Annotated in this window: 49 protein-coding genes (1 of these 49 running past the window's edge); 17 read left to right on the top strand and 32 right to left on the bottom strand. The window is 72.0% G+C overall.

From position 1 onward, the window contains the following. A protein-coding gene (locus GEV10_07320; GenBank protein ID MQA78275.1) for an AAA family ATPase crosses the window boundary here: on the top strand, nt 1-904 show its 3' portion. It extends 185 nt beyond the left edge of the window; 904 of the gene's 1,089 nt are visible here — the last part of the coding sequence; the start codon falls outside the window, past its left edge; it ends in the stop codon at nt 902-904. A gap of 19 nt (nt 905-923) precedes the next feature. Beyond that, nucleotides 924-1,856: a ParB/RepB/Spo0J family partition protein gene (locus tag GEV10_07315; GenBank protein MQA78274.1), complete on the top strand. Its 933-nt coding sequence runs from the start codon at nt 924-926 to the stop codon at nt 1,854-1,856. Here GEV10_07315 and GEV10_07310 read toward each other — a convergent pair. From GEV10_07310 to GEV10_07250, 13 genes are all read right to left on the bottom strand, one after another. Beyond that, the gene (locus tag GEV10_07310) at nt 1,853-2,809 is read right to left on the bottom strand and encodes a D-alanine--D-alanine ligase (protein MQA78273.1); all 957 of its coding nucleotides are present in this window, start codon (nt 2,807-2,809) and stop codon (nt 1,853-1,855) included. The genes GEV10_07315 and GEV10_07310 overlap by 4 nt on opposite strands. A 45-nt stretch (nt 2,810-2,854) precedes the next feature. Further along, nucleotides 2,855-4,087 (bottom strand): aminotransferase class I/II-fold pyridoxal phosphate-dependent enzyme, encoded by a 1,233-nt coding sequence (locus GEV10_07305; protein ID MQA78272.1) that lies wholly within the window; start codon nt 4,085-4,087, stop codon nt 2,855-2,857. 224 nt (nt 4,088-4,311) lie between these two features. After that, nucleotides 4,312-4,932, bottom strand: coding sequence for a GNAT family N-acetyltransferase (locus GEV10_07300; protein ID MQA78271.1), 621 nt, complete (start codon nt 4,930-4,932; stop codon nt 4,312-4,314). A gap of 17 nt (nt 4,933-4,949) precedes the next feature. Beyond that, entirely contained in the window at nt 4,950-6,092 is a 1,143-nt protein-coding gene (locus GEV10_07295; protein MQA78270.1) for an N-acetylmuramoyl-L-alanine amidase, read from the bottom strand. Nucleotides 6,093-6,188: 96 nt separating this feature from the next. Beyond that, complete coding sequence (gene pdxY / locus GEV10_07290; GenBank protein MQA78269.1) at nt 6,189-7,046, bottom strand: pyridoxal kinase PdxY; 858 nt, start codon at nt 7,044-7,046, stop codon at nt 6,189-6,191. A gap of 12 nt (nt 7,047-7,058) precedes the next feature. Beyond that, entirely contained in the window at nt 7,059-7,385 is a 327-nt protein-coding gene (gene trxA, locus GEV10_07285) for a thioredoxin (GenBank protein MQA78268.1), read from the bottom strand. Between the two features lie 77 nt (nt 7,386-7,462). After that, on the bottom strand, nt 7,463-8,422 hold the full coding sequence (gene trxB, locus GEV10_07280; protein MQA78267.1) for a thioredoxin-disulfide reductase: 960 nt from the start codon (nt 8,420-8,422) through the stop codon (nt 7,463-7,465). Nucleotides 8,423-8,511: 89 nt separating this feature from the next. Next, a complete protein-coding gene (locus GEV10_07275) occupies nt 8,512-9,267 on the bottom strand; it encodes a hypothetical protein (protein ID MQA78266.1) in 756 nt (251 codons plus the stop codon). Between the two features lie 179 nt (nt 9,268-9,446). Next, complete coding sequence (sigM, locus tag GEV10_07270; protein ID MQA78265.1) at nt 9,447-10,055, bottom strand: RNA polymerase sigma factor SigM; 609 nt, start codon at nt 10,053-10,055, stop codon at nt 9,447-9,449. Continuing rightward, the gene (locus GEV10_07265; GenBank protein ID MQA78264.1) at nt 10,030-11,568 is read right to left on the bottom strand and encodes a serine/threonine protein kinase; all 1,539 of its coding nucleotides are present in this window, start codon (nt 11,566-11,568) and stop codon (nt 10,030-10,032) included. Before GEV10_07265 ends, sigM begins: the two co-directional genes overlap by 26 nt. 51 nt (nt 11,569-11,619) lie before the next feature. Then, nucleotides 11,620-13,299 (bottom strand): murein biosynthesis integral membrane protein MurJ, encoded by a 1,680-nt coding sequence (murJ, locus tag GEV10_07260; protein ID MQA78263.1) that lies wholly within the window; start codon nt 13,297-13,299, stop codon nt 11,620-11,622. Continuing rightward, nucleotides 13,296-15,389 (bottom strand): hypothetical protein, encoded by a 2,094-nt coding sequence (locus GEV10_07255; GenBank protein ID MQA78262.1) that lies wholly within the window; start codon nt 15,387-15,389, stop codon nt 13,296-13,298. Before GEV10_07255 ends, murJ begins: the two co-directional genes overlap by 4 nt. After that, entirely contained in the window at nt 15,386-15,877 is a 492-nt protein-coding gene (locus tag GEV10_07250; GenBank protein MQA78261.1) for an NUDIX domain-containing protein, read from the bottom strand. The genes GEV10_07255 and GEV10_07250 overlap by 4 nt, the downstream gene beginning before the upstream one ends. Before the next feature lie 5 nt (nt 15,878-15,882). Here GEV10_07250 and GEV10_07245 point away from each other — a divergent pair, with 5 nt between their 5' ends. Together GEV10_07245 and GEV10_07240 are read left to right on the top strand one after the other, a co-directional pair. Further along, nucleotides 15,883-17,415 (top strand): CCA tRNA nucleotidyltransferase, encoded by a 1,533-nt coding sequence (locus GEV10_07245; GenBank protein ID MQA78260.1) that lies wholly within the window; start codon nt 15,883-15,885, stop codon nt 17,413-17,415. 76 nt (nt 17,416-17,491) lie between these two features. Then, entirely contained in the window at nt 17,492-19,948 is a 2,457-nt protein-coding gene (locus GEV10_07240; GenBank protein MQA78259.1) for a S8 family serine peptidase, read from the top strand. Between the two features lie 13 nt (nt 19,949-19,961). Here GEV10_07240 and GEV10_07235 read toward each other — a convergent pair whose 3' ends face one another. The 8 genes from GEV10_07235 to GEV10_07200 all read right to left on the bottom strand — a co-directional run bounded on the left by GEV10_07235 (nt 19,962) and on the right by GEV10_07200 (nt 28,971). Beyond that, nucleotides 19,962-20,348 carry a MerR family transcriptional regulator gene (locus GEV10_07235; GenBank protein MQA78258.1) on the bottom strand — a complete coding sequence of 129 codons (387 nt, stop codon included), beginning with the start codon at nt 20,346-20,348 and terminating at the stop codon, nt 19,962-19,964. A gap of 95 nt (nt 20,349-20,443) precedes the next feature. Further along, nucleotides 20,444-21,388, bottom strand: a complete 945-nt coding sequence (locus tag GEV10_07230) for an aldo/keto reductase (protein ID MQA78257.1) — start codon at nt 21,386-21,388, stop codon at nt 20,444-20,446. Between the two features lie 121 nt (nt 21,389-21,509). Then, nucleotides 21,510-23,132: an ATP-binding cassette domain-containing protein gene (locus GEV10_07225; protein MQA78256.1), complete on the bottom strand. Its 1,623-nt coding sequence runs from the start codon at nt 23,130-23,132 to the stop codon at nt 21,510-21,512. A gap of 57 nt (nt 23,133-23,189) precedes the next feature. Next, a complete protein-coding gene (locus GEV10_07220) occupies nt 23,190-24,476 on the bottom strand; it encodes a glutamate dehydrogenase (protein MQA78255.1) in 1,287 nt (428 codons plus the stop codon). A gap of 12 nt (nt 24,477-24,488) precedes the next feature. Continuing rightward, a complete protein-coding gene (locus GEV10_07215) occupies nt 24,489-26,096 on the bottom strand; it encodes a 5-guanidino-2-oxopentanoate decarboxylase (GenBank protein ID MQA78254.1) in 1,608 nt (535 codons plus the stop codon). Between the two features lie 5 nt (nt 26,097-26,101). Continuing rightward, nucleotides 26,102-26,620, bottom strand: coding sequence for a GNAT family N-acetyltransferase (locus GEV10_07210; GenBank protein MQA78253.1), 519 nt, complete (start codon nt 26,618-26,620; stop codon nt 26,102-26,104). Between the two features lie 5 nt (nt 26,621-26,625). Then, nucleotides 26,626-27,768, bottom strand: coding sequence for a CoA transferase (locus tag GEV10_07205; GenBank protein ID MQA78252.1), 1,143 nt, complete (start codon nt 27,766-27,768; stop codon nt 26,626-26,628). Nucleotides 27,769-27,831: 63 nt separating this feature from the next. Then, nucleotides 27,832-28,971 carry an acyl-CoA dehydrogenase gene (locus tag GEV10_07200; protein MQA78251.1) on the bottom strand — a complete coding sequence of 380 codons (1,140 nt, stop codon included), beginning with the start codon at nt 28,969-28,971 and terminating at the stop codon, nt 27,832-27,834. 140 nt (nt 28,972-29,111) lie between these two features. Between GEV10_07200 and GEV10_07195 the strand changes: the two genes are divergently transcribed. Together GEV10_07195 and GEV10_07190 are read left to right on the top strand one after the other, a co-directional pair. Next, entirely contained in the window at nt 29,112-30,125 is a 1,014-nt protein-coding gene (locus GEV10_07195) for a helix-turn-helix domain-containing protein (protein MQA78250.1), read from the top strand. A gap of 40 nt (nt 30,126-30,165) precedes the next feature. After that, entirely contained in the window at nt 30,166-30,627 is a 462-nt protein-coding gene (locus tag GEV10_07190; protein ID MQA78249.1) for a polyketide cyclase, read from the top strand. Nucleotides 30,628-30,641: 14 nt separating this feature from the next. On the opposite strand, the gene GEV10_07185 is transcribed toward GEV10_07190, so the two are convergent. Both GEV10_07185 and GEV10_07180 read right to left on the bottom strand, forming a co-directional pair. Further along, nucleotides 30,642-32,717: a 3-hydroxyacyl-CoA dehydrogenase gene (locus GEV10_07185; protein MQA78248.1), complete on the bottom strand. Its 2,076-nt coding sequence runs from the start codon at nt 32,715-32,717 to the stop codon at nt 30,642-30,644. An 88-nt stretch (nt 32,718-32,805) separates the two neighbouring features. After that, the gene (locus GEV10_07180) at nt 32,806-34,023 is read right to left on the bottom strand and encodes an acetyl-CoA C-acetyltransferase (GenBank protein MQA78247.1); all 1,218 of its coding nucleotides are present in this window, start codon (nt 34,021-34,023) and stop codon (nt 32,806-32,808) included. Between the two features lie 194 nt (nt 34,024-34,217). Between GEV10_07180 and GEV10_07175 the strand changes: the two genes are divergently transcribed. Both GEV10_07175 and GEV10_07170 read left to right on the top strand, forming a co-directional pair. Next, entirely contained in the window at nt 34,218-34,706 is a 489-nt protein-coding gene (locus tag GEV10_07175) for a hypothetical protein (GenBank protein MQA78246.1), read from the top strand. After that, nucleotides 34,703-35,602 carry an MFS transporter permease gene (locus tag GEV10_07170; protein MQA78245.1) on the top strand — a complete coding sequence of 300 codons (900 nt, stop codon included), beginning with the start codon at nt 34,703-34,705 and terminating at the stop codon, nt 35,600-35,602. Before GEV10_07175 ends, GEV10_07170 begins: the two co-directional genes overlap by 4 nt. Here the strand turns inward: GEV10_07170 and GEV10_07165 are convergent. After that, nucleotides 35,520-36,605 (bottom strand): hypothetical protein, encoded by a 1,086-nt coding sequence (locus GEV10_07165; GenBank protein MQA78244.1) that lies wholly within the window; start codon nt 36,603-36,605, stop codon nt 35,520-35,522. The genes GEV10_07170 and GEV10_07165 overlap by 83 nt on opposite strands. A 209-nt stretch (nt 36,606-36,814) precedes the next feature. On the opposite strand from GEV10_07165, the gene GEV10_07160 reads away from it, so the two are divergent. Both GEV10_07160 and GEV10_07155 read left to right on the top strand, forming a co-directional pair. After that, on the top strand, nt 36,815-37,957 hold the full coding sequence (locus GEV10_07160) for a sensor histidine kinase (protein ID MQA78243.1): 1,143 nt from the start codon (nt 36,815-36,817) through the stop codon (nt 37,955-37,957). Continuing rightward, nucleotides 37,954-38,619, top strand: coding sequence for a response regulator (locus GEV10_07155; protein MQA78242.1), 666 nt, complete (start codon nt 37,954-37,956; stop codon nt 38,617-38,619). The genes GEV10_07160 and GEV10_07155 overlap by 4 nt, the downstream gene beginning before the upstream one ends. Nucleotides 38,620-38,625: 6 nt before the next feature. On the opposite strand, the gene GEV10_07150 is transcribed toward GEV10_07155, so the two are convergent. Both GEV10_07150 and GEV10_07145 read right to left on the bottom strand, forming a co-directional pair. Next, nucleotides 38,626-39,303, bottom strand: coding sequence for a uracil-DNA glycosylase (locus GEV10_07150; GenBank protein MQA78241.1), 678 nt, complete (start codon nt 39,301-39,303; stop codon nt 38,626-38,628). 10 nt (nt 39,304-39,313) lie between these two features. After that, nucleotides 39,314-40,618, bottom strand: coding sequence for an MFS transporter (locus GEV10_07145; GenBank protein ID MQA78240.1), 1,305 nt, complete (start codon nt 40,616-40,618; stop codon nt 39,314-39,316). Between the two features lie 97 nt (nt 40,619-40,715). Between GEV10_07145 and GEV10_07140 the strand changes: the two genes are divergently transcribed. The 4 genes from GEV10_07140 to GEV10_07125 are packed head-to-tail and all read left to right on the top strand — an operon-like array spanning nt 40,716 to nt 44,210. After that, a complete protein-coding gene (locus GEV10_07140) occupies nt 40,716-41,744 on the top strand; it encodes a LacI family DNA-binding transcriptional regulator (GenBank protein MQA78239.1) in 1,029 nt (342 codons plus the stop codon). Nucleotides 41,745-41,765: 21 nt separating this feature from the next. Continuing rightward, a complete protein-coding gene (locus tag GEV10_07135) occupies nt 41,766-42,089 on the top strand; it encodes an antibiotic biosynthesis monooxygenase (protein ID MQA78238.1) in 324 nt (107 codons plus the stop codon). Between the two features lie 53 nt (nt 42,090-42,142). Then, the gene (locus GEV10_07130) at nt 42,143-42,727 is read left to right on the top strand and encodes a TetR family transcriptional regulator (protein MQA78237.1); all 585 of its coding nucleotides are present in this window, start codon (nt 42,143-42,145) and stop codon (nt 42,725-42,727) included. After that, nucleotides 42,711-44,210, top strand: coding sequence for a nitrilase (locus GEV10_07125; GenBank protein MQA78236.1), 1,500 nt, complete (start codon nt 42,711-42,713; stop codon nt 44,208-44,210). Before GEV10_07130 ends, GEV10_07125 begins: the two co-directional genes overlap by 17 nt. Here the strand turns inward: GEV10_07125 and GEV10_07120 are convergent. Next, the gene (locus GEV10_07120; protein ID MQA78235.1) at nt 44,158-45,666 is read right to left on the bottom strand and encodes an alpha-L-arabinofuranosidase; all 1,509 of its coding nucleotides are present in this window, start codon (nt 45,664-45,666) and stop codon (nt 44,158-44,160) included. The genes GEV10_07125 and GEV10_07120 overlap by 53 nt on opposite strands. A 256-nt stretch (nt 45,667-45,922) precedes the next feature. Between GEV10_07120 and GEV10_07115 the strand changes: the two genes are divergently transcribed. The 3 genes from GEV10_07115 (at nt 45,923) to GEV10_07105 (ending at nt 50,498) form a co-directional block, all read left to right on the top strand. After that, nucleotides 45,923-48,076: a RecQ family ATP-dependent DNA helicase gene (locus GEV10_07115; GenBank protein ID MQA78234.1), complete on the top strand. Its 2,154-nt coding sequence runs from the start codon at nt 45,923-45,925 to the stop codon at nt 48,074-48,076. A 101-nt stretch (nt 48,077-48,177) separates the two neighbouring features. Then, nucleotides 48,178-49,743 (top strand): CHAD domain-containing protein, encoded by a 1,566-nt coding sequence (locus GEV10_07110; protein MQA78233.1) that lies wholly within the window; start codon nt 48,178-48,180, stop codon nt 49,741-49,743. Further along, a complete protein-coding gene (locus GEV10_07105) occupies nt 49,740-50,498 on the top strand; it encodes an AAA family ATPase (protein MQA78232.1) in 759 nt (252 codons plus the stop codon). Before GEV10_07110 ends, GEV10_07105 begins: the two co-directional genes overlap by 4 nt. A 6-nt stretch (nt 50,499-50,504) precedes the next feature. Here the strand turns inward: GEV10_07105 and GEV10_07100 are convergent, their stop codons facing one another. The 5 genes from GEV10_07100 to GEV10_07080 all read right to left on the bottom strand — a co-directional run bounded on the left by GEV10_07100 (nt 50,505) and on the right by GEV10_07080 (nt 57,188). Then, nucleotides 50,505-51,086 carry a hypothetical protein gene (locus GEV10_07100; GenBank protein ID MQA78231.1) on the bottom strand — a complete coding sequence of 194 codons (582 nt, stop codon included), beginning with the start codon at nt 51,084-51,086 and terminating at the stop codon, nt 50,505-50,507. 25 nt (nt 51,087-51,111) lie between these two features. Next, nucleotides 51,112-52,185, bottom strand: coding sequence for an amidohydrolase family protein (locus tag GEV10_07095; protein ID MQA78230.1), 1,074 nt, complete (start codon nt 52,183-52,185; stop codon nt 51,112-51,114). A 119-nt stretch (nt 52,186-52,304) separates the two neighbouring features. Beyond that, nucleotides 52,305-53,033 carry a hypothetical protein gene (locus GEV10_07090; GenBank protein ID MQA78229.1) on the bottom strand — a complete coding sequence of 243 codons (729 nt, stop codon included), beginning with the start codon at nt 53,031-53,033 and terminating at the stop codon, nt 52,305-52,307. Continuing rightward, nucleotides 53,030-55,774, bottom strand: coding sequence for an AAA family ATPase (locus GEV10_07085; GenBank protein MQA78228.1), 2,745 nt, complete (start codon nt 55,772-55,774; stop codon nt 53,030-53,032). The genes GEV10_07090 and GEV10_07085 overlap by 4 nt, the downstream gene beginning before the upstream one ends. Nucleotides 55,775-55,907: 133 nt before the next feature. Continuing rightward, nucleotides 55,908-57,188, bottom strand: coding sequence for an AAA family ATPase (locus tag GEV10_07080; GenBank protein MQA78227.1), 1,281 nt, complete (start codon nt 57,186-57,188; stop codon nt 55,908-55,910). Between the last annotated feature and the right edge of the window lie 483 nt (nt 57,189-57,671).

Genomic DNA, 57,671 nt, shown 5'->3' with positions numbered 1-57,671 from the left:
AGGTGACGACGACTTCGCCGACACCCCGATCGCTCGCGAGACCCAGGCGATCCTGCAGGGGCGTGCCGCGGTGAGAGCCGGTAACTGGCCGCGGCCGAAGGCGCCACGTGTCTTCGTCGTGGCGAACCAGAAGGGCGGCGTCGGTAAGACGACGTCGACGGTCAACCTGGCCGCCTCGCTCGCTCTGAACAACCTCCGCGTCCTCGTCGTCGACCTTGACCCCCAGGGCAACGCCTCGACTGCTCTCGGTGTGGAGCACCGGTCGGGGACGACCTCGGTCTACGACGCTCTCGTCGGCAACACCCCGATGCTCGACATGGTGAAGCCGGCGTCCGACATCCAGCGCCTGTTCTGCATCCCCGCCACCATCGACCTCGCGGGCGCGGAGATCGAGCTGGTGCCCATGGTGGCCCGGGAGAGCCGGCTCAAGCGTGCGCTGGAACCCGTGCTGGAAAAGGCCGAGGTCGACTACATCTTCATCGACTGCCCGCCCTCTCTCGGACTGCTCACCGTCAACGCGTTGGTGGCCAGCAGCGAGGTCCTGATCCCGATCCAGTGCGAGTACTACGCCCTGGAAGGGCTGGGGCAGCTGCTCCACAACATTGACATGGTGAAGTCCCACCTCAACCCCGAGCTCGACGTGTCGACGATCCTGCTGACGATGTATGACGGGCGCACTCGGCTGTCCTCCCAGGTCGCCGACGAGGTGCGCTCGCATTTCGGCGACCGCGTCCTGTCGACGGTGGTGCCGCGGAGCGTCCGCATCTCCGAGGCGCCGAGCTACGCGCAGACCGTGATGACGTACGACCCCGGGTCGACGGGAGCGCTCTCGTACCTCGAGGCTGCGCGGGAGATGGCACAGCGCGCCGACTCTCTCCCCACGACCCCCGGACCGGACCAGTGACCGTCGACGAGGTGAGTGGATGAACGAGCAACGGCGTGGCCTCGGCCGTGGACTGGCGTCCCTGATCCCGACGGGCGTGCCCCAGGGCGGCACGGCCACGACGCCGGGACCCGAGCAACCCGACGCCGTTCCCGGTGCCCATCTGGTCGAGGTGCCCGTCGATGCCATCGAGCCGAACCCCCGGCAGCCCCGCCAGGTCATGGACGAGGAGGCGCTGGCCGAGCTCGTCGCGTCGATCAGGGCGGTCGGCCTGCTCCAGCCGGTCGTGGTGCGCCACCTCAGCGGCGGCTCGTACCAGCTCATCATGGGCGAACGCCGGTGGCGCGCCTCCAAGGAGGCCGGCCTCGAGCGCATCCCCGCGATCGTCAGGGAGACCAACGACGACGCGATGCTGCGCGACGCGTTGCTGGAGAACCTGCACCGGGCACAACTCAACCCGCTCGAGGAGGCTGCGGCGTACCAGCAGCTTCTCGACGACTTCTCCAGCACGCACGACGAGCTCGCCAGCCGCATCGGCCGCTCACGCTCGCAGATCACCAACACCCTGCGGCTGCTGCGTCTCTCGGCACCCGTGCAACGCCGGGTCGCCGCCGGCGTGATCTCCGCGGGTCACGCCCGTGCCCTGCTGGCGCTGGACAGTGGCGCCGCGCAGGAGCGGCTGGCGAGCCGGATCGTTGCCGAGGGCCTCTCCGTCCGCAACGTCGAGGAGCTCGTGACCACCGGGGTCGCGGGCGAGGAAGACAAGCCACGCCGCCGGTCGCAGAAGCGCCCGGTCGCGCCCGGCGTCGAGGATCTCGCCGGCAAGCTCTCCGACGTGTTCGACACCCGGGTACGGGTCGACCTGGGCGCCCGGAAGGGCAGGATCGTCGTCGAGTTCGCCTCGTTGGAAGACCTCGAACGCCTCGTCGGCCTGATGGCGCCGACGCTCGACCACCGACCGACGGCCGGTTAGCCCCGGTCGACCGCCACCTGCACCAGATCACGGCACACGTCGCCGAACGCCCGGTGGGTGTTCTGGACGGCCATCGGCAGCGTGCTCGTCTCGGTCATGCCGGGTGCCACGTTGACCTCGAGCACGTAGACCTCGCCGGTCTCGGCGACGATGATGTCACTGCGGGACACGTCACGCAGGCCGAGTGCGTGGTGAGCCAGCAGGGCCGCCTCCTGGACCGCCTTCTCGGTGTCGACGGACAGCCGCGCCGGGCAGAAGAAGTCGGTCTGTCCCGCGGTGTAGCGGGCCGCGTAGTCGTATCCACCCTCGTCGCTCGGCACGATCTCGACGGCGGGCAACGCCGCGGGACCGTCGCCGGTGTCGACGACACCGACGGCGACCTCGGTGCCGGCGACGTACGTCTCCACGAGTGCCGTGTCGCCGTAGGAGAAGCACCCCACCATCGCTGCGGGCAGGCCGGCCGGGTCGCGCACGACGGACACGCCGAGGGCGCTGCCGCCCCGCGCGGGCTTCACCACGAGTGGCAGCCCGAAGCGGGCGACGATCCGGTCGAGGACGGCGGCCGCACCGAGGTCGCGAAACGTCTCGTGCGGCAGCACCACGGCGGGCGGTGTCGCCAGACCGGCCGCGCCGAGGATCGACTTCGCGGTCGGCTTGTCGAACGCCAACCGGCACGAGGCCGGGCGGGAGCCGACGTACGGGACGCCGAGCAGCTCGAGGATCTCACGGATGGCGCCGTCCTCCCCCGTCGCTCCGTGTACCACGGGGAACACCGCGGCCGGCCGGTCGTCGGAGAGCGCAGGCACCAGGTCGGAGTCGACGTCGCGCTCGTCGACCTCGACGCCCACCTCACGCAGCGCGTCGGCGATCCGGCGACCGGACCGCAGGGAGACGTCTCGCTCGTGTGACAGCCCGCCGGCGAGCACCACCACGGGTCCAGTCAGACCGCTCATCAGACCTCACTTCGTCGCGGGTCGCGGGATCGGGAAGGGACGGGCTCAGGCGAGATTGGGCGGCGGCCGGTCGATGCCGCGCGCCGGCGTGCCTGTCGTGCCGAACGTCGCACGCACCTCGAGCTCCTGCTCGATGACGCCGCCGAGCCGGCGGACGCCCTCACGGATGCGGTCGGGTTCGGGATAGCAGTACGACAGCCGCATGTGACGCGACCCCAGGGTGCCGTCGGCGAAGAACGCACTGCCGGGGACGTACGCGACCCTGGCCCCGACGGCACGCGCCAGCATCGCCTTGGTGTCGATCCCTTCGGGCACCGTGAGCCAGACGTAGAAGCCGCCGGCGGGGCGGGTCCACGTGCAGCTGTCGGGCATGACGGCGTCGAGCGCGCCGAGCATGGCGTCGCGCCGTTCCCGGTACAGCTCGCGGAACGCCTTGATCTGGTCGAGCCAGGAATGGTTCTCCAGGTACTGGCTGATCGCGAGCTGGCAGATCACCGAGTGGCTGAGGATGCCGGCCTCGGCCGCGAGCACGAGCTTCTCCTTCACTCCCTGCGGAGCCAGCGCCCAGCCAATCCGCAGACCGGGGGCGAACGTCTTCGAGAACGACCCGAGGTAGACCACGGACTGGCCGTCGTCGGCTCGCACTGCCCGCATCGGCTCGCTGTCGAAGCCGAGCAGGCCGTACGGGTTGTCCTCCAGGACGAGGACGCCGGCCGTCTGGGCGATCTCGAGTACCTCGGCACGCCGCGAGGCGGCGAGCGTGACACCGGCGGGGTTGTGGAAGTTGGGGACCGTGTAGAGCAGCTTCGGGCGCTTGCCTGCCCTGGCCAGTCGGTCGAGCGACTCCCGGAGCGCCTCGGGCTGCAGCCCCTCGTCGTCCATGGGCACGTGCACGACCTCGGCCTGGTACGAGGCGAACACCCCGAGAGCACCGACATACGACGGCGCCTCGGCGAGCACGACGTCACCGGGGTCGAGGAAGATCCTGCCGATCAGGTCGAGGGCGCCCTGCGAGCCCACGGTGACGACGACGTCGTCGGCATGCGCACCGATGCCCTCCAACGCCATGACCTCGCAGATCTGCTCACGCAACCGCGGGTCACCCTGGGCACTGCCGTACTGGAGTGCGACCGCACCACGCGACGCGACGAGGTCGTCGAACATGTCGCCGACGACGTCGAGTGGGAGCGCGGAGACGTACGGCATGCCGCCGGCCAGTCCGACGATCTCCGGTCTCGACGCGACCGCGAAGAGCGCCCGGATCTCGGACGCGACCATGCCGCGCGCCCGGGCGGCGTAGCGGTCCACGTGCGGGTCGACCAGGACGGCGGGTGAACCCGTGGGCATCCCGTCCGGTGTGCTTGCGGTGGACATACGCCTCCCCACTGTCGGGCCTCGGTCGAGCGTACCCGCCGGTCGGGAACGGCCCCGCGACTGTCCAGCGGTCGAGATAGCGACTTGTCGACAAAACGAGGAGTCGACGCGACCGCGCGGAGAGCCGCTCAGATGGGTCGCAGGGCCCGGTCCGGCGCGGGGATGGAGCCGAGGAGCCGCTCGAGTGCCACCTCGACGTCCTCGCGCCAGCTCAGCGCCGACTTCAGCTCCAGCCGCAGCCGCGGGAAGCGGTGATGGGGCCGGACGGTCTTGAACCCGACCGAGAGCAGGAAGTCGACGGGGAGCAGGCAGGACGGGCCGTTCCAGCGCGCGTCGCCGAAGACCTCGACCGCCCTGACCCCGTGCCGGAGGAGGTCCTTGGCGAGATTCTGGATCAGGATCCGTCCCAACCCTCCCCCGGCGAAGTCGGGAAGGATGTGCGCGACGGTGAGCAGCACCGCGTCGGCACTCACCGGACTCGTCGGGAACGCGCCGGACCGCGGGACGAACGACGGCGCCGCGTACATGATGAAGCCCGCGGGCATGTCGTCGACGTACGCGACGCACCCGCAGCTCCCCCACTCCAGGAGGACGCCCGACACCCAGGCCTCCTTCTCGAGGTCTGTGGTGCCGCCCGCGGTCGCGCGGTCCGCACTGACGGGATCGAGCTCCCAGAACACGCATCGGCGGCAGCGCACCGGCAGGTCGTCGAGATTGTCGAGCGTGATCTGCGCGATGCGGCGTGTCATGGTGGGCCCTCGTCTGCTCAGCCCGCGCGCAGATCAGCGGGTATGCGCAGTGTGCCGGTTGGTGCATCGTGGTCCGGCGGCAGGAAGAGTCGCTGGACGGCCGCGCACACCGACTCGGCGATCGCGTCGCGGAACTCGGGACGCCGCAGGCGTTCCCGGTCGCCCGGGTTGGTGAGGTAGCCCGCCTCGAGCCGGATCGTCGGCATGCGGGTGAGCCGCAGCAGGTCCCAGGTCTTCGGGTGGGTGTGGCAGTCGAGCAGGTCGGTGCGGGCGACCATCTCGCGCAGGACGAGCTCGGCGAACTGCTTGCCCAGGGCCGAGTGCTGGCCGGTCACCGGGCTGCCGAAGTAGTACGTCGCGGCGCCGCACGCGTCCGGATTGACGTGCCCGTCGATGTGCAGGGAGACCAGCACGTCGGCGTCGGCCTCGTTGGCGAAGCCCGCCCGCGTCTCGTCGTCGGGGTCACCGTGCCGGCCGCGGGACAGGTACGCCTGGACGCCGAGCGCGGTGAGGCGTCCCTCGGCGCGCGACGCGATGTCCCACACCAGCTCCGCCTCGGTGAGCCCATCGCACACGACGCCGGGCTCGGCCGGGCCATGGCCGGGGTCGATCACGATGACCCGGCCGGCGTGCTGGTGCCCGTTGCGGAACAGCCGCGCGGACTCGCGGAGAGCGTGTGCCTGGCCGCCGACGACCGTCCGCGTGAGCCGGGAGAACGCCTTGAACGTGCTCGGTCCGCAGGTGCCGTCGACCTGGAGGCCGGTGTTGCGCTGGAAGTCGCGCAGCGCGACAGAGGTCTGGGTGCCGAAGACGCCGTCGGACTTGCCGCAGTCGAACCCGAGCTCGAGCAGGCGGCGCTGCAGCACGCCGATGTCGTCGCCGGTCATCAGCCGGCCGGGGCTGTAGAACAGGACCCGGTCGCCGAGCTGCCAGCGCGAGTCCTCGAGCGCGCGGAACGTCTCCGGGCCGACGATGCCGTCGACCGTCAGCCCGCGGGACTGCTGGAAGTACCTGACCGCGGTCTCGAGCGTCGCGTCGTAGACCGGCACAGAGCCGTCCGTCGACGGGCCGTCGGACAGCAGGCCCAGGGCGACGAGGCGGACGTGGACGACGCCGACCTTGTCACCACGGGCGCCGAGGCCGAACGGGTGGAAGGACATCATCGTGGTAACCCCATCGGGCGACTCGTCGTGCACGGTTCGGGCCGCCACCTCACTCGCGTTCTCGGACAGATCAGCATGGTAGTCCGCGCCATGTCAGCCACCGTCGACGCGGGTGGCCGTGAATCTGGCAGGTGGCTGCGCGATCGCGTCCTGAGCCGCGATCAGCCGGATTTCCCTGGCCTCGGCGCGATGCGTCTCATCCATGACTGCGTAGACGCTGTTCGCGGTGTGCTCGAGCGCCGTCGCCAGTTCGCCGGTGCGGAACCAGTGGGCGAGGAACAGTGCCGCCGTCATGTCGCCCGCGCCGTTGACGCTGAGCGGCAGTAGCGGTGTCGACACGAGGTACGCCTCGTCGTCGGTCGCCGCCAGCAGCTCGATCTCGTCCGCGCTGCCGCCGTCGCGCACCAGGCTGGTGACGAGCACGACCCGCGGTCCGCGAGCACGCAGTGCCGCCGCCGCGGCGAGCGCGTCGTCGAGTGTCTTGACGGTCGACGACGTGAGGTACTCGAGCTCGAACTGGTTGGGGGTGACGACTTCCGCCGCCGGCACGGCGTGGTCGCGCATGAAGCCGGGGATCTCCGGTCGGACGAACATGCCGCGTCCGACGTCACCCATGACCGGGTCGCAGCAGTAGACGGCCCGCGGGTTGGCGGCGCGTACGCGACGGACGGTGTCGAGGACGACCTCGCCCAGGGTCGCGTCACCGAGATACCCGGAGAGGACGGCGTCGACGGTGCCGAGCACTCCCCGCTCCTCGATCCCGGTGATCACCTCGGCGATGTCGGCGGCGTCGAGCACCGGACCGCGCCATTTGCCATAGCCGGTGTGGTTGGAGAAGTGCACGGTGATGACCGGCGAGACCTCGATGCCGAGGCGTTGCAGGGGAAACGTCGCCGAGGAGTTGCCCACGTGGCCGTAAGCAACGGACGACTGGATCGACAGGACGTGCAAAGGGACCCGCGGTCAGAGGACGTCGTCGAGCTCGCTGAGCAAGGCGGCCTTCGGCTTGGCACCGATGATCTGCTTGACCAGCTCGCCGTCCTTGAACAGGAGCAGCGTCGGGATCTTGAGGACCTGGTACTGCCGCCCGACCTCGGGGTTCTCGTCGATGTTGACCTTGGCGATCTGGATCTTGCCGGGGTTCTCGGAGGCGATCTCCTCCAGCACCGGTGCGACGAGCCGGCACGGCGCGCACCACTCCGCCCAGAAGTCCACGAGCACCGGGGTCGAGCTCTCGAGCACGTCCGTGGTGAAGCTGGCGTCGGTGACGGTCTTGGTGCTGTCTCCCATGAGAGCAGGTCCTTGTCTGGAGGCCGGTGCGGTGCTGTTCGACGGTAGCGTGCCGGGACGGGTGTCGCGGTGGAGGCTCACGGAGTGGGCGCCTGCGCCGTTGCCGTGTGCTCGAGCGCGGCGAGGTAGCGCTCGGCGTCGAGTGCGGCGGCGCAGCCGGTGCCCGCCGCGGTCACCGCCTGGCGGTAAATATGGTCGACGACGTCGCCCGCGGCGAACACGCCTGGCAGGTTGGTGCGCGTCGTCGGTTGCTCGACCTCGACGTAGCCCTCGTCGTCGAGATCGATCTGCCCGGCGAGGAGCTCCGACCGCGGCTCGTGACCGACGGCGATGAACAGACCGCCCACGGACAGGGTCGTCTCCTCCCCCGTCCTGGTGTCCTCGACCACGACGCCCTCGACGCGGTCCGCACCGAGGATCCTCGCGACCTGTGCGTTCCAGACGAAGCGGATCTTCTCGTTGGCGAACGCGCGCTCCTGCATGATCTTGCTCGCGCGCAGCTCGTCGCGCCGGTGGATGATGGTGACGGTCTTGCCGAACCTGGTGAGGAACAGTGCCTCCTCCATCGCGGAGTCGCCGCCGCCGACGACGGCGATGTCCTGGTCGCGGAAGAAGAACCCGTCGCACGTCGCGCACCACGACACGCCGTGCCCGGAGAGCCGCTTCTCGTCGGGGAGACCGAGCTCGCGATAGCTCGAACCGGTCGCGAGGATCACGGTGCGGGCCTGGTACTCGGTGTTGCCGACGTGGACGGTCTTCACGTCGCCGGCGAGGTCGACCGCGGTGACGTCGTCGGCGATCAGTTCGGCGCCGAAGCGTTCCGCCTGCTTGCGTAGGTGGTCCATCAGGTCGGGACCCATGATCCCGTCGGGGAAGCCGGGGAAGTTCTCGACGTCGGTGGTGTTCATCAGGGCGCCGCCGGACGTGACCGACCCCTCGAGCACGAGCGGTTGGAGCTGGGCGCGTGAGGCGTACAACGCCGCCGTGTAGCCGGCGGGTCCGGAACCGATGATGATCACTTGCCGAATGTCGCTCACGACCTGCCCTCTCGTCACCCGGGCGCGATGACGCCCTCGTTCGGATCAACCGATCGTAGGTGCGACACATTCCAACGGGGCGAGCGGCTCTACTTCGGTACGACCTTGGAGTACAGGATCCGCGCGTCGCCGGTCCGGCAGCCGGCGCCGACCGCGGCGATCTCGTAGCTGTCGGGCTTGTCGGGGATGGCCATCACGACGATCGCGGCGGGCTTGCCGTCGAACTCGCCGAGGTCGGCCGCGACAATCCGGGACGGCTGGCTGTGCGTGATCGCGTCGACGCAGCTGGAGAACGCCTGCGGATCGGAGAGCCGCCTGACCTCCTGGTCGATCTGCCTGCTGGCCTCGGGATCCGGGGTGTACCCCTCGGTGCGGCTGTCCTTGACGAGCTCGCGGGCCTGGATCGCGAGGTCGGCCTTCTTGTAGAGCCGACCCGTCATCATCGGGCCGTCGGCGGGCGGGAACGCCTGGTTGGTGGACTGCGCGGCGTCGGGGGTGTCGCCGTCGCCGCCACGGGTGGAGAAGTAGCCGCCGACGAACGCCAGGGCCACGATGAGAGCGGCGGCGCCGGCGAGTAGCTGTGGTCGGACGAGGAGCGACGCGATCCAGGACCGCCGGCCGGCGGGCCGCGCGGTGGGTTGCCGGTCGCGCGCGAGGCTGGCGCGCTCGTGCTGCGCCTGAGCCAGGCTGGCGTCGATACGTGCGGAGACATCCGCGGGAAGAGGAGGTGCGGGAAGGGAGGAGAGCATCATCTTGACCGACGTCAGCTGGTCGACGACGCCCTGGCAGTCCGCACACGTCGCGACGTGTGTGCGTACCTGCGTGTCGAGGGCCCCGGTCAGCACGCCCTCGGCGTGGTCAGCGAGAGTGTCGGTGTCGAAATGTCCGGAAGCGTCGCCAGATCGTGGCGCGCCACCACGGTGATCAGTCACAGTCGTCCCTTCACCTCCTCCCGCACGTCATGCGTTCGACGTTCCGGACGACGCCTTCGTTCCCCCCGGGTGCCGGGGATCTCCCTCGGGTCTCACGCGGTGTCCCGCAGGTGGCCGAGGAGCGGCAGCAGCTTGGCCCGACCGCGTGCGCACCGGCTCTTGATCGTGCCGGGAGCGCAGCCGAGGATGCGTGCGGAGTCCTCGACCGAGTACCCCTGCATGTCGACGAGGATCAGGGCGGCGCGCTGCTCGAAGGGCAGCATCTGCAGCGCCTTCTCGACCTCGAGGGAGGTCTCCCTCGCCACGGCGGGATCGGGACCGGTCACGCTCTCCTGTGACGCACCGACCTCCTGGGTCTCGTACTCGGGCAGCGGGCTCGTCGGGCGGGCGGAGCGACGGCGCATGCGGTCGACGCATGCGTTGACGACGATGCGGTGCAGCCAGGTGGTGACGGCGGCATCGCCCCGGAACGTGCTTGCGCGCCGGAACGCGGAGAGCAGGGCGTCCTGGAGCGCGTCGGCCGCCTCTTCCCGGTCGCCCATCGTGCGGAAGGCGACGGCCCACAGCCGGTTGCGGTGCCGTTGGCAGATGATGCCGAACGCGTCGGGGTCACCGTCGACGTGCGAGCGCAGCAGGTCGACGTCCGTCGCCTCCTGCAGGTCTGTCCGCACCGGCCTAGCTTGCCGGACGGAAGGTGATATCGGCGATTCCGGCGCGGTATCCGTCGTCGGAACGGGGAAGCTCGGTGAACCAGACGAGCCAGTAGCGCGCCGTGGCGTCGCTCTTGGGCCGCAACGTGACCTGCTCGTCGACGTCGGTCGCCGTGGCGACCGTCGTGAAGTCGCCGACGGACGTGCCGCCGCTCGTCGCCGAGCGCAGCTGCAGGCTCGTGCCGGGGTCGCCGAGGCGGAGCTGGACCGAGTCGACGGCCTTCGCCGAGCCGAGGTCGAAGACCATGCCGACGCCGGGCTTCAGGTTGCCGAACTTGGCCGTGTTGTAGCGGTCGGTGTACCAGACCGTGCGGGGCGTGCCGTCGTTCGCATTCTTGACCGAGGACGCGTGCTCCTGGCCGTCGCCCTGGGGGTCGAAGTCGCTGGCCTCGACGACCGGGATGCGCTTCTTGCCCGCGGGTGTCGGCGAGGTGCTCGAGGAGCTCTCGCTCGGTGCGGCGGACGGGCCGCCGAAGGTGAACTCGGACAGGCCGAGACGCAGCCCGCCGACGAGTACGACCGCCACGAGGGCGAGGCCGGCCGGAACCGCGATCAGGGCACGGCGCCCGCGGTGGTGGTGGTGCGGTCGCGGCCCACCTGCGGTGGCGAACGGCACCGGCGCGGTGACCTGCGCCATCGGGTTGGTCGCCCGGTCGTCGCTCGACGGGCGTTCGGCGAAGAGGTCGAGCGGGGTGGGGTCGGGGAAGTCGGCCAGGGCCTCGGCGACCGAGGCGGGGGTGGCGAGCGGCGGCTGGCCGCGTCGGCTGCGCTGGCACAGGGCCCGCTCGGTCGTGGCGTCGAGCTCGGGCGGGACGCCGGCGCGCACCTGGCGCGGGCTGAAGTGCGGCGCGTCACCGTTCTGCGGGGCGGCCAGCAGGCCGCCGAACGGTCCGTGCGGCCAGCGGGCGGTGAGCGCGGCGTAGAGCAAGGCGCCGAGCCCCTCGGAGTCGGTGCGTGCGGGGTCGTCGCTGACCGTGCCGGCGAGAGCGGCCTCGATGCCGACGCCGGTGACCTTCACGCCGCCGGCCGCGGTCCACACGAGGTTGTCGGGGGTGAGCCGGAGGTGGGAGACCGCCATCCGGTGGGCCTCGGTCAGCGCCTCGGCCGCCTCCCCGACGAGCGCGCCCGCCCGGTCGGGATGCAGGGGACCGGTCTCGAGCAGCAGGTCGGTCAGCGTGCGTCCGGTGATCCACTCGGTGATGACGTAGGTGCTGTCGTCGACGGTGGCGGTGTCGAAGACCTGGACGACGCGGGAGTCCCTGATCCGGGCCGCGCGCCGGGCGGCGGTGAGCACGCGTGCCGTCTCGGGTGCGGACGTCGGGAGCACCATGACGGTGACACTGCGGGCCAGGATGGTGTCGGTACCACGCCACAGCGCAGCACAACCTTGCTCGCCGACCCGCTCGTCGAGACGGTAGCGGTCGTCGAGCACGGATCCCTGGTCAAGGAGTGCCGGCACGTGCCTGTGGTCCTTCCCCCCGGTCGGTGGGTCAGGCTGCCCCATAGTAGTTCTTGCCCACCGTTCCGGTTCGTGTGGGACGTCCCCTCGACGACCCTACCCGCCCGACGCGCGACGGCCGCGGAACGTTGACACGAGCGTTGCCACTTCGGTGACGCGCAGTGCTCGCGCGAGCGCCAGGAAGCTGCCGAGTACCAGGAGCCCGCCGACCACCACGCAGATCACCGCGGTGGTCTTGCCGTCGCCGAGCAGTTGCGTGAGCCCGAGGGTGGCGAGCCAGGCCAGCACGCCGCCGGGAACGGCGGCGGCGACCATGCGCGCCAGGACGCCGACGACCCGCCTGCCGTCGATGCCACCGAGTCGGCGGCGCAGGATCGCCGCGGCGACGAGCGTGTTGACGAGGTAGCCGACGCCGTAGGCGAGCGCGAGGCTGATCATGACGCCCTGGTGCGGGAGGACGAGGTAGCAGCCGATGCCGAGCGCGATGGTCACCGCCGTGCCGAGCATGTTGACGAGCGCCGGGGTCCTGGTGTCCTGCAGGGCGTAGAAGACGCGCAGCATCAGCTGGAAGATGCTGAACGGGATCAGTCCGAAGGCGAAGGCGGCGATGACCAGGCCGGTGTAGCCCGCGTTGTCCGCGCTGTAGAAGCCGAGGCTGAAGATCGTCACGCCCACGGGCCGGCCGAGGGCGACCAGCGCCACGGCGGCCGGCACGATCAGCACCGCGGCGAGCCTGATCCCGGTCGACAGGTCGGACCTGACCAGGCCGAACCGCCCGTCCGCCGCGTGGGAGCTCATCCTGGGCAGCAGGGCGGTGATGACGGAGACGGCGACGATCGCGTGCGGCAGGGAGAAGACCGTGAAGGCGTTCTGGTAGGGCGTGTAGCCGTAGTTGAGGCTCTGGTGTGTGGCCGCGAGAGCGCGGTCGACCGCACCGCCGATGTTGGTGACCACGAACAGCCCGGCGAGGTTGGTCGTCACGTAGACGATCGTCCAGGTGCCCAGCCGGCCGATCGCGCCGAGGCCGAGGCGGTGGAAGCCCAGCCGGGGTCGGGGCCGGAACCCCGCGCGCAGCAGGGACGGGAGGAGCGCGAGGGTCTGCACCACGATGCCGGCGGAGGTGCCCAGGCCGAGCAGCATCGTCTCGCCGGCGGTGATGGTGTCGGGCGTCGGCTGGCCGTCGACGACGTACATGAAGAGCAGGCCGGTCGCGATGACCGTCAGGTTGTTGAGCACCGGCGCCCACATGGGTGCCGCGAACCGGCGGCGCGACTGCAGGATCGCCACGACCACGGCGACGATGCCGAGGAACAGGACCTGGGGCAGGAAGTACCGGAGGAACGCGACCGCGATCTCGCGCTGGGACCCGGCCATGCGATTCGCGATCAGGTCGAGGATCAGCGGGGCGCCGAGGACGCTCAGCACCGTCAGGCCGACCAGGACGAGCACCACGAGCGTGAGCAGGCGCTGAGCGTAGAGGTCGCCCTCGCGCCGGTCGCGCTTGTTCTCCCGGACGAGGAGCGGGACGAGGACCGCGGAGAGCACACCGCCGAGGAGCAGCTCGTAGAGCGAGAACGGGGCGTTGTTCGCGGTGTTGTACGCGTTGGACAGCGGCGAGCTGCCGAGCACCGCCGCGATCACCATGACGCGGAGGAACCCCGTGATGCGGGAGACGAGGGTGCCTGCGGCCATCACCGCACTCGATCGCACGAGGCTGTCGGTGGTGTCGGCCGGGGCCGCCTGGGTGTCGTCCTGCGGTGGGTCCTGCACGGTCATCGGGCCCCTCCGCCGGTCGCTCGCCCGCGCCGCGCGGCGAGGACGCGCCTGACCACGCGGTAGCCGGAGCCGGCGAAGAGGAAGACGAGGGCGACGCTGGTGATGATGATCGCCACGCTGCCGTAGGCCGTCGAGGTGACGGTGAACGTCCTGGTCGGGCCGTAGACGTAATCGTCGGCGGTGAGCAGCTGCGCGCTCACCTCGACGACGCCGCTGGCGACGGTGCTCATCGGCACCTGCACGGTGACCCGCTGCCGTGGCGGGATCGTGAGGCTGCCGTTGTTCGGCAGGTCGCCCACCGACATGCGTCCGGGGTTGGCGGAGAGGACGCGCAGCTGCACGGTGACCGGCTCGTCGAGCCCGTTGCGCACGTTGAGCGGCACCGATCCCTCCGAGCTGGCCAGCGACAGCCCGCCCGGTTGCTCGACGGATACCCGGCGGCGCTGCCGCTCCACCGCCGACGCGACCGTCACGAGCGTCGCCTGGCCACGGGCGCGGCGGGTGCGCCACGCGGTCGACTCGGCCCGCAGGATGGCGAGGTTGTAGTCCTCGATCCGCGACGGCAGCCGGGTGAAGATCGTCGCGTACCTGTTGAGCGAGCCGTGCACGCGGCGCGCCCCGTCGAGGTAGTTCTGGCTGAGCTCGGCCTTCTTGGCGCGGGACGGGTATGTCAGGCGCTGCCGGGTCGGCGGTTCGTCCTGCGGCGTCTCGCTCAGATCCTGGAGCGAGGTCGGGGCCAGCCACGGCACCTCGGCGGTGTCGGCGAGCAGGCTGCTGGCGAGGTTGTCGGGCGGGTTCCAGTCGCGCGGCGGGACGATGACGAGACCGCGGGAGGTGTTCGGTCGCTCGGCGGTGATCAGGGCGGTCTCGGCGAGGAAGCGCTGCTCGGCCAGCGACGCGCTGCCAGGCCTGCTCGTGGCCGAGCCGACGATGTCGCTGAGCGTCGAGTCGGCGAGCAGCACGGTGACCTTGCCGCTCGTCGTTCTGACGGACGCGACCGGGTCGGGGGTGTAGGTCTGCTGCTCCGCCAGGGGCAGCGCCGTGTCGCGGAGCACCGCCGTGCGGGCGCCCGTCGAGGCCAGGGCGTTGAGCGCCTTCTGGTCGGCGAGACCGTCCGGTGGCCAGGTCATGCCGCGCGACGGGGTGACGCCGAGTGCCTCGCCGGTGACCTCCTCGCCCCTGCTCTGCGCCGTGGTGATGTCGCCGGAGAGTCCGGCGCGCGTCAGTGCCACCGTGTCGACGTCGGCGTACGGCAACGCGACGACGTCGTCGCCCTCGGTGGCCGAGGTGAGCCTGGCGAGGAAGTCCGACGCCGCCGGGCCGCCGGTGCCCGTGACGACCTCGTTGCCGGACCTGACCCGGTACCCCGCGCCCATCGTCTGTGCGTCGTGGAGGACGCCGGGGTCGACCGCCCAGGTCAGCGGGACGTCCGCCGCGGAGGCGCTCCCGCCCCCGGCCACGATCCTGCCGAGCCGTCCGTCCGGTGCCATCGATCTCGCGAGGAGATCGTCCTCGAACGTCGTGCCCGCCTGCCGGTGCGGACGGTCGACGAGCGGCATCAGCCAGCCGATACGGGTGGCCTGCGGGATCGCGCCCTTGTCGTCCGGGGTGTTGACGATGAAGGTGCGCTGGACGGCGAGGCTCGTGCCGTCGGAGGTGAAGGCCTCGACGGTGATCGGGTAGACACCGAACCCGCCGAGGTACAGGTTGCGCACGGGGACCGCGAGCTCGAACTGGCGGTCGCCACGCGGGCGTACGGTGCCGAGCTCGGCGTCGTGACCGTACACGGGGTTGCCGGTCGGCGCGTCCGGTGCGGTGGCGTGCTCGTTGACCTGCTCGCGGCTGACGAGCGGCAGGCTGCCGTACCTGAGCCTGGTGGTGACGTCGGTGAGCGGGCGCTTGCCCGGGTTGCTCACCGTGCCGGTGATGCGCAGGGTGTCCTTCGGTCCCGGTGCGTTGGGGGTGACGCTGGTGACGGTGATCGCGGGCTCCCGCGCGGCCTCGGCGGGGGTGGTGTCGAGGACGAGACCGGGCGCGACCACGGTCGCCGCGACGACCCCGGCGAGCAGGACACGCCATGTCGTCCTCATGTGATGCCCTCCAGCAGGTCGGCGTGGCGGGTCACGAGGTCGCGCTCGTTGGCGTACGCGAGGCGGGCGGGGACCTCGTCGAGCGGGACCCAGGCGACGTCGTCGACCTCGATGTCGTCGGCGGACAGCTCGCCGCCGGTCGCCAGCACGAGGTAGTGGTGCACGGTCTTGTGGATCTTCCTGTGGTCGAAGACGAACCAGTAGTCGATCGTGCCGATCGGCCGGATCAGCCGGCCCACGATGCCCGTCTCCTCCGTGATCTCCCTGAGTGCGGCGTCCTCGGCCGACTCCCCCTGCTCGATGTGGCCCTTCGGCAGTGCCCACAGGTAGCCCCCGCCACGCACCCGCCGGGCGATGAGCGCGGCTCTCGGCGAGCCATCACCCGGGTCGACGACCAGGCCTCCCGCGGACACCTCCTCGACGGGGCGATGACGGCGGTGAGCCGGACCCGGGGGGTGCGGACGACGCCTTGCTGACACGTGTCCGATGGTAGATGGCGCCCGGACGGCCACCGAGACCGCGACCCCGGCGCGCGGCCGGAACCGCCCAACTACGCTTGGCTGCCGTGTCCTCCATCCCGAACGGGTCGCCGCCCACCCGTGCGCAGCAGCGCGCCGTCGCAGAGCTCCTGCGCGTCGCGCCGGTCGCCGACGATCTGAGCCGGCGCTTCGCCGCCGCGGGACACGACCTGGCGCTGGTGGGGGGATCCGTCCGCGACGCGCTGCGCGGCACGCTGGGAGACGACCTCGACTTCGCGACCGACGCCCGGCCTGACGACATCCTCGCGATCGCCGGGCCATGGGCCGACTCCACGTGGGAGGTCGGCATGGCGTTCGGCACGGTCGGCCTGCACAAGGGCGGTTACAAGCTCGAGGTCACGACGTACCGCAGTGAGGAGTACACCCGCGACTCGCGGAAGCCCGACGTGCGGTTCGGCGACTCGCTCGTCGCCGACCTGGCCAGGCGCGACTTCACCGTCAACGCCATCGCGGTGCCGATGCCCCTGCGTCCCGCGGAGCCGCTGCTCGACCCGTACGGGGGCCTCGACGACCTCGCGGCCGGCCGGCTGCGGACGCCCGGCCGGCCCGAGGACTCGTTCGACGACGACCCGCTGCGCATGCTCCGTGCCGCGAGGTTCGCCGCGCAGCTCGGCTTCACCGTCGACCCCGGGGTCGTCGCCGCGATGACGGACATGCGTGACCGCCTCGCCATCGTCTCGGTCGAGCGGATCCGCGACGAGCTGACCAAGCTCGTGTGCACGGCGGAGCCGAGGAAGGGGCTCGAGCTCCTCGTCGACACCGGGCTCGCCGAGCAGGTGCTGCCCGAGGTCCCCGGCATGCGGCTGGAGATCGACGAGCACCACCGGCACAAGGACGTCTACGAGCACTCCCTCACGGTGCTCGACCAGGCCATCGACCTCGAGGGCTCGGGCGGTCCCGACCTGGTGCTGCGCCTCGCCGCGTTGCTGCACGACATCGGCAAGCCGCAGACCCGCAGGCACGAGCCCGACGGGCGGGTCAGCTTCCACCACCACGAGGTCGTCGGCGCGCGGATGACACGCACGCGGCTCACCAGGCTGCGCTTCCCCAAGGATCTTGTGAACGACGTGTGCACGCTCGTCGAGCTGCACCTGCGCTTCCACGGCTACGCGGAGGGCGAGTGGACCGACTCGGCCGTCCGCCGGTACGTGCGCGACGCGGGCGACCTGCTGGACCGGCTGCACAAGCTGACGCGCGCCGACTGCACCACCCGCAACAAGCGCAAGGCCCAGCGCCTGGCCAAGGCGTACGACGACCTCGAGGAACGGATCGCCCGGCTGGCCGAGGAGGAGGAGATCTCCAGCATCCGTCCCGACCTCGACGGCACGGAGGTCATGGCGGAGCTCGGCGTTCGCCCGGGACCCGTGGTCGGCAGGGCGCTGAGTCACCTCCTCGAGCTCCGGCTCGAGCACGGCCCGCTCGGCCCCGACCGCGCCCGCGACGAGCTGCGCCGCTGGGCGGCCGAGCAGGACGACCTGCCGTCCTGAGCCCAGGACCCGTCACCGTCCCCAGGTCCGACCCGAAGGACCCGCGGGCCCGGGCCCGGCAGATACGCTCCAGGGCATGTCGAACCACCCGCCGTACGTCCCCGGCGGAGGCCCGTACGGGCCGGGGGACGAGCCGCCGCTGACCTGGGGCCCGTTGCCGCCGCCGCCCGCACCGACCTCGTACCGGCAGCAGGACGACGGCCGGTCCCGCGGGTCGGGTGGCACCGGGGCGGCGGTGGGGCTGGCGCTCATCGGCGTCCTCGCCGTGGCCGTCGCCGTCGTCGGACAGCTCGTCGCCTGGGGCGCCGACCAGAACACCCCAGGCGAGGAGAACGGGGCGCTCTGGTTCGGCACGACCCTCGCCCTCGGCGTCCTCGTCGGCGTGCCGTCGCTCCTGGTGTGGCGGCTCGTCGGCCACCCGCGTGCCCGGGCCGTCGCCCGCGCGTGGACCCTGGCCGCGACGGTCGTCGTCGTCACGAGTCCCGTGCGCCTGCTGGCGAGTCCGCGGAGCGTGCTGGCGATGCTCGTGCTCGCCGCCGCCTGTGCGGTGGTGGCGTTCGTGTTGTCGCGGCTCGGCCCGTTCCGGTCGCCACGTGGCGGCGGCGACGGCGGCACGGCGGTCGCCGCGGCGGCGGGGCTCGTCATCGTGGTGCCGTGGGCGTTCTTCGGCTACCTCGGCGGGCTCGTCGAGACGGTGGTCGCCGCGCTCCTCGCCGTCGCGCTCGGGTGGCTGTCGGCGGTGCTGCTCGCCCCGGTCTGGCGGGAGCTCGCCACCGCGTGGAAGAGGCCGAGCAACGCGATCGTCGGCGGGCTGGCCGGCGGCGTGACCGTGGTCGTGCTCGTCGCGGCCGTGTCGCCGCGGGCCATGGGACTGCTGCTCGCCGTGAGCGTGCCCGCGGTCGTGTTCGCCTGCGCGGCCGCGTCGTACGCGGCGCCGCACCGGCTGCCCACGCTCGTCGGCGTCGCGGTGGCGGCCTTCGGTCCGCTGGCGTTCTTCGACCCCGACGAGGTCGAGATGGCGGCCATCCTCGGCCTCACCAGTGGGCTGGGGATCGAGGACGTGCTCAAGTACATGTTCCTCGCGATGGGCCTCGCGATCGTCGCCGGGCTCGTGGGCAGCGGCGTGCTCGCCGTGCTCGCCGGGCTCCTGCGTTCTCGCGTGGTGGGTGCCGTCGTGGCCGTCGTGGCGCTCCTGCTCGCCGGCGGTGTCTACGTCGTCGGTGGGCAGACCGGCATGGACGGAGAGCGGCTGTTCGTGGTGCTGAAGGACCAGGCGCGGCTCACCGGCGGGACCGGCGCCGATCTCGAGGCCAGGCGCACGGCGGTGTACGACCGGCTGGTCGCCCAGGCCGACCGCACCCAGGCGCCGCTACGTGAGGCGCTCGACGGGATCGGCGTCGACTACACGCCGTACTACCTGGTCAACGCCGTCGAGGTGCACGCGGGTGCCGAGCTGCGGCCGTGGCTGGAGTCCCGCGACGAGGTGGCGAAGGTGCTCGACAGCCCGCGGCTGCGCCCGGTGCGCGAGGTGCCGGAGGACCGCGGCAGCGAGCGTGCGCCGGACCGGCCCGACTGGAACCTCACCATGATCCGCGCCGACGACACCTGGAGCCAGCTCGGGGCCCGTGGTCAGGGCGTCGTGGTCGGGCAGTCCGACTCCGGCGTCGACGGGGACCACCGCGCCCTCGCGGACTCGTACCGCGGCAAGGACGGCGAGGACGACTACAACTGGCTCGACCCGTGGTTCGACAGCACGTCGCCGACCGACCACGGTGGCCACGGCACGCACACCCTGGGCAGCGCGGTGGGCGACGACGTCGGCGTGGCTCCCGAGGCGAAGTGGATCGGCTGCGTCAACCTCGGCCGCAACATGGCCAACCCGGCGCTCTACCTCGACTGCATGCAGTTCATGCTCGCCCCGTTCCCGCAGGACGGCGACCCCCTGAAGGACGGTGACCCGGCGCGGGCGGCCGACGTGCTCAACAACTCGTGGGGATGCCCGCCGGTCGAGGGGTGCGACGCCAACGTGCTCGGGCCCGCCGTGCGCGGGCTGACCGCCGCTGGCATCTTCGTCGTCGCGTCGGCGGGCAACGACGGGCCGACCTGCAGCTCGGTGAAGGACCCGATCGCGATCTACCAGGACTCGTTCTCGGTCGGCGCGGTGAACAGCAACGGCAACGTCTCGAGCTTCTCCAGCCGCGGTCCGGTGACGGTCGACGGCAGCGACCGCACCAAGCCGGACATCGCCGCTCCCGGTGAACGCGTCCTGTCCGCCCTCCCCGGTGACACGTACGGCTACCTCGACGGCACGTCGATGGCAGGCCCGCACGTCGCCGGCGCGGTGGCGCTGATGTGGTCGGCCAACCCGGAGCTCAAGGGCGACGTCACGCGTACCGCCCAGATCCTGCGTTCCACGACCCAGGAGGCGGCGCTCGGACCCGGCGCGGGTGGCTGCAGCAGGGAGCAGAACGCCGTCGGTGCGGGCATCCTCGACACCTTCGCCGCGGTCGAGGCGGCGAAGGAGGCCGGCTAGGAGGCAGCCGGGCTCAGCCGACGCGCAGCTGCTGCTCGTGCATCCGGTAGACACGCACCTTGTGGTCGATGACCGCGAGGTGGTGGCTCAGCTCGGCGATGTGTTCCTCCACCCGGTCGCGGTGCGCCTCCATCAGCTCGCGGCGCTCCTGCGACGTCGAGTCGCCGGCGCGGACGAGGTCGGCGTAGCGCTGCATGTCGCGCACCGGCATGCCGGTGGCCCGGAGCCGGGTGAGCAGCAGGAGCCACTCGATGTCCGGCCGGGTATACCTGCGGTGGCCCGGGGCGTCGCGGGCGACCTGGTCGAGCAGGCCGATCCGCTCGTACCACCGCAGGGTGTGCGCGGACAGGCCGATGCGCTCGGCGACCTCGCTCACGGTGAGCGGGTGCGGGACGTCCATCGCGGCGACGTCCTCGCCGATGCCACAGGTGCCGATGCCGTCCGGGTCGCCGATCTGCTCCACGTCAACCATGTGGACCATCGTCTCTCGCCTCCTCAGTCGTGCCAATGGCTGATCTCCTCGACCCAGGGGTACGGGTACTGCGGCGCCGGCGGGGAGCTGATCTCGTCGAGCGCCGCGCTGACCTCGGCGGGCAGGTGGACGTCCGCGGCACCGAGGCTGTCGGTCAGCTGCTCGACGTTCCGCGCTCCGACGATCGGCGCCGTGACGCCCGGCCGGTCCGCCGCCCACGCCACCGCCACCTGTCCGGGGGTCAGGCCGAGGTCGGCGGCGACCTTGACGACCTGGTCGACGATCGCCCAGATCCGATCGGTGTCGCGGCGGTGCCAGGACTCCAGGTGCTCGTCGTCGGCGCCGGCGACGCGGGTGTCCGGTGCCGGCGGCTCGTCCCTGCGGTACTTGCCGGTAAGCCAGCCCTGGCCGAGCGGTCCCCACAGGAGGGAGCCGGCGCCCGCGTCGACGGTGGCCGGGACGACCTCCCACTCGACCGCACGGGCCAGCAGGCTGTACTGCACCTGGTGCGCCACCAGCGGCGGCCCGCCGTTCTCGGCGAGCAGGCGACTCAGCTTGGTGAACAGCCAGCCGGGGAAGTTGCTCACCCCGACGTACCCGACGTTGCCCGACGCCACCGCCTCGGCGAGGAACGCGGCGGTGTCCTCGAGCGGGGTGTCGGCGTCCGGCCCGTGCAGCTGGTACAGGTCGATGTGGTCGACACCGAGGCGGTCGAGGCTGGCGTCGAGCGCCGTCCGCAGGTACGCGGGTGCGAGGCTCGCGCCCGGCTGCCCCTCCATCGCGAACCGGCCCTTCGTCGCGAGGACGACGCGTTCGCGTGCCCCTGGACGGGCGCGGAGCCAGCCCGCGATCATGCTCTCCGACGTGCCGTAGAGGTCGGCCGTGTCGACGAGCGTCCCACCGGCGTCGACGAACGCGTCGAGCATCAGCCGCGCGACCTTCTCGTCCGTCACGCCGCCGAACATCATCGCCCCGAAGGCGAGCCGCGAGACGACCGGACCCGACCGGCCCAGCTGGCGTTGCTCCATGTGCACTCCCTCTCGTGTCGCCTCCGATGCTGGAGGTTGGAGCGCACTCGAAGTCAAGCGGTCAGCCGCCGGGCTCCCAGATCGGCTCGGGTGTCTCGCGGACCGTGCCGTCGCCGCCGAACACCAGGTAGCGGTCGAAGCCCTTGGCGAACCACCGGTCGTGGGTGACGGCGAGCACGGTGCCCTGGTACTCGGCGAGGCCCTGCTCCAGCGCGTCGGCGCTCTCCAGGTCGAGGTTGTCGGTCGGCTCGTCGAGGAGTAGCAGCGTGGAGCCGGACAGCTCGAGCAGCAGGATCTGCAGCCGCGCCTGCTGGCCGCCCGACAGCGTGTCGAACGGTTGCTCGCCGCTCGGCGCGAGCCCGTACCTGGCGAGCGCGTGCATCGCGTCGTGCAGCTGCAGCGAATGGTCGCGCCACAGCACCTCGGCCGGAGTGCGCCCGACGAGGTCGGGGCGCTCGTGCGTCTGCGCGAAGTGGCCGGGCACCACCCGGGCGCCGAGCTTCCACGCGCCCGTGTGCGCCACCGCGTCCGGCCGCGCCGTCCCGTCGATATCGGCCCAGCCGGCGAGGAGGCGCAGGAAGTGCGACTTGCCCGTGCCGTTGGCGCCGAGGACCGCGACGCGCTCGCCGTACCTGACCTCGGTGTCGAACGGTGAGGTGAGGCCGGTGAGCGCGAGGCCCTCGCAGACGACGGCACGTACGCCGGTGCGGCCACCCGCGAGTCGCATCCTGATGCGCTGCGCGGGTGGCCGCTTCTGCGGTGGGCCGCCGGCCTCGAAGCGGCGCAGCCGGGTGAGCGCCGCCTGGTAGCGGCTCGCCATGTCGGAGTTGTACGACGCCTTCTGCTTCATGGTGGCGACGAGCTGCTTGAGCCTGGCGTGCTCCTCGTCCCAGCGGCGCCTGACCTCGTCCATCCGGTCGTGCCGCGCCTGCCTGGCGTCGTCGTAGGTGCCGAACCCGCCGCCGTGCACCCACGCCGTGCCACCCTCGACCGTGACGATCCGGTCGGCGGTACGGGCGAGCAGCTCGCGGTCGTGGGAGACGAACAGCACCGTCTGCTTCGTCGCGCGCAGCACGTCCTCGAGCCACTCCTTGGCGGGGACGTCGAGGTAGTTGTCGGGCTCGTCGAGCAACAGCACCTGGTCGGGGCCGCGGAGCAGCGCCTCGAGAGCGAGCCGCTTCTGCTCGCCGCCGGACAGGGTGCGTATCTCACGCCACCTGACCTGCTCGAACGGCTTGCCGAGTGCGCTCGTGCAGCAGGTGTCCCACCTGACCTCGGTGTCGTACCCGCCCGCGTCCGCGTAGGCCGCGAGCGCGCTCGCGTAGCGCAGCTGGGTCGGCTCGTCGTCGGTGTCGAGCATCGCGAGCTCCGCCGCGTCGAGCTCGTGGGCGGCGTCGCGCACCGCCGTGGGCGCGACGCTCACCAGCAGGTCGCGGACCGTCGAGGCGTCGCGGATGGAGCCGATGAACTGCCGCATGACACCGACCCCGCCACTGCTGCTCACCGCGCCGGAGGTCGGGTCGAGGTCGCCCGCGGCGGTACGCAGGAGCGTGGTCTTGCCAGAGCCGTTGGCGCCGACCAGGGCCACGGTACTGCCGTCGCCGACGCGGAACGAGACGTCGTCGTACAGGACGCGTCCGTCCGGCAGCATCTGGCGCAGTCGCGCCGCTTCTACGTGGCCCACGGGACCCCAAGTCTGCGGCAGCGGTCGCGCGACCACCACCGGATTTCGGGCCGTGACTCAGTCGCCGTACCGGCGGGCGAGCTCGGCGCGGTTGCGCTCCACGAGCGCGAGCGCGGCCTCGCGCAGCGTGGTGCCCGACCCGGCGGCGTCGCGCACGACGGTCGTGACGAGTCGCCTCATGGTCGTGGTGACCTTGTCGAACGACGACGCGGGCGTGGGCTCGACGTCGCCGAAGACCAGCCACCACCACCACGCGTTGGTGGCGACGTTGGCGAGGAAGTCCGGCACCACCGGCACGCCCCGTGCGGTGAGCGCGACCTCGGCGTCGGGCAGTGTCGGCATGTTGGCGCCCTCGACGACGACGCCGGCGCGCACCCGGTCGGCGTCCGCGCCCTGGATGACGTACGAGACCGCGGCCGGTACGAGAACGTCGCAGGGCACGTCGAGCCAGTCCTCTCCCGGTCGCAGGGTGACGCCGGTGAGACGCGACCTGTCGATGCGGCCGCCAGGGTCGCGTGCCCTGAGCAGCTCCTCGACGTCCAGCCCGGACTCGTCGACGATCAGGCCCTCGCGGTCGGCGACCGCGACGACCGAGGCACCGCCGCGTGCGAGGTAGCGCGCGGCTCCTCCGCCGATCGAGCCGAAGCCCTGCACCACGGCGGTCGACCCGCGCAGGTCACGGCCGGCGGTCTCGAGGTACGCGGCCGCGGCGGCGGCGACGCCGTAGCCGCCGACGAGCTCGTCGAGCCGCACGCCGTCGACGTCGACGGAGAAGGCCTCCTTCATCCGTCTGCGCGCGGCCGGTGCGTCGTCGATCCTGGCGAAGAGCGGCTCGACCGTCGACGGGACGCCGAGGTCGGCGAAGACCGCGTCGAGCATGTCCTGCCGGACGCCGAAGTCCTCGCCGAGGCACCACTGCTCCCTGACGGTCGGGAGCAGGTCGCGGAGGAAGCGGTGCAGCACCGCCTGCTTGTCCGGGTCGTCGGGGTCGACGTCGATCCCGCCCTTGGCGCCGCCGAGCGGGATGTACCGGTCGGCCGGGTCGTAGACGAGTGCCTCCTTGCGGGCCATCCCCCGGGCGAGGCCGCGCACCTCGTCGAGCGTGCAGCCCTTGCGCAGCCGGAGCCCGCCGCTGGCGATGCCGCGGACGAGCGTGTCGAGCACGAGGTAGCCCTTGGCACCCGTGACCGGGTCGGTCCACGTGACCTGGACCAGCGGCTCCGTCTGCGCCTCACCGCGCCCGCTTCGTCGCTCGCCTTCGGCAGGTGTCGCGACGACGCCCGGCCCGGTCCGACGGTCACCGCGACCCCTACCTGCGGCGTGCTCCTCAGCTCCTGCGCTCATCGCCTGCCTCTCCTACTTCTCTTCCTCGATGTGCAGCACCGTGGGCCGGTCGGCTGCGAAGGCGTGCTCCAGGGCCGGTGCGAGCTCGGCCGGGCCGTCGACGTGCTCGCCGTGGCAGCCGAGCGAGCGGGCGAGGCCGACGAAGTCGACCGGCGCGAAGTCGACGGCGACGGGGCGGTCGCCGCGGCCGCGCATCTCGTGCCGGATCTCGCCGTATCCGCCGTTGTCGACGACGACGACCGGCAACGGGAGCCCCAGCTCGGCGGCCGTCGCGAGCTCGGGCGCGGTGAACATGAACCCGCCGTCGCCGTGGAGCGCGAGCACGCGGACGTCCGGCCAGCCGACCATCGCGCCGATGGCTGCCGGCAGCCCGTACCCGAGGGTGCCGAGGCCGGTCGGGTAGAGAAAGGTACGCGGGTGGTACCGCGGCATGTTCGCGATGGCGCCGTAGTAGCAGACCATCGCGCTGTCGCCGACGAGGATGCCGTCGCGCTCGAGTGCGTCGTGGAGGACGTCGAGCAGGGAGAGCCAGCGCCTGCCGTCGGCACGCGCGTCGTCCTCGATACGCGCGCGCCAGGTCTCGGCGCGCCCGGCGTCCCTGGTCGCGGCGGCGCGGCGCCGACCCGGTTGCGGTCGCGGGCCGAGGGCGGCGACGAGCGCGCGCAGGACGAGCGCCGCGTCACCGACGACGGCCGCGTCGGGCAGCGCGTTGGCGGTGATCTGCGCCGGATCGATGTCGACGCGGACGAGCAGCTCGGGCGCCGGCAGCGGGCCGTTCCACAGGTCGGCCGGCGCGAGCTCGGTGCCGACGGCGAGCACGACGTCGCAGTCGCGCACGAACTCCGCGACGTTCGCGTGGTGCAGGCCCGTCCCGAGTGCCAGGGGGTGGTCCTCGGGGAGCACACCCTTGCCGCCCACCGTGGCGACGACCGGGGCGTCGAGCCGTTCGGCCAGCCGCCGTACCTCGGTGCACGCGCCACGCGCTCCCCCGCCGACGACGATGCCGGGACGCAGCGCGAAGCCGAGCAGCTCGGCGGCTCCGCGCACGTCCCCGTCCTCGACCGCGGGCCGGGGCGCGGGGATCGGCGGGACGACAGTGACGTCCGCGGACTCGTCGAGCAGGTCGAGCGGGATCTCGAGGTGGCGCGGCCGCGGCCTGCCGGTCGACATCGCGGCGAACGCGCCGGCGACCGCCACCGGGATCTCGGCGACGCTCGTCACGCGTTCGCTGCCTGCCGTCAGGGCCGCGAGTGCCGCGCTCTGGTCCTTCACCTCGTGCAGGTAGCCGTTGCCCGTTGCGGGGTGGTCGAGCGGCATGCCGGGCGAGACCAGCAGCACGGGCACGGAGTCGGAGTACGCCTGCGCGATCGCGGTCGCGGCGTTGAGGACCGCCGGTCCCGTGGTCGTGAGCACCACCCCGGGGAAGCCCGTGACCCGCGCGTACCCGTCAGCGGCGAATCCCGCACCCTGCTCGTGCCGCGGCGTGACGTGCCGGATCCCGTACGCGCCGAGGTGGGCGTAGACGGCGAGGTTGTGCGTGCCCGGGATGCCGAAGACGGTGTCGACCTCGTGCGCGGCGAGCGCCGCGACGAGGGCCCGACCACCGGTGAGCTGCGCCACCGCGGCTACAAGGACTTCTCGAACAGCGTGACCGCGCCGATCGGGGCGCCGTGGGCCAGGACCTTCCCGCCCTCGAACGTGCGCTCGCCCACCTCGCGGTACCCGGCCGCACGGTAGTAGCCGCGAAGGACGGCGTTGGTCGTCACGGTGTCGAGGCGCGACAGCGCCCGCCCACTGTCCCTGATGTGCTCCTCGGCGAACGCCAGCAGCCGGCGGCCGAGCCCCTCGCCCTTGAGTCGCCGGTCGACCAGCAGGCCGTGCGTGTATCCCGCCTTGTCGTCGCGGTCGCCCCAGAAGACGGGGTCGGACCACATGACGAACAGCCCGCCGACGAGCGTGCCGTCGAGTCGCGCCGCGAAGATCTCGCCGTCGACGGCCCACCGGCGCAACGCGTCCTCGGTGAGCTCGCCGGGCCGCCACTGCACGATCCCGCGGGCGACCATCTGTTCCGCGGCCTCGTCGCGCATCCGAAGGTAGGCCGTCACGTCCTCGCCGGACGCGGGCTCGATGACGAGTTGCCGCACGCGTCTCAGCGTACGGTGCCTGCGGCCAGGAGGTCGGCGACCTCGTTCTCGGTGAACCCCCAGTCGCCGAGAGCCTGCGCCGTGTGCTGACCGGCCCGGGGAGGTGGTCCCTGGACGCGTCCGGGGGTGCGGGACAGCCGGGGCGCGACGCCGGGCTGAATCTGCCCGCCCACGTCGACGAACGTTCCGCGTTCGGCATTGTGCTCGTGCTCGGGCGCCTCGCCCGGCGTGAGGACGGGGGCGACGCAGGCGTCGGTGCCGGCGAAGGCACCGACCCACTCGTCCCTCGTTCTGGTCGCGAACTCCCGGCCCAGGTGCTCGGCCATCTCCGGCCACCAGTCGCGGTCGTACTGGTCGGGGAGGCTGTCGAGGTCGAGCCCGAGCCCGGTGAGCAGGGCGCCGTAGAACTGCGGCTCGATGGCGCCGACCGCGACGTACGCGCCGTCGGCGCAGGCGTAGCAGCGGTAGAACGGTGCACTGCCGTCGAGCGGGTTGGTGCCGCGTTCGTCGTTCCAGATGCCGCCCGCGCGGTAGCCGTGGACGGCCGTCGACAGCAGTGCGGCGCCGTCGACCATCGCGGCGTCGACGACCTGGCCCGTGCCCGACCGGCCGCGTTCATGCAGTGCGGCGAGGATGCCGACGACGGCGAGCATGCCGCCGCCGCCGAAGTCGGCGACGTAGTTGAGCGGCGGGGTCGGCGGCTGGCCACTCGGACCGATCGGCCACAGCGCACCGGAGACCGCGAGGTAGTCGATGTCGTGTCCCGCCGACGTGGCGAGTGGACCCTCCTGGCCCCAGCCGCTGAGCCGTGCGTAGACGAGCCGCGCGTTGCGGGCCAGGCAGTCGGCGGGCCCGATCCCGAGGCGCTCGCACACGCCGGGCCGGTAGCCCTCGATGAGGACGTCCGCGGACCCGGCGAGCCGCAGCAGCACCTCGCGGCCGTCGGGGGTCTTCAGGTCGACGCCGACCGAGCGGCGGCCGCGGGCGAGCGCGTCACCGGCCGCGTCGTACGGCATCGACGACACGTGCGCCGCACGGTCGATCCTGAGCACCTCCGCACCGAGGTCGGACAGCATCATGCAGGCGAAGGGCACCGGTGCCAGGTTGGAGAGCTCGACGACGCGGAGGCCCTGCAACGGTCCTGGCATGTCGTCTACCTCACCACCGTTCGCCGGCACGCCGCAACGCCGGGAGGGCTGGTGGGGCGCAGGTCACAGGTCCATCGAGCGGCCGATGACCTCCCGCATGATCTCCGACGTGCCGGCGTAGACGCGCTGGATGCGGGCGTCGGCGTACATCTTGGTGATCGGGTACTCCCACATGTAGCCGTAGCCGCCGAACAGCTGGACGCAGTCGTCGACGACCTCGCCGAGCGTCTCGCTCGCGAACAGCTTCGCCTCGGCCGCCTGCTGAGGGCTGAGTTCCCCCTCGACGTGCGCGAGCGTGCACCGGTCGACGAGGGCGTACGCGGCGTCGATCTTGGTACGCGCCGACGCCAGGGTGAACCTGGTGTTCTGGAACTTGCCGATGGACCGGCCGAACGCCTGCCGCTCGCGGACGTACGCCAGGGTCATGTCGAGCGCGGCCTCAGCACCCGCGGCGCTGCCCATCGCGATGATGAGACGTTCCTGGGCGAACATGGACATGATCGCCTTGAAGCCCTCGCGCGGGTCGCCGAGCACGTTGGCCTTCGGCACGCGGGCGTCGGTGAAGAACAGCTCCGCGGTGTCCTGGGTGCGCAGTCCGAGCTTGTCGAGCTTGCGGCCGCGGCCGAAGCCCGGGGTGTCGGCCTCGACGAGGAACAGTCCGACGGCGTGGCTCTGCCCGGGGTCGGTGCGGGCGGCGACGACGCACACGTTCGCGTTGATGCCGTTGGAGATGAACGTCTTCGCGCCGTTGAGCACCCAGTGGTCGTCGTGCTCCACCGCGGTGGTGCGCATGCCGGCGACGTCGGAGCCCGCGTCGGGCTCGGTGATCGCGATCGCGAGGATCGACTCGCCCGAGACGGCACCCGGCAGGAACCGGCGCTTCTGCTCCTCGGTGCCGTACGTGTCGAGGTACGGCGCGACGATCGCCGAGTGCACCGGCGAACCGAAGCCGGTCTCGTTGGCGCGGCACAGCTCCTCGATGACGACCTGCTCGTACCTGATGTCGGTGAGACCGAGACCGCCGTACGCAGGGTCGGCCCAGGGCAGCAGGAAGTCGTGCTTGCCCGCGAGGCGCCACACGTCGGTGTCGACGATGCCGGCTTCCTCCCACGCGGCCTGCCGCGGCACGATCTCGTGCTCGACGAAGTCGCGGAACGCCCGCCGGTACTCCTGCTGCTCCGCGGTGAAGTGACGCTCACGCAGGTTCGACACGCTGCCCTCCGGCTCGTCAGACCACGCCAAGGCACACTGCCCTCTTCATCATGGCCAGGTTGCGCCCGCGGGGCCGGTGGGCCAATGGCGGTTCCGCTCGCCTGCCTGACCGAACCGATACCTTCCGGGGTATGGACTCGCGCACGATCGGCGGACGGTACGTCAGTGCCGCACTGGCCGGCGCGAGGCGGGCCGGGGTCGATCCCGTCCCGTTGCTGCGCGCCGCCGGCATCCCCACGCCGCTGCTCGACGACCAGCGGGCCCGGGTGACGCCGGAGCAGTTCACCGCGCTCGTCCGGTCGCTGTGGGAGGTGCTCGACGACGAGTTCATGGGGCTCGGACCGATCCCCTGCAAGCGCGGGACGTTCGCGATGATGTGCCACGCGACGATCCACTGCGCCGACCTCGGCTCGGCCCTGCGACGGGGCTTCGCCTTCTACCGGCTGTTCCCCGGTGCGCCGCGGATGAGCGTGTCCGTCGACGGTGACGAGGCACGGGTCGACGTCGACGTGCAGGTGGACGACACCGACCGGTTCCTCGCCGAGTCGGTCCTCGTCATCTGGCACCGCTTCTCCAGCTGGGCGACCGGCCGCCGCATCCCGTTGCGGCGTACCGACTGCGCGTACCCGGAGCCCCCGCACAGCGCGGAGTACGACCTGCTCTTCGGCTGCGCGCCGCGGTTCGACGCGCCGCGCACGAGCCTGGCGTTCGACGCCGCTCTGCTGCGGATGCCCATTCTCCAGGACGAGCAGTCGCTGCGCCTCTTCCTCCGCGACGCACCCGCGGGCCTGCTCGCCCGCCGTGACTACGGCACGAGGATCGCCGATCGGGTGCGGCGCCTGCTCGAGCGTCCCGGCCAGCGGCATCTGCGGAGCCTGCGCGAGGTCGCGGCCGACCTGGCACTGAGCGAGCAGAGCGTCCGCAGGAAGCTGCATGACGACGGTACGTCCTTCCGCGCGGTGCGCGAGGACGTGCTCCGCGATGCCGCGGTGGCGGCACTGGTGCGCGGCGACGAGCCCGTCGAGCAGCTCGCGGCGCGCCTCGGGTTCTCCGAGGCCAGCGCGTTCCACCGTGCGTTCAAGCGGTGGACGGGATCCACGCCCGGCTCGTACCGGGAGCGGGCGGAGAGCTCCGACGGTCGGTGACACCGGGCCGCTGGTCGGCGTCGTGTGGTTCGATGGGGCGATGGCCAGTCATCACGAGGAGCCCCGTGTCGTCAGCGCCAGCCGCGAGATCTCGGCCGAGGCCGGGCGGATCTTCGAATTCATCGCCGACCCGACCCGCCAGCCTCGCTGGGACGGCAACGAGAACCTGTCGGAGGCGCCTCCCGGCCAGCGGGTCCGCGCGGTCGGCGACGTCTTCACGATGACCCTGACGATCGACCACGCGGTTCGCGAGAACCACGTGGTCGAGTTCGACGAGCCCCACCGCATCGCGTGGAGACCCGCCGAGCCGGGTCGGGAACCGCCGGGGCACTTGTGGCGATGGGAGCTCGAGCCGATCGACGCGTCGACGACGCGGGTCACGCACACCTACGACTGGACCCGGTTGACCGACGAGGATCGGATGCCGCGCGCTCGGGCGACCACGGCGGACAAGTTGCAGGCCTCGCTCGACCGCCTCGCGGCCCTCGCTGAGGGTCGCTGACAGCGGAAGCGGACTCAGAAGGTCTCGCCGCGAGCGGCCTTCTCCCTGAGCAGGGTGGGTGGCGCGAACCTGTCGCCGTACCGGTCGGCGAGGTAGTCGGCGCGCTCGACGAACGCCGCCACGCCGTGCGCGTTCACGAACTGCAGCGCGCCGCCGGTCCAGGCCGGGAAGCCGAGCCCGAAGATGCTGCCGACGTTGGCGTCGGCGACCGAGGTGAGCACGCCCGCCTCCAGGCAGCGCACGGTGTCGATCGCCTGGGCGAAGAGCAGCCGGTCGCGGACGTCCTGCTCGGGGACGGCGGCGTCGGTGCGGTGGTAGCGGGTGACGAGCTCCGGCCAGAGGCGCTTGCGTCCCTCGTCCGGGTACTCGTAGAAGCCGGCACCCGCGGCCTTGCCGGTGCGGCGCAGCTCGTTGACGAACGTGTCGACCACGGCGAAGGCCGGGTGGTCGACGAGGTGGTTGCCCTCGACGGGCTGCCCGGCGGCGGTCAGGTCGGCGAGCGTCTGCTCCCTGATGTGCCACATCAGCGTGTGCGTGACCTCGTCGGTGACCGCGAGCGGGCCGACGGGCTGGCCGGCACGTCGCGCGACGTTCTCGATCAGCGCGGGGTGCACGCCCTCGGCGAGCATGGCGATGCCCTCGAGCGCGTACGCCGCGAACACCCGCGAGGTGAAGAAGCCGCGCGAGTCGTTGACGACGATCGGGGTCTTCTCGATCTGCCGGACGTAGTCGAACGCGCGGGCGAGGGTCTCGTCGCTCGTCTGCTCGCCGCGGATGATCTCGACCAGCGGCATCTTGTGCACCGGCGAGAAGAAGTGCAGCCCGACGAAGCGCTTGGGGTCGGGCACCGCCTCGGCGAGGCCGGTGATCGGCAGCGTGGAGGTGTTGGACGCGATGACGGCGTCGTTCGCGACCCGGCTCTCGGCGGCCGCCGTCACGCGGTGCTTCAGTGCGCGGTCCTCGAACACCGCCTCGATGACGAGGTCGCAACCGGCGAGGTCGGCGTCGTCACCTGTCGGCGTGACCCGGGCGACGATCGCCGCACGGTCGTCCGCGCCGAGGGGTCCCTTGGCGACGCGTTCGTCGAGGAGTGCCGCGACCTTCGCCCGGCCGGTCTCGGCCCTGGCCAGGTCGACGTCCTTCAGCACGACGTCGATGCCGGCGAGCGCGCTGACGTAGGCGATGCCGGCGCCCATCATGCCGGCGCCGAGCACCCCCAGGCGGCGTGTGGGCCGAGGCTCGACGCCGTCCGGCCTCGATCGCCCGGATGTGATCGCGTTCAGCTGGAACCAGAACGTGCCGATCATGTTCTTCGCGACCTGGCCGGTGACGACCTTGGTGAGGTAGCGGCTCTCGATCGTGAGGGCGGTGTCGACGTCGACGAGCGCGCCCTCGACGGCGGCCGACAGGATCGCCAGCGGTGCGGGGAAGTTGCCCCGCGTCCTGGCATGCAGCAGGGCGGGAGCGGCCGCGAGCAGCTGGTACATCGTGGGGCTCGCGGGCGAGCCGCCCGGCATGCGGTAGCCGTCGGCGTCCCAGGGCTGCCGTGCGTCGGGGTGGGCGAGCAGCCACGCCTTCGCCTCGGCGAGCAGCGTGTCGCGGTCGGGGACGAGCGCGTCGACGAGGCCGGCGTCGAGGGCGTCGGCGGGACGCAGCCTGCGTCCCTCGGTGAGCAGCGGGAACGCCTTCTCCAGGCCGAGCAGGCGGACGAGCCGGGTGATGCCTCCGCCGCCGGGGATCAGGCCGAGGGTCACCTCGGGCAGGCCGATCCTGACGCTCCGGTTGTCGACGCAGATCCTGTGGTGGCAGGCCAGTGCAATCTCGTACCCGCCGCCGAGTGCCGTGCCGTTGAGCGCGGCGACGACCGGACGGCCGAGCGTCTCGAGTCGGCGCAGCTGGCCCTTGATCCTCGCCAGCTCCGCGCCGAACTCCGCCGCGCGGTCGGGTGTCACCGCGTACAGCATGTCGAGGTCGCCGCCCGCGAAGAACGTCTTCTTCGCCGAGGTGACGATCACGCCGGCGACGTCGTCGCGCTCGGCCTCGAGGCGGTCGACCGTGGTGGCCATCGCGCCGGCGTACGCCGAGTCCATGGTGTTCGCCGAGCGTCCCGGCTGGTCGATGGTCAGCGTGACGACGCGGTCGCCGTCGACCTCGTACCTGATGGCCTCGGTGCCCACGTCAGACCCTTTCGATCACAGTCGCCACGCCCATTCCCGCGCCGACGCACAGCGTGGCGACGCCGCGGCGCAGGTCCTGCCGTTCCAGCTCGTCGAGCAGCGTGCCGAGCAGCATGCAGCCGGTCGCGCCCAGCGGATGGCCGAGCGCGATCGCGCCGCCGTTGACGTTGACCCGGTCGGGAGGGACGCCGAGCTCGCGCTCGTACAGCAGGACGACCGCGGCGAACGCCTCGTTGACCTCGAACAGGTCGATGTCGTCGATGCCGAGCCCGGCGCGGGCCAGCGCCTTGCGTGTCGCGGGCATCGGCCCGGTCAGCATGATCGTCGGTTCGGTGCCGACCGACGCGGTGGCGAGGATCCTTGCGCGCGGGGTGAGGCCGAGGCTCTCGGCCGCGTGCTCGTTGCCGATGAGCATCGCGGCGGCGCCGTCGACGATCTGCGAGGAGTTGCCCGGTGTGTGGACGTGGTCGATCCGCTCGACGTCGGGGTACCTGTCGATCGCGACGGTGTCGAACCCGACCTTGCCTACACCGGCGAAGCTCGGCTTGAGCGCCGACAGTCCGGTCATCGTCGTGTCGGGCCTGATCGTCTCGTCCTGGACGAGCAGCGGCAGGCCGTTGCGGTCGAGCACCGGCACGACCGAGCGGTCGAAGAACCCCTTCTTCCGCGCCAGCGCGGCCTTCTCCTGCGAGTGCAGGGCGAACGCGTCGACGTCGTCGCGGGTGAAGCCGTGCCTGGTCGCGATGAGGTCGGCGCTGATCCCCTGGGGGACGAAGCCGAGCGCGGCGTTGGTCTCCGGGTCGATGATCCAGGCGCCGCCGTCGGAGCCCATCGGCACGCGGGACATCGACTCGACGCCGCCGGCGACCGAGAGGTCCTCGTAGCCGGAGCGGACCTTGGCCGCGGCGGTGTTGACCGCCTCGAGTCCCGAGGCGCAGAAGCGGTCGAGCTGGACGCCGGGGGTGTCGAGGTCCCAGCCGGCGACGAGCGCCGCCGTGCGCGGGATGACACCGCCCTGCTCGCCGACGGGTGACACGCAGCCGAACACGACGTCGTCGACCACGGAGGTGTCGAGATCGGTACGGCTCGCCAGGGCCTCGAGGACCCCGGCGGCGAGCGTGACGGGTTTCACGTCGTGCAGCGAGCCGCGCTTGCCGCGCCCGCGCGGGGTGCGCACGGCATCGAAGATGTAGGCCTCACCGCGGCCGGCCAGGGACATCGGACCACCGTCCTGTCGTGTGCGCCCGGCCCCCCCCGGCCGGGCGGCATCGGGGCCCTCCCACCGTAGGACGCCCGCGGCCACGACCGGCATGACCGGTCCGCTCGCCTGGAATGGCGCAACCGATCGCCGGTGTCAGCGGAGGCGGGCGCGCGCAGGAGTACGCCGTACGGCGCTCACGTAGCATCGCCTCGATGAGGGAGCGGCCAGGAGCGGACGCGGCCGTCGAGACGGTCGCTCTGGGTCGTGCCTCGCGGACGTGGCGCGCGGTGGTGCTCCTGGTGGTCTCCGCCCTGTTCGTCGCGGGGTCACTCGTCGGCGACGACCACTGGTGGCCGTTCGGTCCGTGGCGGATGTTCGCCACGGCGACCAAGCCCACCGGCGCGGTGTCGGTGATGTCCATCGAGGTGCGGACGACCGTGAGCCGGCAGTGGACCGTCGCCGCGATCAACCCGTCCGACGTGGGGCTCAACCGGGCCGAGATCGAGGGTCAGGTGCCGGAGATCGTCGCCGACCCCGACCGCCTGGGCACGCTGGCGCAGAGCCACGAGCGGCTCCGGCCCGACGCGCCGGAGTGGACCGACGTCCGGCTGGTCAGGCGCTCGTCGGTCATCGTCGACGGCGCGCCCACCGGCCAGCTCCGTACGACGGTGCTCGCGGTGTGGAACGGCGAGAGCCCGTGAGCCGGATCCGTGGGTGGTTCTTCCCGCCCGTCCCGCTCGCCAGGATCGCGATCCTGCGGTTGTTCGTGTACGCGTTCGTGCCGATCGACGTGCTGGTGCTCCACACGTCCGGCTACTACCACGGCTGGGCCGACCCGGTCTGGTACAAGCCGATGCTCGTCGGCGAGTACCTCCAGTTGCCCGCCGCGGGCGTGCTCGTCGTCGAGGTGCTGAAGTGGGGGTCGGTCGTCTTCGCCCTGCTGGCGATGACCGGGAGGTTCCCGCGGCTCTTCGGCTGGGCCGTGGCGATCTGCTGGATCTGGTACCAGTACGTGGCGTTCGCCTACGGCAAGGTCGACCACGACAGGGGCGACTTCGTTCTCGCCCTCGCGCTGCTCCCGACGGTCGGCCTCGCCCACCTGTCGGACAGGCGCAGGAGCGAGGGCGCGGGCTTCGCGCTGCGCGCCGTCCAGATCGTCGCGATCTTCACGTACTTCCTGTCGTCGTGGGCGAAGCTGCGGTTCGGCGGCCTGGAGTGGCTCGACTCCGCGACCGTGTCCCGCGCCGTGATCAGGCGTGGCACCGAGGTCGGCGAGCTGTTCCTGCACATCCCCTGGTCGCTGCACGTCATGCAGTACGTCATGTTCTTCGCCGAGCTGACCTCGCCGGTCATCTTCCTCGTCCCGGAGAGGTGGCGACGCCGACTTGTCGGCGCGTGGTACCTGTTCCACGTCGCGGTGTTCGCGACGATCGGCATCGCGTTCTGGCCGCACCTGGTGATGATGCTGGCGTTCCTGCCGCTCGAGGAGTACCGCGTCCGGCTCGCCGGCGTCGTCAGGCGTCGGCTCGGTCGCGGCCCGGAGCCTCCGGACAAGATCCCCGTCGAGACCGGCGCAGGGCGAGCGCCCCCGCCGTGATCAGCCCGGCCACCCCGAGACCGAGGATCACGTTGTGCGCGAGCTTGAGCACCAGCGCGACGTCGCCCAGCGGATCGACCGTGAACGCGACCGCGGCCTGGGCGAGCAGCGCGCCGGCCGCCAGGGCGAGTACGTGGCCAGGACTCCAACGGTCCGACCGTGACCACCTGGCGACGAGTACGGCGAGCCCCGCCGTCGGCACGAGGGTGACCGCGACGGCGAGCCAGGTCGGCGCCAGCATGACCGCGCCGTTGAGTGCGACCGCGGAGAGCACGCCGGCCAGCCATGCCGGCGGGACCCGGCGGTCGACCCGGGGCCTCGGCCGCCGCCCGACGAGGAACGCGGTGACCACCAGGCCGACGACCACGGCGGTGGCGCCGACCAGCTGTCCGGCGGAGGCGTGGAACTGCTCGGTCTTCACGTGGTCGTCGTAGACGAGCACGGACGCCGCGACGTACAGCAGGCCGGCGACGCCGAGCCCGATCGGGCCGAGCCAGGGTGTGGTGCGGCGGCGTGGAGCGAGCGACTCGACGACCGCGATGGGTGCGCCGATGCTCGACACCATGTGCCCCATGAGGAAGGTCATCGCGTTGTACGCGCTGATGCCGAGCACCGGGATGTACGTGGGCCACATCATGTCGTCCCAGTAGTCGATGTCGCGGTAGGACGTGTTGAACAGGGACTGGTCGACCAACCCGGCTTGCACCACGCCGAACGCGAGGCCGAGCAGCAGGATGCTCGGCCAGCCGCGCCCGGTGCGGCGCACTACCTCACGGATGATCAGCGCGGGAGCGCCGTACAGCGGACCGAGGATCAGCAAGCCGCCGAGCAGCTCCAGCGGCTGGCCCACGGTGTTGTCGTAGCCGGTGAGGTACTCGGCGGTGATCGGCGCGAGGAGGAACACCCCGAGCGCCAGCAGCATCCCGACGCGCCGGCCGCTCGCAGGTCGGTGCACGGACGACCGGTCGGGTCCCGTCGTGGGCGGTCGTCCGCCTGCCGTCATGGGTCGCGTCTCCTTCGTGGGATGGGTACCTCGAACGACGCTAGGCGCGGGCCGGTCGCGCGGGTATCGGCCGGAGGGATCTCCCGCGACGGCCATGGTCGCGTCGTGACCGGTGTCGCCGCGACCGAGGTATCGAGCGTCAGGTACTTGGGTCGCCGCCGTGGTCGAGCCTGACGGTCGGGCCGTGTGGTCCGGGTACGTTGCTGCCTGTGGGAGGTCTCGAGGCCAGACGGCGCGGTGTGCGCGACTGGGTCGTCGACGGCTGCCTGTTCGCCGGCGCGCTGACGTACTGCGCGCTGTGGGCTCTGGTGCTGCGCGACGACCCGGCGACACCGGATGGCGCCCTGCTCGTCGAGGTGGTCCTCACCGTCGTCGGCTGCGCCCTGTTGTGGTTCCGGCGCCGGTGGCCGCTCGCGCTGGCGTTGGTGCTGCTGCCGTTGTCGACGTACAGCATCCTCGCCGACGGCGCCATGCTCGTCGCGCTGTTCACCCTCGCCGTGCACCGGCGGCCACTGCCGTCACTGGTCGTGGGCGGCGTCGGCGTCCTCGGGACGGCCGGCTTCATGCTCGCGCTGTGGCCGCACGACGGGAACACGGCGTTCGTGCTCGCCTTGACCGCTGTCGGCACCGCGGGGGTCGTCGGGTGGGGCTTCTTCGTCCGGCACCGCAGGCAGCTGATCCTCTCGCTGCGGGAACGCGCCAGCCGCGCGGAGGCGGAGGCGGAGCTGCGCGCGGAGCGGGCGCAGCGTGAGGCGCGCGAGGATCTCGCCAGGGAGATGCACGACGTCCTCGGGCACCGGCTGTCGTTGCTGAGCGTGCACGCCGGCGCGCTGGAGTACCGCAGGAGCATGTCGACGGAGGACGTGACCAGGACCGCGGGCGTACTGCGCGCGACGGCCCACCAGGCGCTGCAGGACCTGCGGGAGGTGATCGGCATCCTCCGCGCGCCCGTGGGCGAGCTGCCACAGCCGACGTTCGCCGACGGCGCCGCGCTGGTCGAGGAGTCGCGGCAGGCGGGCATGACGGTGCGGTCGCGTACCGACGTCACGGGGCCGGTGCCCGACGGGCTCGGGCGCACCGCGTACCGGATCGTGCAGGAGGGGCTGACGAACGCGCGACGGCACGCGCCGGGAGCGCAGGTGCGCGTCACCGTGGCCGGCGGTGCAGGCGACGGCCTGACCGTCGAGGTCGACAACACGGCGCCGACCGCGACCGTGGACGTCACACCCGGGTCGGGCCGTGGCCTGGCGGGCCTGACCGAGCGGGTCGCACTCGTGGGCGGCCGGCTCTACCACGGCCCCGACACCGCGGGCGGCTTCTCTCTGCACGCGTGGCTACCCTGGCCGCCATGATGGTCCGGGTGCTGATCGCCGACGATGACCCGCTGCTGCGCGCGGGTCTCGTCCTGATGCTCGGCGACGATCCCGACGTCCAGGTGGTCGCCGAGGCCGGTGACGGTGCCGAGGCGCTGCGCCTGGTGGACGAGTGCGCGCCCGACGTGGTGCTGATGGACATCAGGATGCCGACGATGGACGGTCTCGCGAGCACCGAGGCCCTGCGCACGCGTCCGTCCGCCCCCGAGGTGATCGTGCTGACGACGTTCGACGCCGACGAGCACGTCCTGCGGGCGTTGCGGGCGGGCGCGGCGGGCTTCCTGCTGAAGGACACCCCGCCGGCCGAGATCGTGGCCGCGGTGCGGCGCGTGGCCGACGGCCAGCCGGTGCTCTCCCCCGCCGTGACCCGGCGGCTCATCGCCCGCGTCGCCGAGTCCGGGGCGGAGACCCGCGCACGGCAGGCGACCGAGCGGCTCGCGGTGCTCGCCGACCGCGAGCGCGAGATCGCCGTCCTCGTCGGGCACGGCAGGTCGAACGCCGAGATCGGCGCCACGCTTTACCTCAGCGTGCCCACGGTGAAGACGCACGTATCGCGCGTCCTCGCCAAGCTCGACCTCAACAACCGCGTGCAGCTCGCGCTGCTCGCACACGACGCGGGCCTGCTCACGCCGGACGCGTAGGACGTCCTACGGAAGGCGCCAGTCGACGGGGTCGGCACCCTGCTTCTCGAGCAGCGCGTTGACCCGGCTGAACGGGCGCGAGCCGAAGAAGCCGCGGTCGGCGGACATCGGGCTGGGGTGCGGGCTCGTGACGGCAGGCACGTCGCCGAGGGCCGGACGCAACGACTGGGCGTCGCGGCCCCAGAGGATGGCGACGAGTGGTCCGCCGCGCTCGACGAGCCCGCGGATCGCCTGGTCGGTGACGGCCTCCCAGCCCTTGCCGCGGTGCGACGCGGGCGCGCCGGGGCGGACGGTGAGGCTGCGGTTGAGGAGAAGCACCCCGTGGTCGGCCCACGCCGTGAGGTCGCCCGTCGACGGCGTCGGGTGCCCGAGGTCCTCGGTGTACTCGCGGAAGATGTTCGCCAGGCTCCGCGGCACCGGCCTGACGTCGGGGGCGACCGAGAACGAGAGCCCGACCGGGTGACCGGGCGTCGGGTACGGGTCCTGGCCGACGACGAGTACTCGCACGTCGTCCAGCGGACGGGTGAACGCGCGCAGGACGTGCTCCCCGGCCGGCAGGTAGCCGCGGCCGGCCGCCACCTCCGACCTGAGGAACTCACCCATGGCGGAGACCTGTGGGGCCACCGGCGCGAGCACCTTGGCCCAGCCGGGATCGACGAGCTCGTCGAGTGATCGTGCGGGCACGACCGACACCCTACGGGACCGCCGGCAGGGCGTCACCACGGCGGGACAGCCGCCGCGTGCGTCCGGTGTAGACGAGGGCGGTCACCACGAACCCGGCCGCCGTCGCGACGAGCACCGGGTACGACTTGCCCGACGCCGGCAGTGCGACCGCGCCCACCGCGGCGGCCGACACGAACGACACGTTGAACACCACGTCGTAGAAGGAGAAGACCCGCCCGCGGTACGCGTCGTCGACGCCCTCCTGGACGAGGGTGTCGACGCAGATCTTGAGACCCTGCGCGCCGATGCCGAGCCCGAAGGCGGCGGCGACCAGCAGCAGCTCGTCGTATGGCAGCCCGCACGCCAGCTGGATGACGCCGGTGCCGAGGAGCAGCACGGTGGCCCAGGTCTGCTTGCTCATCCGTCGCGTCGCCACGGGCGTGACGAGCGCGGCGACGAGGAAGCCGACCCCCGTCGCGCCGAGCACCAACGCGAGCCCGCCAAGACCCGCGGCGACCGCCTGCGGGTGGAAGTAGTTGCGGAACAGCAGCAGCACCGAGATAGTCGAGATGCCGTAGAAGAACCGGTGCGACGCGATGGCGACGAGGCCGTGACCGGCGGCCCGGCGCTGCCACACGTGCCTGGCGCCGTCGACCATGCCGTGGGCCACGTCGCGCAGGGCCGTGCGGGTGTCGGACCGTTCGGTGTCGAGGTCGGGTCCGAGCAGGTCCTTGGCCATCGTGACCGCGACGAGCGACGAGCACAGGTACCAGGCCGTCGTCACCGCAAGGAGCGCGGCCGTGCCGCCGCCGCTCTCGCCGAAGACGAGCCGCAGCCCGTACCCCAGCGCCCCGCCGAGGAACGCGGCCACGGTGCCGGACGTGGTGGACAGCGAGTTGGCCGTCACCAGCTCGCGCCGCGGCACGACGTGCGGCAGGGACGCCGACAGCGCCGCCAGGAAGAACCTGTTGACGCTGACCACGACGAGACCGAGGCCGAGCAGCGCGGCCAGCGGAGCGTCGGCGAGTACGACGCCGGCGATCGCGAGGACGAGCACGGCGCGGACCACGTTGGCCCCGACGAGCACCTGACGGCGCCGCCAGCGGTCGAGGAACACGCCGGCCCACGGTCCGACGAGGGAGTACGGGAGGAGCAGTGCGGCGAACGCCGCCGCGACGGCGGGGGCCGTCGGCTGCCGTTGCGGGTCGAAGAACGCGTACGCCGCCAGTGCGACCTGGAACAGGCCGTCCCCGGACTGGGAGACGAGGCGAGTGGCGTAGAGACGGCGGAAGTCGCGCCCGGCGAGCACGGTGCGCAACCCCGCGAGTCTCTTCACCCGATCGACACTAGCGCCGGGCCCGGGCTCGTGCCGGCGGGTACCGTCGACCACTACGCACTTGCGTGAGCGCGCGGTTCAGGGTGGGAGGCACGACATGGCGGTGAGCCTGCGAGACGTGGCGGCGCGTGCCGGCGTCTCGGTCAAGACGGTGTCGAACGTCGTCAACGACTACCCCCACGTCACGCCGGCGACCCGCCAGCGGGTGGTCGAGGCCATCGAGTCGCTCGGCTACCGGCCCAACCTCTCCGCACGCAACCTGCGCCGCGGCCGTACGGGGCTCATCGCGCTCGCGCTGCCCGAGCTCGACTCGCCGTACTTCGCGGAGCTGGCCAGGTTCGTCATCAAGGCGGCCGAGGAGCAGCAGTGGACCGTGCTTATCGACCAGACCGACGGTGTGCGCGAACGTGAGCTCGTCGCGATCAAGGGACTCGGCAGCAACCTCGTCGACGGCCTGCTGCTCAGCCCGCTCGCCCTCGACGGCTCCGATCTCGCGGAGATCGGCATCGACGTCCCGCTCGTCCTGCTCGGCGAACGCGTCTCGCACGGGCCGGCGAGCCATGTCGCCATCGACAACGTCGCGGCCGCGCGGGAGGCGGTGGGCCATCTCGTCGGGCTCGGCAGGCGCCGGATCGCGGCGATCGGGGCGCAGCGCGTCGAGGCCGGACAGACCGCCCGGCTGCGTCTCGCCGGCTACCACGAGGCGTTGGAGTCGGCGGGACTCCCGTACGCCGGCGAGCTCGTCGCCACCGTCGAGCGCTACTCCCGTGCCGACGGCGCCGCGGCGATGACGAGGCTGCTCGACGGCGACGGGCCACCCGACGCGGTGTTCTGCTTCAACGACCTGATGGCGCTCGGCGCGCTGCGGGCCCTGCACGAGCGCGGCCTGCGGGTGCCCGACGACGTCGCGGTCATCGGGTTCGACGACATCGAGGACGGCGCCTTCCACGTCCCGACGCTGAGCACTGTCTCCCCGGACAAGGAACAGATCGCCGGCGAGGCCGTCCGCGCCCTGGCGGCCAAGCTGCGCGGCGAGGACGACGAGCCGCGCGAGCTGACCGCCGACCACCGCCTGGTGGTCCGCGAGAGCACCGCGGGCGCCGGCACCCACGCACGCACGTCCTGACCCGCACGGAGGAGTCACCTCATGACGAGCACCATCGACCCGGCGGTGGACGTCGCCACGCTGATCAACGTCTTCGAGGTCGACCCGGACAGGCAGCAGGAGCTGGTGGACGTGCTGGCCACGGCCACCGACGAGGTCATGCGCCACGTGCCCGGCTTCGTGTCGGCCAACATCCACGCGAGCGTCGACGGCGAACGGGTCGTCAACTATGCGCAGTGGGAGTCGGCCGACGCCTTCCGCGCCATGCTCGCCGACCCGACGGCCCGCGAGCACATGGGTGCCGCCACGGCGATCGCGCGCGCCGAGCCCCGGTTGTACACGGTCGCGTCCGTGCACCACGCGTAGCCGCTCCGGCGGGCTGGTCTACACCGTAGACGTCGGACGTGTACGGTGTAGACATGACAGGGACCACGGCCGCCAGGATCGCATCGGAGGCACGTGTCGTCGTCGTCGCCGAGGGCTCGGCGGCGGTGAGCATGCGCCGGCTGGCGACCGCGGTCGGCGTCACTCCGATGGCCATCTACCGGCACTACCCGAACCGGGAGGCCCTGCTCGCTGCGGTCGCCGACGCGGCCTTCGCCGAACTCGCCGAGCAGTGGGAGGGACGCGTGTGGGCCGACGACCAGGACCTGGAGTCCCACGTGGCCGAGGTGGTCGGCGACCACCTCGACCTCGCGCTAGGCACGCCGCGGCTCTACTCGTTCCTCTTCACCGAGCGACGCGACAAGGCGCGCCGGTTCCCCGAGGACTTCCAGGCGGGCCGGTCACCGACGCTCAACCTGCTCGCGGCGATGCTGACCGAGGGCATCCGGCGTGGACTGCTGCGCGAGTGCGACGTGTGGGAGGTCGCGCTCGTCCTCGCGGCGACGATCCACGGCCTGGTGCAGCTGTACGACGGCGGCAGGATCGCCCTGCCCGAGCCTGAGTTCCGGGGTCTCTGCGAGGCCGCGGTCTGGAGGATTCTCGATGGCATCACGGCGTAGCCGTATCTCCTTCCTGCTCGCGGCGACGCTGTGCTCGGCGGCGCTGTTCTACCTCGGCACGGGCCTGCGGCCGGTGGGCTGGCTCACCTGGCTGGCGCCGCTGCCGGTCCTGCTGCTCGCTCCGCGGGTCTCGGGCCGTGTCATCGCCGTGGCGGCCTTCGTCGCGTACCTGCTGGGTCTGGCGAACGTCGCCCTCTACTACACACGTGACCTGACCCTCCCGCTGCCGCTCGTCGCCGGGGTGTTCGCGTGCACCTCGGGGGTGTTCTGCCTGGTCGTGCTCGCGTTCCGTGGCCTGCTGGTGCGCGGTCGACCGCTGCTCGCGGTGGTCACGACCGCGTCGGCGTGGGCGGGAGCGGAGTACCTGTTCGCCACGCTGCTGCCGTTCGGCGCGAACTGGACGCTGGCCACCACGCAGGCGGACCTGCTGCCCGTGCTGCAGGTCGCTTCCGCCACGGGGGCGTGGGGAGTCAGCTTCCTGGTCATGGGCGTGCCGGCGGCGGTGGCCGCGGTGGTGGCACCGGCGCTGCCGGGCCGGCGGCGGATGCGTACCGGTCTGGCTGCCAGCGTCACGGTGCTGCTGGCGCTCGGCTACGGCGCCGTCCGGCTGCACGAGCCGGCCGGCACGCCGACCGTGCGCGTCGCGGCGGTCGCCGCTGCGTTGCCGGGCGGCGATCAGCCCGAGGCGGGTACCTCCGCGGGACGCAAGCTGCTCGACTCCGACGTCGCGGCGATGCGCGTGCTTCCGGACCGCACCCGGATCGTGGTGTTCCCGGAGAAGGACTTCGTCGCAGACGACACGAGCCTGCCCGGGCTGACCCGACGCTTTGCCGAAGCCGCCCGCGCCACGGGGACCGTCGCGGTCGTCGGCGTGGAGCTGCGCACGCAGGGAAAGCTCTCCAACGTCGCGCTCGTCGTCCCGCCCGACGGCAGCGCGCCGGTGGTGTACCACAAGCGCTACCTGGCGCCGGGCGTGGAGTACGAGTTCGAGGCCGGGCACGAGCGCTCGTTCGTCCCGGGACTCACCCACCGGGTCGCCGTCGCGATCTGCGCGGACATGGGTCGCCCGAGCCTCGGCCGCGACAACGCTCGCGCGGGTGCGCGGATGATGGCTGTGCCCGCGCTCGACTTCGACGTGGACGCGTGGTCGCAGAGCCGCGTGCAGTACCTGCGCGGCGTGGAGAACGGCTTCTCCGTCGTCCGGGCGTCCAGGCAGGGCGTGCTCACCCTTACCGACGACAACGGGCGGGTGATCCGGGAGGTGCGCGCCGACGGCCCGCGGCCGGTGACCACGGTGACCGCCGACCTTCCCGTCCCTGAGGGGACGACGCTCTACACCCGGTGGGGCGACTGGTTCGGCCTGGTGTGCCTGATCCTGACCGCACTCGGCATCGCCGCGCTGGCCCGGCCGCGGGCGACCGGGTCTGCGGTCAGTCGGAGGCCGACAGCCGAAGGACGTTCCAGGACACCGGCGGGAGCCTGAGTCGCAGCGTGCCGTCGCCGACCGTCGCGCCGGCACCGGCGCGCGGCCGTACGCGGTCGGGATCGGTGGCGCTGTTGCTCGCCCGCACGTCGTCGTCGGTCAGCACGTGGTGCTCGGCGACGCGGAGGCCGGGCAGCGCCCGCAGGTCGACGGCCATGCGCACCTCGTCGGTCGTCGACCTGTTGACGGCGAAGACGGCGACGTCACCCGACTCCTCGTCGTGCGTGGCGGTGAGCACGACCGCGTCGACCGGCCCGTACGCGGCGGTGTCGTACGACGGCGCCACCGGCTCGACCCTGAGCACCCGGCCGCGGGCGAGCCGCGCCGCCTGGGCGAACGGCCAGAAGATCGTCTGCCGCCACGCCGGGCCGCCGGGTTCGGTGCGGATCGGCCCGATGACGTTGGCGAGCTGCGCCTGGCAGGCGACGCCGACCCGGTCGGCGTGCCGCATGAGCGTGATGAGGTACGAGCCGACGACGACCGCGTCGGCGACGGAGAACTCGTCCTCGATGAGCCGTGGACGCTCCTCCCAGGGCAGGTTCGCCGCACCGGCGAACCGTTGCTGGTACCAGACGTTCCACTCGTCGAACGAGAGCCGGAGCCGCTTGGAGCTGCGGTGCAGGGCCTTGACGTGGTCGCACGCGGCGACGACCTCGTCGATGAACGCGTCCATGTCGACGGCGCTGGCGAGGAAGCTGCCGAGGTCGCCCGCCTGCTCCTCGTAGTAGGCGTGCAGGGAGATGTAGTCGACGTGGTCGTAGGCGTGGTCGAGGACGACGCGCTCCCACTCGCCGAACGTGGCCATGCCGCGGTTGGAGCTGCCGCAGGCGACCAGCTCGACGCGCGGGTCGACGAGGCGCATCGCCTTGGCGGTCTCGGCGGCGAGCCGGCCGTACTCGTCGGCGGTCTTGTGGCCGATCTGCCAGGGACCGTCGAGCTCGTTGCCGAGGCACCACAGCGTCACGTCGTACGGCTTCTCCGCGCCATGCTTCTTGCGCAGGTCGGAGAGCCTGGTGCCGCCCGGGTGGTTGGCGTACTCGACGAGGTCGGCGGCCTCCTGCACGCCGCGGGTGCCGAGGTTGACGGCGAGCATCGGCTCGACGCCCGCCGCCTTGGTCCACTCGACGAACTCGTCCAGCCCGAACGCGTTGGTCTCGACCGACCGCCAGGCGAGGTCGAGCCGGGTGGGCCGCTCGTCGACGGGTCCGACGCCGTCCTCCCACCGATACCCGGACACGAAGTTGCCGCCCGGGTAGCGCACGACGCTGATGCCCAACTCCCTGGCCAGCTCGAGAACGTCCTGCCGGAACCCCTCGGGTGTAGCGCTCGGATGGCCGGGCTCGAACACCCCGGTGTAGACGCATCTGCCCATGTGCTCGACGAACGAGCCGAACAGCCGGCGGTCGAGGTCGCCCACGACGAACGCGGGGTCGAGCGTGGCACGAGCGTTGAGCACGGGACTCCTCGGCGGCCGGAGATGCGTCCCTCGTGTTGTACAACGTTGCATATCGCCCTGTAAAGAGAGGGTGTGGACGGACGGGGTGCGCCGTCGGTCGCACCCCGTACCGTGGCCCGCATCCGTACGGTCGAGGCGAGGGACGGCAGATGACCGAGCATCCCGCCGTCCTCCGCCGCTCCGCTCCTCGCTCGGCTCTTGGTCGGGTGCGGTGCGCGCTTCGGACCGCTGCGATGCTCACTTTGGAGGACGACTCATGACCGAGCTGGACGTCGAGGCGACCGAGCTGCGCGACAGTGCCGAGGAGGTGCTCCGCCGGCTCGCCGGCCCAGACGCCTCGCTGCGCGACGACCAGTGGACGGCCATCGACCTGCTCGTGCGGGAGCGCCGTCGCGCGCTCGTGGTGCAGCGCACCGGCTGGGGCAAGTCGGCGGTCTATTTCGTCGCCACCGCGCTGATCCGCGCCACGGGCGGCGGTCCGACCGTGATCGTCTCCCCGCTGCTGTCGCTGATGCGCAACCAGGTCGACGCCGCCGGGCGGGCCGACATCCACGCCGCGAGCATCAACTCGGCCAACGTCGACGACTGGGACACCGTCCGTGCCGACGTGCTCGACGGCCGGGTCGACGTCCTGCTCGTCTCCCCCGAGCGGCTGACCAACCCGATGTTCCGCGAGACCGTCTGGCCGTGGCTCGCCGCGCACGCAAGCCTCGTCGTGGTCGACGAGGCGCACTGCATCTCCACCTGGGGACACGACTTCCGTCCCGACTACCGTCGCATCGCGTCACTGCTCCACGACCTCGAGCCCGCCGGCATCCCCGTCCTCGCCACGACCGCGACGGCGAACGACCAGGTGACCGCCGACGTCACCGCGCAGCTCACCACCGCCGACGGCATCGCGCCCGCGGTGCTCCGCGGCGACCTCGATCGCACCTCGCTCCGTCTCGCGGTCGTCGACGTCGACTCGACGGCGCGCCGGCTCGGCTGGCTCGCGACGCACCTCGCCGAGCTGCCGGGATCCGGCATCGTCTACACCTTGACCGTCGGCGCCGCCAGGGAGACCGCGGAGCACCTCGCCGCCGCCGGACACCGGGTCGAGTGCTACCACGGCCAACTCGACAACGACGAGCGCGTGCAGCGCGAGGAGCAGCTGCTCAAGAACGAGGTCAAGGCGCTCGTCGCCACGTCCGCGCTCGGCATGGGCTACGACAAGCCGGACCTCGGGTTCGTCGTCCATCTCGGCGCGCCCGACTCGCCGATCGCCTACTACCAGCAGGTCGGCCGCGCCGGCCGGGCCACCGATCGGGCCGAGGTGGTGCTGATGCCGGGCGCCGACGACGCGGCGATCTGGTCGTACTTCGCGACCGCGAGCCTGCCCGACGCGGCGACCTGCCAGGCGATCATCGACACGCTCACCGCCGCCGGCGCGCCGCTGTCGGCCGCCAAGCTCGAGACCAGCGTCGACCTCGCGCGCGGCCGGCTCGAGACGACGCTCAAGATCCTCGCGGTCGAGGAGGCCGTCACCCGGGTGGGCGGCGGCTGGGCCACCACCGGGGCACCGTGGACGTACGACGCCGAGCGCTACGACGCCGTCCTGCGCACCCGCAAGGCCGAGCAGGACCGGATGCGCGCGTACATCGCGACCGACGGCTGCCGCATGGCGTTCCTGCGCGACGAGCTCAACGACCCGGGGTCCGCGCCATGTGGCAGGTGCGACAACTGCACCGGCAGGCACTGGTCGGCGGACGTGCCGGTCGAGGCGGCGCAGCGTGCGCAGACCAAGCTGCACCAGACCTGGCAGCGGGTGTCGCCGCGCCGGCAGTGGCCGTCGGGCCTGACCGGCATGCGGCTCGCCGACACCGACGTGCGGGGCAAGATCCCCGAGGAGCTGCGGGCCGGTGAGGGACGTGCCCTCGCCGAGGTCACCGACCTGGGCTGGGGGCAGCAGGTCCGCGCGCTCTTCCGTCCCGACATCGACGGGGAGGTCCCCGAGCGCATGCTCGAGGCGCTGACCGGCGTGCTCCGTGGCAGCGGGTTCCAGTCGGCGTGGGGCGACGACCCGGCCGCGCGCCCCGACGCGGTCGTCGCGATGCCGTCGCTGTCCCGGCCACGACTGGTCGAGTCGCTCGCCGACGGTGTCGCGGCGGCACTCGGCCTGCGCGTCGCCGGTGCGCTCGCACGCACGCACGACCGTCCGCTCGGCGGCTTCAACAGTGCGCGCCGGGTCAGGGCCGTGCACGACGCGTTCGCGGTCCCGCCCGCCCTGGCGGCCGCAGTCGCCGGCATGCCGGTGCTGCTCGTCGACGACCGGGTGACCTCGGGCTGGACCATGACCGTCGCCGCCGCTTTGCTGCGCTCCGCCGGCGCCACCGGCGTCCACCCGGTCGTCCTCGCCACCGGCGCCGCGTAGGCGGGTCGTCGTCGCGCGATCGTTCACCCGGCACCGGCTGGCCTGCCGGGCGGCTAGGCCGGATACTGACGTCCTGGGTCTCGTGGACGAAGGGTTCGGTCGTGTCACAGGTACGGGTGAAGACGATGGTGTGGCGTGGTGCCGGCGAGGCGGAGTCCGAGCCGGTCGCGCCGCCGTTCGACGTGCTGGCCGAGCACTACACCCTGCACTGGGAGCCCGCCCGCACCGCCGACCGTGGCTACGTCGACACTCCCGACCTGCGCCTCCACGACAAGGGCGTCTCGCTCGTCCACGACCGGTTCGCCGGACGCGCGGCACGGGAGACGCTCACCGTCATGCCCGCGGAGGGCCCGTCCGCGACGTCGTCGGCGGCAGCGGTCTGGCCGAGCTTCGCCGCGGCGCTCGACGCCGAGATCAGGGATCGGATCTCCGACCTCGCCGGCATCCGCGCCCTTCTCCCGGTCAGCCGGGCCCGCGTCCGCGTCCGGGTCGCGCGGGTTCTCGACGACGAGTCCAAGACGGTCGTCCGGCTGGTGTGCGAGGAGCCGAGGACGACCGAGCCGGAACGTGTGGTCCTGACCCCGAGCGTCGCGATCCACGGGGTACGCGGTTACGACGCCGCCCACGATCACGTCGCCGAGCTCCTGACAGCGGCCGGGTTCGCGGCGGACGAGACCGGGCCGGCCGCATCGGCTCTCGCCGCCACCGGGGTGCTCGCCCGACGCGAGGCTGCGTCGGCCGCGTCGGCGACCATGGTCGCCGACCAGCCCGCCCGCGTCGCCGTCGCCACCGCGCTCCTGCAGTTCCTCGACGCGATCGAGTCCAACGTCGACGGCACCGTCGACGACATCGACACCGAGTTCCTGCACGACCTGCGCGTCGGAGTCCGCCGCACCAGGGCTCTGCTGAAGCTCGCCGGCGATGTGCTGCCCGACCGCCTCGCCGCGCGGTACGCGCCGCACTTCAAGTGGCTCGGTGACCTCACCACTCCCAACCGCGACCTCGACGTCCACCTGCTCGGCTTCGACGACCTGGCCACGCACCTGAGGGTGGCGGATCCGGACGACCTCGAGCCGTTCCGCGCGCATCTGGACAAGCGGCGTGCGACCAGGCGCCGGCAGCTCGTCCGGTCGCTGCAGTCCGCGCGGTTCGCGACCCTCGTCCGCGACTGGCGGACGGCCCTGACCGCCACGCTCACCACCGACGACGTGGCCGGCGCGCCCACGGCCGGCGAGCTGGCCGCCGACCGCATCGCCGAGGCGCATCGCCGCGTGGTCAAGCGTGCCAGGAAGATCTCCCCCGACGCGCCGTCGGACACGGTGCACGACCTCCGCAAGCGCTGCAAGGAGCTGCGCTACCTGCTCGAGGTCTTCGGGCCGCTTCACGACGAGGCGGCACAGCGGCGGGTCATCCGTGACCTGAAGCGCGTCCAGGACAGCCTCGGGGAGTTCCAGGACGCCGAGGTGCAGCTGACGGCGCTGCGCTCGTACGCCGAGGAGATGGCAGCCGCGGGCACGGGAACGGCGGCGTGCCTGCTGGCGATGGGCGAGCTGACGAGCACCTACCCGGACCGGATGCGGCTCGACGACCTCGGGGAGCGGCTCGACCGCTATCTCGGCGGCAAGACCCGCAACCACCTGCGTGACCTCGGCGGCGACGCCTCGTGAGGACCCTGGCGGTCTACAACGTCAAGGGAGGCGTCGGCAAGACGACGACCGCCGTCAACCTCGCCTATCTCAGCGCCCGCGAGGGACGGCGCACCCTGCTCTGGGACCTCGACCCGCAGGCGGCCGCGACGTACCTGTTCCGGGTGAAGCCGCGCGTCCGCGGTGGCAGCGGCAAGCTGGTCCGCCGCAAGCGCCCGCTCGACGACGCGATCAAGGGCACCGACTTCGACCGTCTCGATCTACTGCCGGCCGACTTCACCTACCGCAACATGGACCTCGACCTGGCGGACACCAGCCAGCCGAGCAACCGGCTGCGACGGTTGCTCGCGCCGCTCGCCGACGAGTACGACCTCGTCGTCCTCGACACCCCGCCGAGCGTCTCGCTGGTCTCGGAGAACGTCCTCGACGCGGCCGACCTCGTCCTCGTCCCCGTGATCCCGACCGTGCTCGCCGTCCGGACGTTCGAACAGCTCACCGCGTTCGTCGACGAGCTCGCCCGCGACGGCCACCGACCGCACATCCACGCGTTCTTCTCCATGGTCGACCGTCGCAAGTCACTTCACCGCGGTCTCGTCGACCGGCTGTCGAAGGAGCGCGACGATGTCGGGGCGGTCGCCGTACCGGCGCTGTCGGTCGTCGAGCGGATGACCCTCACCCGCGCGCCACTCCCGGCCTTCGCACCGACGAGTACGGCCGCACGGGCGTTCGAGCGGCTGTGGACCGAGGTCGCGCCGCTGCTCGACGCCGCCGACTGAGGGCGGCTACTCCGCGCCCGTCTGGTCGAGGTAGGCGCGGCCGCGGGGCGAGACGAGGTAGCCGACCTCGAGGCTCTCGGTGAGGCCGAGCTCCTTCAGCTTGCGCACGTCGGTCTTGAACGGCTGGGTCTCCATGCCGCGGATCACGGCGAGGTCGGGTGCCCGCCGCGCCGGGTTCGCCGCGATCAGCGCGAGTACCTCCATGGTCCACGGCCCGTGCCGGCTCGCGCGGTCGAGGCGCGCCAGCCGTTCGCGGATCGCCGCGTAGGTCGCGTCGTCGAGTGCCGCGTCCTCGCGCAGCGCCACCCGAGGATCGGGCCCGGCGAACCGCACGCGCATCCGGTAGATCGTGCCGGGTCTGTTCCTCAGGAACCCGAGCAGCTCCTTCAGGCTCGCCGATCCCGCGTCCCGCGCATCCTGAGCGGTGATGTCCTTCACCCGTACCGCATCGACGGCGTCGATGGCGACGAGCCCGACGGCGGTGCGGTGCATCGCGCCGACGCTCGCACGCGGCCGGTCCCATCGGCGGAAGGCGAGTGTCACCCGGCCGGCGACGATCCCGTCGAGCACGGGGCGAGGGATCAGCACCGCGGATCCCGCATCTTCGGGGTCATCATCGGACCACCCTCCCGCCGAGCACGATCCGACGCGGCGTCCGCAGCACGGTGAGGTCCGGGCGCGGGTCGTCGTCGTAGCAGACGACGTCGGCGGGTGCACCCTCCTCGATCCCCGGCAGCCCGAGCCAGCGCCGGGCCGCCCACGAGCCCGCCGCGAGTGCCTCCTCGGCCGGGAGGCAGATCTCGGCCAGCCGCAGGATCTCCTCGACCACGCGCCCGTGTGGCAGACCGCCCGCGTCGGTGCCGACGTAGATCGGGATGCCCGCGTCGTACGCGTTGCGCAGCCGGTCACGGCTCGACTCCTGCAGCCGGCGCATGCGTGCGGCGTACGTGGGGAAGCGGGTGGCTCGGTCGGCGATGTCGCCGAACGTGTCGACGACGAGAGTGGTCGGGACGAGTGCCGTGCCAAGACGTGCCATGTCGTCGAGGACGTCGTCGGTGATGCCCGTGCCGTGCTCGATCGAGTCGACGCCTGCTGCGACGAGGTCGGGGATCGCCTCCTCGCCGAAGGTGTGTACCGCGATGCGGGCGCCGTAGGCCCGTGCGCGTTGCACGGCCTCGACGAGTGCGCTCGCCGGCCAGTTCGGCGCGAGGTCGCCGGTGTCGCGGTCGATCCAGTCGCCGACGAGCTTCACCCAGCCGTCGGACGCCTTCGCCTGCAGCTCGACCGCGTCGCCGAGCGCGGTGGGGTCGACCTCGACGGCGTAACCGCGGATGTAGCGTCTGGGCGGCGCCAGGTGGCGACCGGCGTGGACGATGCGGGGCAGGTCGGTGGCGTCGTCGAGCTCGGCGAACCGTACCGGCACGCCCGCGTCGCGGAGCAGCAGCGCACCCGTGTCGCGGTCGAGCACCGCCTGGGCTCGTGCCTCGTCTGCGGTCTCGACCGGCCCGTCCGCCGCGAGACCGATGTGGCAGTGGGCGTCGACGAGCCCCGGCAGCAGGTAGCCGCCGTCGACGACGGTCTCGGCGCCGGCGACCGGTTCGAGGGTCAGCCTGCCGTCGACCACGTACAGGTCGCGGACCTCGTCGTCGGGGAGAACCACTCCGCGCAGGTGCAACGACTGGGCCATCAGCCCACGCGCCCCCTTCCTCGCTCGCCTCCGGCAGGCGTCGCGATGATGCCGTGTGGGGTTCGGGTGGCGACGCGACCCCTACCTCCGGCTCGCTCCTCAGCTCCTGCGCTCATCATTCAGCTGAGCCAACCGGAGATCGTGAGAATGATGCCCAGGATGATCCGGATGACGAGGATGACGAGGAACGCGGGGCCTGCCATGCGCCCGCAGAGCTTCGCCAGGCCGGCGAAGTTCACCGTGGTGCGCAGCGGCGGACCCTCGGTGACGTTGGGGTGCTTGAGGAGTACCGCCGCGGTGCCGCCGGCCGCGCCGACGAGCAGCGCCCCCACGACCATCAGCCCGAACGTCGCGCCGCTGAAGAACGAGAACCGTCCCGCCAGGTCGAGGATGAACGTGAGCAGGACGATGACGGCCATCGCGCCGCCGGCGAACCAGATCAGCGCCTTCGCCCTGGTGCCGCGTTCCTCGTGCCAGGTGGTGAGGGCCTTCTCGGCGTCGCGCAGCTCGGTCTCGGCCTGCTCGAGCCGTGATGTGCAGGCGTTGAGGTTGTCGCTCGCGGTGTCCCAGTCGGGGAAGGTGAGCCCGGCGGAGGCGATCTGTCGCGGCACCTCGTCGGCGCCGGTCTTCTCCTGCACCTCGAGCACGAGGTCGCGTGCCTCGCTCGCCCGGCGCAGCGAGTCGTCGACCTGGTGCCGGCGTTGCTCGGTCTGCTCGCGGCGGGACTGCCCGGCCGACTGCTCGATGTTCTCGGCGTCGTGGAGGGCCTTCCACGCGTGACGGGCCGCCACGTTGAAGTCGAGCAGGGAGCGCAGGTAGGCCTCGCTCGCCGGGTTGTTCGCACTCACGACCTGACACCTCCGCGCGACGGTGGGGCCGACGGGGCGACGATCTCCGGGGAGGGCCGGGCGAACGGGTCGACGAGGATCGCCTCGCCGTCGTCGCGGATGTCGCGGAACCACAGCCGCCCGCGGGGCGCGTCGAACGCCGGCTTGCGGCCGAGGAACGAGGCCGCGGTGAACTGGTCGGTGCCGGTGGAGCAGCGCAGCTGGAGGCGTGTGGAGTCCTTGCCGAGCGACTTCAACCGGTCGGGCTCGTCGATCCAGATGATCGGGTGCACCCCCTTCGCCGGGGCGGTGGTGAACAACCAGGTGAGGGCCGAGCCGGGGTGACTGGAGTCGGGACGGATCGGTGCCGTGATGCCCGCGTGGTGCAGCCCCACGACCGCGACGACGTTCGTGTTGGTCGGTGACTCGAGCAGCGTGGGCAGCATGCTCATCCGGTCCTGCCCGACGTGCTGGATCCTGCCGTCGAAGTACGCGATGACGTCGTCGAGCGGGCTGCGCGCCGGCAGGTTCTCCGGCAGCAGGTCGACGACCGTGAGCTGGACGTCGCCGACCTGCTCCTGCAGCGAGAACGCCAGCAGTGACGAGCAGATCTGCGAGATCGCCAGCCGTTCGTCGCGCGCCGACAGCAGCAGGCCACGCCCGTCGCCGGCCGCCAGCGGGACACCGAGGACGGTGGGGGCGACCCCGACCGGCGCGCCGACGTACAGCGTGGGCTCGGTGGCCTGACGGATCGTGTCGGCGACGTCGACGAGCTCGACCCCACCGGTGCCACGACTCACGCGGATCGGGGCCTTCTTGGCGATCCGTCCGGCGAGGTGCTGGCGGAGGTTCGACCGCTCGTCCGGCTCGAGGATCGCCGTCTGGAAGACGACGTCGTGGTCCTTGTCGCCGCGCGCGTTGTTGAGGACGCCGGAGCCGCGGCGGTTGTTGTCGAGCCGCGCCTGGACCACGCGGCCGAGGACGCGGCCGAGCTCGTCCGGGGGACAGCGAAGCGCCACGCGCAGGTGCAGCTGGTTGAAGATCGAGGTGACCTGGCTGCCGCGCAGCGTGCCGAGGGACGCCAGGCTCTGGGTGGCCAGCAGCAGGTGGATGCCCTGGCTCCGCGCCTGCTTCGCCAGGATCTCGAGCGCCTCCCACGCCTGCGCCTCGGTCTCGCCCTCCATCATGAGCTGGAACTCGTCGGCGATGAGCAGGATGCGCGGCAGGGTCCTGCCGGTGACGCGGCGGTAGCTCGGCAGGTTGGGCACGGGCTCGCGGTAGCGGTCGGCGGCCTGCTTGAAGAGCTCGCGGCGTTGCTCGTCGAGCGAGACCAGGTGGCGCAGGACGCCGAGGGCGAAGTGCGGGTCGGCCTCGATGCCGACCGTACGGATGTGCGGCAGCGCCGGCCGGTCGGGCCGGGGTGCGTACTCCGCGAACTCGACGCCCGCCTTCATGTCGAGCAGGTGCAGCTCGAGCTCCTCTGGGCTGTGCCGGTGGGCCAGCGAGTGGATGAGCGAGTGCAGCAGCGTCGTCTTGCCCGAGCCGGTCGGGCCGACGAGCAGGCCGTGGATCGGCACGCCCTCGGCGTCCCCGAGCTCGAGCTCCTGCGCCGACCCGTCACCGCGCCTGCCGATGACGGCCGACAGCTTGCTCTCGGTGCCGACGACCCACGGCTTCTCCCGTTGGAGGAAGTAGCGGAGCCGGACCGGTCGGTTGGCGCCCTGGCGTGCGGCGGGGGCGAGGACGTCGTTGATGAAGCGGTACTGCGCGTGTCCGGGGGCGTCGGGGCAGCTCGCCTTCACGTACTTGTGCAGCTCGGGTGGGGCCGACTCCCAGCTCGCGTAGCCGTCGCCGCTCACGTGGAAGTGGTGGCCGTGCTCGGTGAGGTCGCTGAGCTTGATGCCGTGGGTGAGCGGGCGGCTGGTGTCGAACACCGCCACGACGGCGATGCCGCAGCGGTGACCGGCTCGCGCGACGGAGCACAGCCGTTCGAAGTTGTCGGCCTTCAGGCCGATGGGCAGCCCGCCGGCGACGACGATCGAGCACGGGATGCCGTTCGCCGTGCCCCTGCGCCAGCGGTCGACGAGGGTGTCGGAGCCGCCGAGGAGCACCTTGGTGTTGAGCTCCTGGATGTGGTCGAGCACCGCTCGCAGCTCGCTGGTGATCTCTTCGGCGACGGCGCGGACGGGGCCGCTGGCGAGTGGTTCGGGGAGCCGGCTGAGCACGCCGAGGTTCTGCCCGAACCCGGCCGCGTCGATGAGGTGCACGCGCATCGCGCCGGGCTGCGACGAGGCGAGCGAACGTACGACGAGTGCCTGCGCGAACGCATGGGCACCGGCCGAGGCACCGGCGTCGTGGGTGATGACGACGCTCGAGCCGATCGCGGGCAGGGCCAGCGGGAACGTCGCGAAGCCCTCCGGCTTGGCCATGTGCAGGCTCGCGGCGGCGATGAGCTGCGGTGGAGAGAGCGGCTCGCGGTACTCCGACGTCCAGACACCGGAGTCCCACGGGCTCCACGCGTACGGCGAGCCGCCGCGGAAGAGCTCACCGACGGCGTTCTGGGTGCCGTCCTGCGCGGCCGACAGCTGCCCTCGCGCGCGGGCGCGTGCGGTGCGCAACTGCTCCTGGACGGTGGTCGACTCCGCCGCCTGTTGCCGGTCGGCGGTCGTGGCCGCGGTCTCTGCCGCTGCGCCGAGTTCGAGGCGACGCAGCTCCAGGGCCTCCAGTGCCGCGGCTAGTCGGTTCGCAACCGTGTGCCCCATGTCGGGTCTTGCCTCCAGGCGCGGTCCGCGTGTGCTCTTGTCCAAGTGTGGTGTCCGGCGGGGTGGCGACGAGCCGAACGCCGGTGGAGATTATCAGCGTGGCGGGCGCGTCTGTCCGCCCGTCACACGCCGCTCACCGAAACTCGTCCGCGATCGTCGCTGCGAGCTCCAGATAGTCCTCCTTCGTGTCGTCGGCGACATAGGCCTCGGTGGGCGCGTCGGGGATCCGGTCGTACTGGATCTGGACGCCGAGGTCGAGATGCTCGTCGTACCTGATGGTGCAGACGTCGCGGCAGCGCTGGGCGAAGAAGGAGGTGAGCGCGTTGACGTCGAGGCTCTTCGGTGTGGGGCTGCGGTAGTTGATGACAGCGACCGAGCGGTTGACCAGGTCGTGGAAGCCGTGCTGCTCGATCCAGTCGAGGGTGCCGGCGGCGCGGGTGGCGGCGTCGCCCTTCGGCTCGGCGATGACCACGAGGGTGTTCGCCATCGCGAGCATGTCGCGGACCCACGGGCGGAGGACACCGGTGCCGCAGTCGGCGACGATGACGTTGTAGAAGCGCTCGAGGACCGACAGCGTGCGGACGTACTCGGTGCCGGTGAAGTCCTCGCTCACGGCGGGGTCCTGCTCGTTCGCGAGGACGTGCAGGCGTCCGGCCAGGTTGGTGAAGCGGTTGACCTCGGCGACCTGCTGGATGGGGGCGCGTGCCTCGTGGGCGAGCAGCCCGCGCACGGTGAGGTCGGTCGCGCCGACCAACCGGTCGCCCAGGGTGCCCATGTCCGGGTTGGTGTCGAGCGCGACGACGCGGTCGCCCCGCCACTCCGCGAGAGTCCGGCCGAGCATCGCCGCCGTCGTCGTCTTGCCGACGCCGCCCTTGATGCTCATCACGACGACCCGCCAAGATCCGTGCAGGGCACGCTGGACGCGTTCGCGCCTGGCACGCGCCGCCTGCTCGTCCTCGGACGGCCCGAGGTTCACCGCCCCGAACGTCGCGCGGTAGACGACGCGGCGCACGCCGGTGCGCGGGATCGCGTTGCTCTGCTCGATGAACGGATTGACCAGGTCGGGCCGCGGCGGGGAGGTGCCGGGCTCCGTCGGCGGATACCCGTACTGGGCGGGATCGGGCGGCTGCTGCCCGGGCGCTCCGCCGTACGGGTCGGGCTGCTGGGGGTGGTACGGCTGCTGCTGGTACTCAGCTGGACCGGACTGGTACTGGTCCGGCAGCGCCGGGTACTGCGCCGAGCGCTCCTGCCCGTGCCACGGCGGCACGACCTGGTACGGATCTGCGCCCTGTGGTGGCTGCGGCCAGCCGTGCCGCGGTGGTGGCGGCGCGGTGCCGTTGGGCGAGGTGTCCGGTTCGTCGGGGGCATGCGGCGGCTGAGGGTACTGCTCAGGCCCGTCAGCGTGCTGCGTCATCTAGCCCCCGACATTTCGGTTCCCACTGCCACGACGGTAACAAGATTTCCACAACCTGCTCCGCGGCGTCCTCCCGAGGCACCGAGTTGCTGCCCACCGATACCGATTACGCTCTGTCACTGTGTCAGCGAATCCGCCATGCCGAGCGTACAGACCTGCATAGGCGCGGAGACAACGGAAGAAAGCGCCCGGCCCAGTGTGCCCGAGCGGGCCTACCCGGCAGCCGTCGTGTGCGCTCCGTGACGACGTCCTATCCGGCCAGGAGCCGAGCATCTGCCTACCCACCGGGTTATCCACAGGTGCCGGTGGATAACTTCGTCGCGTCCCTGACCGGGTCAAGATCCGTCGATGAGTTCGCTGCGTGCGGAGACGACCCGGATGGTGAAGGTGGTGTTGCGTCCGATGGTCTGTAGTTCGCCGGTGTTGTTGTCGGAGCCGGTCCAGTCGGCGTCCCAGTTCGCGGTGACCCGGATGGTGTAGGTG

Source organism: Streptosporangiales bacterium (assembly GCA_009379955.1).
GTDB lineage: Bacteria > Actinomycetota > Actinomycetes > Streptosporangiales > WHST01 > WHST01.
This window is presented reverse-complemented; position numbering and strand designations above follow the sequence as displayed.

Excerpts from the sequence above, each read along its gene's own strand:
- GEV10_07315 (MQA78274.1), top strand. The coding sequence starts at position 924 with ATGAACGAGCAACGGCGTGGCCTCGGCCGTGGACTGGCGTCCCTGATC.
- GEV10_07310 (MQA78273.1), bottom strand. The coding sequence starts at position 2,809 with ATGAGCGGTCTGACTGGACCCGTGGTGGTGCTCGCCGGCGGGCTGTCA.
- GEV10_07305 (MQA78272.1), bottom strand. The coding sequence starts at position 4,087 with ATGGTCGCGTCCGAGATCCGGGCGCTCTTCGCGGTCGCGTCGAGACCG.
- GEV10_07300 (MQA78271.1), bottom strand. The coding sequence starts at position 4,932 with ATGACACGCCGCATCGCGCAGATCACGCTCGACAATCTCGACGACCTG.
- GEV10_07295 (MQA78270.1), bottom strand. The coding sequence starts at position 6,092 with ATGTCCTTCCACCCGTTCGGCCTCGGCGCCCGTGGTGACAAGGTCGGC.
- trxA (MQA78268.1), bottom strand. The coding sequence starts at position 7,385 with ATGGGAGACAGCACCAAGACCGTCACCGACGCCAGCTTCACCACGGAC.
- GEV10_07265 (MQA78264.1), bottom strand. The coding sequence starts at position 11,568 with ATGGGGCAGCCTGACCCACCGACCGGGGGGAAGGACCACAGGCACGTG.
- murJ (MQA78263.1), bottom strand. The coding sequence starts at position 13,299 with ATGACCGTGCAGGACCCACCGCAGGACGACACCCAGGCGGCCCCGGCC.
- GEV10_07255 (MQA78262.1), bottom strand. The coding sequence starts at position 15,389 with ATGAGGACGACATGGCGTGTCCTGCTCGCCGGGGTCGTCGCGGCGACC.
- GEV10_07245 (MQA78260.1), top strand. The coding sequence starts at position 15,883 with ATGGCGCCCGGACGGCCACCGAGACCGCGACCCCGGCGCGCGGCCGGA.
- GEV10_07240 (MQA78259.1), top strand. The coding sequence starts at position 17,492 with ATGTCGAACCACCCGCCGTACGTCCCCGGCGGAGGCCCGTACGGGCCG.
- GEV10_07235 (MQA78258.1), bottom strand. The coding sequence starts at position 20,348 with ATGGACGTCCCGCACCCGCTCACCGTGAGCGAGGTCGCCGAGCGCATC.
- GEV10_07230 (MQA78257.1), bottom strand. The coding sequence starts at position 21,388 with ATGATGTTCGGCGGCGTGACGGACGAGAAGGTCGCGCGGCTGATGCTC.
- GEV10_07220 (MQA78255.1), bottom strand. The coding sequence starts at position 24,476 with ATGAGCGCAGGAGCTGAGGAGCACGCCGCAGGTAGGGGTCGCGGTGAC.
- GEV10_07205 (MQA78252.1), bottom strand. The coding sequence starts at position 27,768 with ATGCCAGGACCGTTGCAGGGCCTCCGCGTCGTCGAGCTCTCCAACCTG.
- GEV10_07195 (MQA78250.1), top strand. The coding sequence starts at position 29,112 with ATGGACTCGCGCACGATCGGCGGACGGTACGTCAGTGCCGCACTGGCC.
- GEV10_07190 (MQA78249.1), top strand. The coding sequence starts at position 30,166 with ATGGCCAGTCATCACGAGGAGCCCCGTGTCGTCAGCGCCAGCCGCGAG.
- GEV10_07185 (MQA78248.1), bottom strand. The coding sequence starts at position 32,717 with ATGGACTCGGCGTACGCCGGCGCGATGGCCACCACGGTCGACCGCCTC.
- GEV10_07180 (MQA78247.1), bottom strand. The coding sequence starts at position 34,023 with ATGTCCCTGGCCGGCCGCGGTGAGGCCTACATCTTCGATGCCGTGCGC.
- GEV10_07175 (MQA78246.1), top strand. The coding sequence starts at position 34,218 with ATGAGGGAGCGGCCAGGAGCGGACGCGGCCGTCGAGACGGTCGCTCTG.
- GEV10_07165 (MQA78244.1), bottom strand. The coding sequence starts at position 36,605 with ATGACGGCAGGCGGACGACCGCCCACGACGGGACCCGACCGGTCGTCC.
- GEV10_07155 (MQA78242.1), top strand. The coding sequence starts at position 37,954 with ATGATGGTCCGGGTGCTGATCGCCGACGATGACCCGCTGCTGCGCGCG.
- GEV10_07140 (MQA78239.1), top strand. The coding sequence starts at position 40,716 with ATGGCGGTGAGCCTGCGAGACGTGGCGGCGCGTGCCGGCGTCTCGGTC.
- GEV10_07135 (MQA78238.1), top strand. The coding sequence starts at position 41,766 with ATGACGAGCACCATCGACCCGGCGGTGGACGTCGCCACGCTGATCAAC.
- GEV10_07130 (MQA78237.1), top strand. The coding sequence starts at position 42,143 with ATGACAGGGACCACGGCCGCCAGGATCGCATCGGAGGCACGTGTCGTC.
- GEV10_07125 (MQA78236.1), top strand. The coding sequence starts at position 42,711 with ATGGCATCACGGCGTAGCCGTATCTCCTTCCTGCTCGCGGCGACGCTG.
- GEV10_07115 (MQA78234.1), top strand. The coding sequence starts at position 45,923 with ATGACCGAGCTGGACGTCGAGGCGACCGAGCTGCGCGACAGTGCCGAG.
- GEV10_07095 (MQA78230.1), bottom strand. The coding sequence starts at position 52,185 with ATGGCCCAGTCGTTGCACCTGCGCGGAGTGGTTCTCCCCGACGACGAG.
- GEV10_07085 (MQA78228.1), bottom strand. The coding sequence starts at position 55,774 with ATGGGGCACACGGTTGCGAACCGACTAGCCGCGGCACTGGAGGCCCTG.
- GEV10_07080 (MQA78227.1), bottom strand. The coding sequence starts at position 57,188 with ATGACGCAGCACGCTGACGGGCCTGAGCAGTACCCTCAGCCGCCGCAT.